Genomic DNA, 57,671 nt, shown 5'->3' on the forward strand with positions numbered 1-57,671 from the left:
AGCCCGACGTGCTACCAGGCTGCTCCACCCCGCGTCACCGTACTGCTTATACTTCATCAAATTTTAATTGGTTGCGGGGGCCGGATTTGAACCGACGACCTTCGGGTTATGAGCCCGACGAGCTACCAGGCTGCTCCACCCCGCGTCCGTGGAAGCGCACTATACTCGGTTAGGTTTGTGATGCAACCCCTTTTTCACATAATTCATTAATTTTGTATGTAAATTGAACGACGCTGAAACCTTTGGACTATTTTTTGCTCAGAATTTGCCAAAGGGCATGTGATTCCGTTTCATTAGAACAGTGGGTTTGTTATCTTCATCACGCGGAAATGGGCAACTTAAAGACGAGATATAATGAAAGGACGTTGGGCAAAGTATCTGATCACGGGCGCAATGGTAGCCATTCTTGCGGCCTGTTCTTCTAAACCGACCGATCGCGGTCAACAGTATAAAGACGGGAAGTTATCCCAGCCTTTCTCTTTAGTTAACCAGCCGGATGCTGTCGGCGCACCGATCAACGCCGGTGATTTCTCCGAGCAGGTTTACCAGATCCGCAATGCGTCGCCGCGCCTGTATGGTGCCCAGAGTAGCGTCTATAACGCGGTGCAGGACTGGCTGCGCGCGGGCGGCGATACGCGCAATATGCGCCAGTTTGGTATCGACGCCTGGCAGATGGAAGGGGCGGACAACTACGGCAACGTGCAGTTTACCGGCTATTACACCCCGGTTATCCAGGCGCGACATACGCGTCAGGGCGAATTCCAGTATCCTATTTATCGTATGCCGCCAAAACGTGGTCGCCTGCCGTCCCGTGCGGAGATCTACGCCGGTGCGCTTAGCGAAAACTACGTCCTGGCTTACAGCAACTCCCTGATGGATAACTTCATCATGGACGTTCAGGGCAGCGGCTACATCGATTTTGGTGACGGTTCTCCGCTGAACTTCTTTAGCTACGCCGGTAAAAACGGCCATGCCTATCGCAGCATTGGTAAAGTGCTGATCGACCGTGGCGAAGTGAAAAAAGAAGTTATGTCGATGCAGGCGATCCGCGAGTGGGGCGAAAAACACAGTGAAGCCGAGGTACGCGAGCTGCTGGAGCAGAACCCGTCGTTCGTCTTCTTCAAACCGCAAAACTTTGCGCCGGTGAAAGGGGCGAGCGCCGTGCCGCTGATTGGCCGTGCGTCGGTAGCATCGGATCGTTCCATCATTCCTGCGGGCACCACGCTGCTGGCAGAAGTGCCGCTGCTGGATAATAACGGTAAATTTAACGGCCAGTACGAGCTACGTCTGATGGTGGCACTGGACGTTGGTGGCGCGATTAAAGGCCAGCACTTCGATATTTATCAGGGAATTGGTCCGGATGCCGGTCACCGGGCGGGCTGGTATAACCACTATGGTCGCGTATGGGTACTGAAGACAGCGCCTGGCACCGGAAACGTATTCAGCGGCTGATTATGGTATTCTGAGCGGAATACGGATTACTGTTCAGGGTGAGGAAAAACCTCACCCTTTTTACATCTGAGGTTTTATGTCTGTGGTAATCAGCGACGCCTGGCGCCAGCGTTTTGGCGGTACGGCACGTCTCTATGGTGAAAAAGCCCTGCAGCTGTTTGCGGATGCGCATGTCTGCGTCGTGGGCATTGGTGGTGTGGGCTCGTGGGCGGCAGAAGCGCTGGCGAGAACCGGTATTGGCGCAATCACGCTGATTGATATGGATGACGTGTGCGTCACCAACACCAACCGTCAAATCCATGCCCTGCGTGACAACGTCGGCCTGGCAAAATCTGAGGTCATGGCAGAGCGTATCCGCCTGATCAACCCGGAATGTCGGGTCACGGTGATTGATGATTTTGTGACGGCGGATAATGTCGCAGACTATATGAGTAAAGGCTACAGCTACGTGATTGACGCGATCGATAGCGTGCGTCCAAAAGCGGCGCTTATTGCGTACTGTCGTCGTTACAAGGTGCCACTGGTGACCACCGGTGGCGCAGGCGGACAAATCGATCCCACACAGATCCAGGTGGCCGATCTGGCTAAAACCATTCAGGATCCGCTGGCGGCCAAGCTGCGTGAACGTCTGAAAAGCGATTTTAACGTGGTGAAAAACAGCAAGGGCAAGCTGGGCGTCGACTGTGTTTTCTCGACTGAAGCGCTAGTGTATCCGCAGGCGGACGGCTCGGTGTGTGCAATGAAAAGCACGGCGGAAGGGCCAAAAAGGATGGATTGCGCCTCAGGATTTGGCGCGGCCACTATGGTGACCGCCTCTTTTGGCTTTGTGGCGGTGTCTCACGCACTGAAAAAGATGATGGCGAAGGCGGAACGTCAGGCCTGAGCCTGACGGGCGGCATCCTGCACCGCTTCGCTAAGGGCGACCAGGCCCTGACCGCGCGAGGCGCTTAGCTGCGCGCGCAGCCCTAACTCATCGAACAGAGCCAGCGGCGAGTGCGCCAGTAGCGTCGCCGCGCTTTTCCCTTCGATGGCGGTTAACAGCACCGCCAGCAGACCGCGAACGATACGTCCTTCGCTGTCGCCAAAGAAATGCAGTTTCTCACCGGATACGCTGAACCCAAGCCAGACGCGGTTTTCACAGCCCGCGATCTCTTTTGCCTGCGCTTTGAGATCGTCAGAAAGGGCCGGAAGCTGCTTACCCAGCAGGATCAGTTGACGATATTTATCTTCCCATTGTGTGAGCGGCGCGAAGGTCTGTTTTAACGTTTCTTCTGTGATCACTGTGCCAAACGGATGTCCGGCTAAAGCTGAGCTAGTCATTAATCCACCAGGAGTTCAAGGGCGTGGTCAACCGCGGAAATCAGCGCGTCGACATCGCTTTGGGTATTGTAAGGTGCAAACGAGGCGCGCAGTGTACCACTCACGCCAAGCGCTGCCAGCAGCGGCTGGGCACAGTGCTGCCCGGCACGCAGCGCAATGCCATATCCTGCCAGCAGGGTCACCATGTCGCTATGGTGTACGCCCGCAAAATCAAAGGCTACCAGGCTTGAATCCTGCACGCGGAACGAACGGAAGCCAGGGCGTTTTTTAAGCTCCTCTTCAGCCAGCGTCGCCAGACCCCGGCTCCAGCTCTCCGCCTGGACAATGTCCGTTTCGGCGAGCCATTCGAGTGCGGCGCTCAGGCCAATGACGCCCGCCACGTTTGGCGTACCCGCTTCCAGCCGGTAAGGGACGTCCTGGGTTTTAAAGCCCTCGAAAGAGACTTCCGCGATCATCTTGCCGCCACCGAGCCACGGCGTCATTTTTGCCAGCAGCTCAGGCTTACCGTACAGCGCCCCGATACCGGTTGGTCCGTAGAGCTTATGCCCTGAGAAGGCATAAAAATCGATATCCAGTTTTTGCACATCGGCCGGGAAATGGACCACGCCCTGCGCGCCGTCAACCATCACTATGATGCCGTTGGCATGCGCGATGCGGATAGCCTGCGCCAAATCCGGGCAGCCACCGGTGACGTTGGACATCTGTCCAAGCGCCAGAATGCGGCTGCGCGGTGTAATCAGCTCCGGTAACTGTGCTACGTCCGGCAGGTAATCTGTCCCCAGCGGGAGCTTCACCACCCGTGCCCCTGTTTGCTCTGCCACCATCAGCCATGGGACCAGGTTGGCGTGATGTTCCGCTTCACTGACGATGATCTCGTCTCCGGGCTGAAGCAGTGGGCGGGCATAACACTGGGCCACCATGTTTATGGCTTCGGTGGTACCCCGCGTCCAGACGATGTTTTTCCCGCTTTCGGCATTGAGCAGACGAGCAACCTGATCGCGTGCCGCTTCGTAGCGTGCGGTTAAGCGCTGGGCCTCGGCAAACTGGCTACGATGCACATTGCCTGCGCTCAGGCTATAAAACTGCTGCGTTGCCTCAATAACCGCCTGCGGCTTTAAGGCTGTGGCAGCGCTATCGAGATAAATACCGGCATCGGCCAGCGCCGGAAACTGTGCGCGAAACTGCGCAGGACTGAAAGCGTTCATGGAATTCCTCATTGCATTACTGAGATCGTCGCGCAATTTCAGCGGCAGGGCAAGGAGGTTGATATCTATCAGAATTGTCTGCTTATCCCAACGCCCCTGAAAAAGCAGGTTATGCTAAATAGTGTTAGGCGGATGTTTTAGCCTGTTATAAATCGAGGTTTGAATAGCATTAATTGCTAAAGGAGAAGAATCATGAATAAGACAGCTGCAATCATTTCTGCCTGTGCGTTTACTTTTGCCCTGAGCGCCTGTTCTGGTAACAACTACGTCATGCACACTAACGATGGTCGTTCCATTGTTTCGGAAGGGAAACCGACAACCGATAACGATACCGGGATGATTTCATACAAAGATGCTAACGGGAACAAGCAGCAGATCAACCGCACGGACGTGAAAGAGATGAAAGAGATCGAGCATTAACAGATCGCTAAGCAAAAAAAAGCACCGCAAATTGGCGGTGCTACATTAATCACTATGGACAGACAGGGTAAATGTACAGGAAGTGAAAAATTGGTAGCGTTGCTACCGTGGTCTGAATCGCAGACCAATTGCAAACACAACAACACAACATCACAACCGTAAGCCAAAAGCTCTTCAGAACACGCATTCCAAAAAAAGCTTCTCGTTCCGGCTCAGGAAGTGCCGCCACTATAGGTATTTGCTGGTAGTTCCTCAACGGACAAATTATAATGGCTCAGATAAAAAAAACTAATAGGTTAAACGTTGTTTCCTGTTTGTTAAATCTCGTTAACATCTAAGCCAGATAACCATGTCCAAGCGATTGCCACCCCTAAATGCATTACGTGTTTTTGATGCAGCAGCACGTCATCTAAGCTTCACCCGCGCAGCAGATGAGCTTTTTGTGACACAGGCCGCAGTAAGTCACCAAATCAAGTCCCTGGAGGATTTTCTGGGCCTCAAGCTGTTTCGCCGACGCAACCGTTCGCTGTTGCTGACGGAAGAGGGGCAGAGCTATTTTCAGGATATTAAAGAGATTTTTTCCCAGCTCACGGAAGCCACGCGCAAGCTGCAGGCCAGGAGTGCAAAAGGCGCACTGACGGTCAGTTTATTGCCCAGTTTTGCCATTCAGTGGCTGGTGCCCAGACTCTCAAGCTTTAACTCAGCTTATCCGGGAATTGATGTCAGGATCCAGGCGGTGGATCGTCAGGAAGACAAACTGGCGGACGATGTGGACGTTGCCATTTTTTATGGGCGTGGTAACTGGCCGGGCTTGCGTGTCGAGAAATTATACGCAGAATATCTGCTGCCAGTCTGTTCACCGCTGCTTTTGACAGGCGATAAAGCGTTAAAAACGCCCGCCGATCTGGCACAACATACGTTGTTACACGATGCTTCTCGCCGCGACTGGCAAACTTATACCCGTCAATTAGGTCTTAATCATATAAACGTGCAGCAGGGCCCCATCTTTAGCCACAGTGCGATGGTGCTACAGGCTGCCATTCACGGACAGGGCATTGCGTTGGCGAACAACGTCATGGCGCAGTCCGAAATTGAGGCCGGCCGTCTGGTTTGCCCTTTTAATGATGTACTGGTCAGCAAGAATGCGTTTTATCTGGTTTGTCATGACAGTCAGGCAGAACTGGGTAAAATAGCCGCTTTCCGGCAGTGGATACTGGCGAAAGCGGCGAGCGAGCAAGAAAAATTCCGCTTCAGGTATGAACAATAACTTTTGTGTGCCGGGCACGCATTACTTTAGGACTGAAACATGACCAGCCGATTCATGCTGATTTTTGCCGCGGTGAGTGGCTTTATTTTTGTTGCACTGGGCGCGTTTGGCGCACATGTCTTAAGCAAGTCTTTGGGTGTGGTGGAGATGGGCTGGATCCAGACCGGCCTTGAATACCAGGCGTTCCATACGCTGGCTATTTTTGGGCTGGCGGTAGCGATGCAGCGCCGCATCAGCATCTGGTTTTACTGGAGCAGCGTTTTCCTGGCGCTGGGTACGGTGCTGTTCAGCGGCAGCCTTTACTGCCTTGCGCTCTCGCATTTGCGCCTGTGGGCGTTTGTTACACCTGTCGGCGGCGTTAGCTTCCTGGCAGGGTGGGTATTAATGTTTATCGGAGCTATCCGTCTGAAACGCAAGGGCGTTGTTCATGAATAAGGTTGTTTTATATTGTCGCCCGGGGTTTGAGAAAGAGTGCGCCGCGGAAATTACGGATAAAGCGGCGAAGCGAGAAGTTTTCGGTTTTGCGCGCGTTAAGGATAATGCGGGCTATGTGGTGTTCGAATGCTACCAGCCTGACGATGCGGATAAGCTGGCACGCGAGCTGCCGTTCAGTTCACTGATCTTTGCGCGCCAGATGTTCGTCGCGGGTGAGCTGCTGAAAGATCTCCCGCCAGAAGATCGCATCACCCCGATTGTGGGCATGCTGCAGGGCGTGGTCGAGAAGGGGGGCGATTTGCGCGTTGAAGTGGCCGACACCAACGAAAGCAAAGAGCTGATGAAGTTCTGCCGTAAGTTCACCGTACCGCTGCGCGCGGCGCTGCGTGATGCCGGCGTGCTGACAAACTACGAAACGCCAAAACGTCCGGTCGTGCATATCTTCTTTATTGCCCCGGGCTGCTGCTACGCCGGTTACTCTTATACCAACAACAACTCTCCGTTCTTTATGGGGATCCCACGCCTGAAGTTCCCGGCTGATGCGCCGAGCCGTTCAACCCTGAAGCTGGAGGAGGCGTTTCACGTCTTTATTCCGGCGGATGAGTGGGATGAGCGTCTGGCCAACGGCATGTACGCGGTCGATCTCGGCGCGTGCCCAGGTGGCTGGACCTATCAGCTGGTGAAACGCAACATGTGGGTGTCGTCTGTTGATAACGGCCCGATGGCGCAAAGCCTGATGGACACCGGGCAGGTCACGTGGCTGCGTGAAGACGGTTTCCGCTATCGTCCAACCCGCAATAACATCTCCTGGATGGTGTGCGATATGGTGGAAAAACCAGCGAAAGTGGCGGCGCTGATGGCCTCCTGGCTGGTGAACGGCTGGTGCCGTGAGACGATTTTTAACCTCAAGCTGCCAATGAAAAAACGCTATGAGGAGGTCTCTCAGAACCTGGCCTATATTCAGCAGCAACTGGATGAACACGGCATTAACGTGGAGATCCAGGCGCGTCAGCTGTATCACGATCGCGAAGAGGTGACGGTGCATATTCGTCGCTGGTGGGCGGCCGTGGGCGGGCGTCGCGACGAGCGATAGGCCCCTCAACCTAACCCTCTCCTCAACGGGGAGAGGGGACGCTTAACGCTCTAATCTCAACTGCTGCAAATTCCCGTCCAGCTGTAAATCCGTCTGTAACGTCGCCACATCCCGGCAGATAAAGGCCATTTCTTTATGGGCCTCCAGCTTCTTACGCCATTTTTCCGGAACTTCGTCGAGCCGGGCGTAGATCCCTTCCAGGTTCTGAAAATCCGTCAGCAACTGTGCGGCGCTTTTTGGCCCAATACCGGCAACGCCCGGCACTTTAGAGCTGCTGATCCCCGCCAGCCCCCAGTAGTCAGGAAGTTGCTCAGGCGAGACGCCAAATTCACTGGCAATAAACGGGGCGTCGAGCCAGCGTTTCTGGAAGTAATCACGAATGCGGATAGTGGGTGAGAGCAGCTGGCAGTAGCCTTTATCCGTCGACACAATGGTTGCCTGATGCCCGGCGCTGGCCACTTTGACCGCAAGCGTCGCCGCGAGATCGTCCGCTTCATTGCCCTGGGCGCCCCAGCAGGGCACGCCGCGCTTTTCGAATGCCGAGCGAATCATCGGCATTTCTGAATGCAAATCGTCCGGCATGGGGGCCCGTCCGGCTTTATAGTCTGGCAAACGCTGATGTCGCCAGCCGGAATTACGCGCCTCGTCATCAAATACGGCCACGACATGCGTCGGTTCGCTGTGGCGAATAAGTTGCTCCAGCGCGTGCAAACAGGTGTCCTTACAGGGCGTGCCTTGCACTGCATGGATCCGGCGAATCAGGTTGAGCGCGTCGACGATAAGCAAATGAACAGCCACAGATAATCTCCCTTCTATCTCATGAAGGAAGGGTAACACTGTCAGCGGTATGAAACTATGCGCGGCGGGGAAAACAGGAAGAAGCCTCGCAAAACGAGGCTTCCTGAGAGGCTTAATCGCAGGTCACGATCTTCATTGCCAGACCACCGCGAGAGGTTTCACGGTATTTGGCGTTCATATCTTTACCGGTTTCGTACATGGTTTCGATAACCTTATCGAGGCAGACGCGTGGCTCGCTGGTGCGGCGCAGCGCCATACGTGCGGCGTTCACTGCCTTCACGGAGGCGATCGCGTTACGTTCGATACACGGCACCTGAACCTGTCCGGCAACCGGGTCACAGGTCAGCCCCAGGTTATGCTCCATGCCGATTTCGGCGGCGATGCAGACCTGCGCCGGGCTTGCGCCTAACAGCTCTGCCAGACCCGCAGCGGCCATGGAACAGGCCACGCCCACTTCACCCTGACAGCCCACTTCCGCGCCGGAAATGGAGGCGTTCATCTTATACAGAGAACCAATCGCACTGGCGACCAGCAGGTAGCGCGCCAGCGAGTTGGCGTTCACTTCACGGATAAACTTGTCGTAGTACGCCAGTACGGCCGGAACGATACCGCAGGCGCCGTTGGTTGGCGCCGTGACCACGCGGCCCCCTGCGGCGTTCTCTTCGTTCACCGCCAGGGCGAACATGTTGATCCAGTCTACGACGGCCATTGGGTCGGTGGTCGTTTTATCGGTGCTCACCAGCATACGGCGCAGCGCGGCCGCACGACGCGGTACGCGAAGCTTACCGGGCAGAACGCCTTCGGTGGTGATCCCGCGTTCAATCCCGCCGCGCATCACCTCCCAGACGTTAGCAAAGTGCTGTTCCAGCTCCGCTTTGCTGTGCAGGGCCAGCTCGTTTTTCATCATCAGACCGGAGAGGGAAAGCCCCGTCTCCTGACAGTGACGCTGGAGATCGGCCGCAGTTTTGTACGGATACGGCACGTCAACAGATGAGGTGCTGGTTTGACCAAAGTGGTCTTCGTCGACAATAAACCCGCCGCCGATAGAGTAATAGGTCTGGCTGTAAACCGCAGTGTCGCCGGCCAGCGCGGTAATGCGCATGCCGTTTTCGTGCAGCGACAGGTTGTCCGCATGGAAATTCATGCAATGGTCAACCGGGAATTCCACTTCGTGTTCGCCGTTTGCCAGCAGCAGGCGACCGTGGGTGTTTACGTCCTGGATGAAGCCAGGGATCGCATCAATATCAACGGTATCCGGCAGGTTTCCCGCCAGGCCCATGATAATGGCGATATCGGTATGGTGGCCTTTTCCGGTCAGGGAAAGCGAGCCGTACACATCGACAACCACGCGGGTGATGTCGTGCAAGATGCCGCGTGCAATCAAGTCATCCGTGAACTGCTTACCGGCTTTCATTGGTCCGACAGTGTGAGAGCTGGAAGGACCAATACCGATTTTGAAGATATCGAATACGCTAATCATGATGCGTCCATTGCTTTCAGTCAGAGAGGAAGGAGTGCGCCGTCCGGGGACGGCGCGGGTGATAATCAGAACATGGTGTACAGGGAGTAGAAGATCGCAGAGATAGCGATAAGCCCCATGATAACCACAAAGATGTTGCTCACATGACCGCTGTACTTACGCATAGCAGGGACTTTCTGAATTGCGTACATCGGCATCAGGAACAAAATCATCGCGATAACCGGACCGCCCAGGGTTTCAATCATGCCCAGGATGCTTGGGTTCAGCGTAGCAACGGCCCAGGTGGTAAGCAGCATGAACAGTGCAGTGATTTTGTTCAGCTTGCTGATTTCAATGCTCTTGCCTTTACCGCGCAGAGATTTGATCACCATACCGTTAAAACCTTCACGTGCGCCCAGGTAGTGGCCGAGGAAGGATTTGGTGATGGCGATAATGGCGATGATCGGTGCCATCCACGCAATAATCGGTGCGTTAAAGTGGTTCGCCAAGTAAGACAGAATGGAGATGTTCTGCTCTTTCGCTGCTGCCAGGTCCGCCGGGGAGAGGCTCAGTACGCAGCTGAAGACGAAGAACATTACGGTCAGCACCATCATGATGTGTGCACGTGCCAGGATGCTGGAGCACTTCTTCTCTGCGCCTGCGCCGTACTCTTCACGCTTCGCCACGGCGAAGGAAGAGATGATCGGGGAGTGGTTAAAGGAGAAGACCATTACCGGAATCGCCAGCCACAGGGTCATCATCAGGCCGTTACCGGTTGCAGATGCGCTGCTCAGGGAGAGGGTTTCCAGCGCCGCACCGTTCCACTGTGGGATCAGGTAGCAGGCCAGCACCATCAGTGCGGCAACAAACGGGAACACCAGGACGCTCATCGCTTTAACGATCATCTGCTCGCCGAAGCGCACGATGGTCATCATACCGACGATCAGGATCAGGGACAGAATGGCACGCGGTGGCGGCGTCATCTGCAGCTGGTGCGTCATGAAGCTTTCAACGGTGTTGGTGATCGCCACGCTGTAAACCAGCAGAATCGGGTAAATGGCGAAGAAGTAGAGCAGGGTAATCAGTTTCCCTGCGCCAACGCCGAAATGCTCTTCAACCACTTCAGTGATGTCTTCGCCCGGGTTTTTACCGGACAGCACGAAGCGGGTCAGACCGCGGTGTGCGAAGAAGGTCATCGGGAACGCGATGATGGCCATAATGATCAGCGGGATCAGACCGCCGACGCCTGCGTTGATAGGAAGGAACAGTACACCAGCGCCGATTGCTGTGCCGTAAAGGCCAAGCATCCACATGGTATCCGTTTTGCGCCAACCACTTCGGGATTCAATCGAAGCAACGGTGCTGGTTTGAGTGGTTTCCATCTGTATCTCCTGGAGGAAGCAAATTGTCAGGTTTGTAGTCAAATCCGATGAAAAAATGCCTGACGGTAATATGAAATTCGTTCAGTGACGGTTTTTTAATAATTTTCACCCGTAACTATTGGCGGGCGGAAAGATACATTCTACTTATGAATGTATCAGTGATCGCGATCCCAAATGCAATAATCCACTCATGATGTGGGTATATTTAGACCATTTCTCTGTTAAAAAAACATCAAAGAGAATTTACGGGCGCGAAGGCTACCATTAACAACATATGTCCGGAAAGAGCGGCCCCGAAGATAGGTGTCTTGCGCTGTAAAGATGGTGGGTTTTAGGATTTTCTGATGAGTAATTTGCTTTAAAGCTGATAATTTATGGTTTTAAAATCCAGGTAATCGTTTGCGTTGGCGTGCAGTTTATAAATTCTATAAGCGATAACTATGAATTGATGCGAAAAAAAGGCCGGGTAACGACAGAACGCGCCCCGGCCCTCAGAAGAACGATTAACGCCTTATGTGCAGATTTCGTAGCAAGGAATATAAGCCGAGCCCGGCAGCTTCATACGGTGTTGGGCGACAAAGCCTTGCAGCATGTCGTCCATGCGGCGCATCATCTCCGGGTCACCGTGGATCTTATACGGGCCAAACTGCTCGATGGCGCGGATCCCCACCTCTTTCACGTTACCCGCCACAATGCCCGAGAAGGCGCGTCGCAGGTCGGCGGCCAGCACTTCTACCGGCTGGTCAGGATAGAGTTTCAGGTTCGCCATATTCTCATGCGAAGGCTCGAACGGGATCTGCAGATCCGGCGCAATACGGATTGACCAGTTAAAGCTGTAGGCATCACCGGTATCACGACGGTTCTCTTTCACCAGCGGCATCGCTTTTTTCATCTGACGCGCCACTTCTGCTGCATCGTCAATGATAATGCGATAGTGACGACGCGCGGCTTCACCCAGCGTATGCACGATAAACTCGTCCAGCACGCGGAAGTAGTCGGCACTCTCTTTCGGCCCGGTCAGGATCAGCGGCAGAACCTGATCTTTGTTGGCCGGGTTCATCAGGATCCCCAGCAGATAGAGCAGCTCCTCTGCCGTACCCACGCCGCCCGGGAAGATGATGATGCCGTGAGCGATACGGACAAACGCTTCCAGACGCTTTTCGATATCCGGCATGATAATCAGCTCGTTGACCAGCGGGTTAGGTGGCTCAGCGGCGATGATCGACGGCTCGGTCATGCCGATAAAGCGCCCCTCTTTATAACGCTGCTGGGCATGACCCACGGCGGCACCTTTCATTGGCGCTTCCATCGCGCCTGGGCCACAGCCGGTGCAGATATTCAGCTCACGCAGACCGAGCTGGGTACCCACCCGACGGGCGTACAGGTATTCGGTTTCGTTAATGGAGTGACCGCCCCAGCAGACGACCATATTCGGTGCTTCGCCAACGTGCAGGGCACGGGCGTTACGCAGAATAGAAAACACCAGGTTGGTGATATGAACCGAGCTTTCCAGGTCAAGATGCTGGAAGCGGCCCGCGTTGTGGATCTGCCCGTTAACAAACAGGATGTCACGCAGCACGGCAAACAGGTTGGCCTGCAGGGAACGAATAATCCGCCCGTCGACGAAGGCCTCTTCCGGCGGGTTGATCACTTCAAGTTTTACGCCGCGCTCGCGGCGCAGCACGTTGATATCAAAGCTTTCGAAGCGGGATAACAGTTCTTTACTGTTGTCTGTCAGGCTTCCGGAGTTCAGTACGGCAAGTGAACAGTTACGAAACAGTTGATAAAGATCGCTGCTGGCCGTGCGTTTAAGCATGTCCACTTCCAGCTGCGACAACATATCCATTGAGCCAAGCGGGCTAATATGTGTAATCAAGTGAGCTCCTTATGGGACGATTATCGTCATTCCCTGCTGATTACAATAGCCCTGCCGCGTGACGTTTCACAACCTAAAGCGCTGCATTACCCGCGCATATTGTGAAAATATTTATATTACTGACGCACCAGTCGGCCCGTTGCAGGCACAAAATCGGTATTGGTGCGCCACGGGTTAATATCCAGCCCGCCACGACGGGTGTAGCGCGCGTACACGCTCAGCGTTTCTGGCTGGCAGAAGCGCTGAATATCGCTGAAGATGCGCTCCACGCACTGCTCGTGGAATTCGTTGTGATGGCGGAACGACACCAGATAGCGCAGCAGCTTTTCCCGGTCAATTTTGGGGCCGCGATACTGGATTTGCACAGAACCCCAGTCCGGCTGGTGGGTGATCAGGCAGTTGGACTTCAGCAGATGGCTGACCAGCGTCTCTTCCACGATCTTCCCGCTTGCCGCATTTTCCAGGTACCCGGCGCTGAACTCGTAGTTATCCACCTCGATATCCTGATCGTCAATGCAGGTGCCGTTAAAATGGGCGACAGGTTGCCCTTCCAGTTCATTCAGGCGATACAGCGCAACGGTCACGTTGCCCTGGGCACAGGCGCGTAAATCACGCTCCAGCGTGTGCTGAACCTCTTCCAGGCTGGTGAATTTGGTCTGATTAAAACTGTTGAGATACAGCTTGAAGCTTTTGGATTCCACCAGGTTAAGGCTGGCATGATCCAGCTCAACCTGGCCTACCGCCACCTGCGGCAGACCGCGAGCATTCAGCCAGGAGAGCTCATACAGCGTCCAGATATCACCGCCGACAAACGGCAGCGCGTCTGCACGCAGCCCTAAAGGATCGCGGTTAAGGCTGCGCGGAACGCCCTGCAGCAGGCTGGCATCGTAGGTGTCGCGGTAATCGGTCGATTTACCCAGCGTTAAGCCACTTAACGCCTGATGATTTTCGTAAGACATGTTTCATAGTCACTTTACAGGTACACTTAGGGCTGAGTTTATCCTGTCTTACCAGAAGAGAGAAATCGGTGGATATCGAAACTGCAAATGCCCTTAAGACCTTCACGACCCGTTACTGCGACGCATGGCATGACACCCAGGGCACCTGGCCGCAAAGTGCTGATCTCTATGGTGTGCCTTCGCCCTGCATTATCTCTTCGGTGGACGACTACGTTATCTGGCAGCCGCAGCCCTGGTCTGTCGAGGAGAATGTAAATGCGGTTGAACGGGCAATGGACATTGTGGTACAATCAGCGGTTCACGCGTTCTACACCACGCAGTTTGCAGGGGATATGCCTGCCCGCTTTGGTGAGATAACGCTGACGCTGTTGCAGACCTGGAGCGAAGACGATCTGCAGCGTGTTCAGGAAAACCTGATTGGTCATCTGGTCACGCAAAAACGCCTTAAGCTTTCTCCGACACTCTTTATTGCCACGCTGGACAGTGAACTGGATGTTATTTCCGTCTGCAACCTGTCTGGTGAAGTGATCAAAGAGACAATCGGCACCCGCAATCGCGAGACCCTCGCCCCCTCACTTGCGGATTTCCTTACCCGACTTGAGCCGCTTCTGTAATCCATCATGCTACAGCGCGTGTGAGAGATCTCTTACACGGTTTGTGAGAGATCGCCGCAACGATCAGTATTACCTTACGTAATTAAGAAAAATATTATGATAATTATCAAAGTATTAATAAAATTCTGACGCAGCAAACCCGCTTTTCAGAGGCTGACAACGCTTACAGGGTGGGTTGTAAGACGAAGCGGAATAGCGGATTCTATCTCTGTCGACAGGACGCCGACACGAGAAACGAACATCAGGATGATGGCGCTTCTCACACAGGACACGTCAGGATGGCGCTGCAGGAAGGCTTCAGGATGAAGCAAAGGATAACGCAGGACGCGTAAGGGACACCTCCAGGAAGGAGAACGAGAGCCGCTCAGGATGGTCGGTGGGTCAGGATGGCCAGGACGTTTCAGGATGAAACAGACACATCAGGACGATGTGTGCAGGATGCAAACAGTTTACGGATGAACAGGCCTTCGGGCTTCAGGAAAAGTTGTCACGGAAGAGCAGGGAGCATAAATTGTAGCTGGAATGCTGCGAAACGAACCGGGAGCACTGTTTTTACAGTGCTCCCTTTTTTTATTTCTGCTGCCTGCAATGCTATGCTGCGCGCCGTTCATTTTTTCAGTTGAGGTTACTATGACGCAACACGATAGCGTTCGTGCCCGGTTGCACGCCATCGAAGCTCTTTTGCGCCAACATCAGCTGTGGCAGGAGACCGCGCCGCAGCCAGAGGCGTTCGCAAGTACCCAGCCGTTCTGCCTGGATACGCTGGCACCGTTTGAGTGGCTCCAGTGGGTGTTAATTCCCCGTATGCATGCGCTGCTGGAGGGGGGACATCCGCTGCCGCAGGCGTTTGCGGTCTCGCCTTACTATGAAATGGCGCTGGAGGCCACCCACCCGGCGCGTGCTGTCATGCTGGCTGAGCTGGAAAAGCTGGATGCGCTGTTTGCCGGTGATGACGCATGACGCTTGAGATCCTCTATCAGGATGAGTGGCTGGTGGCAGTGAACAAACCGTCGGGATGGCTGGTGCACCGCAGCTGGCTGGATCGTGACGAGAAGGTGGTTGTGATGCAGACCGTGCGCGACCAGATTGGTCAGCATGTGTTTACCGCCCATCGCCTGGACAGACCCACCTCCGGTGTACTGCTGATGGGATTGTCCAGCGAAGCGGGTCGTCTGCTGGCGCAGCAGTTTGAGCAGCATCAGATCCAGAAACGCTACCACGCGATCGTGCGTGGCTGGCTGACAGAAGCCGCCACGCTTGACTATCCTCTGGTGGAAGAGCTGGACAAAATCGCCGATAAATTTGCCCGTGATGACAAAGGTCCGCAACCTGCGGTAACCGAGTATCGCGGTATGGCGACGACTGAAATGCCGGTGGCAACCAGCAAATTTCCCACCACTCGCTACAGCCTGGTTGAGCTTTTGCCCAAAACCGGGCGTAAACACCAGCTCCGCCGACACCTGAAGCATTTGCGACATCCGATTATCGGTGACAGCAAGCATGGCGATCTGCGCCAGAACCGCAGTGCGGCTGAACATTTTGGTTGCGATCGTCTGATGCTGCACGCAAGCGAACTGAGCCTGACGCATCCGTTTACCGGCAAACCTCTGACGATCCATGCGGGTCTGGATGATGTCTGGATGCAGGCGCTGTCACAGTTTGGCTGGCTGGGGCAACTCCCCAAAAATGAAAGGGTTGAGTTTGTACCGGGCAACGTTCAGGATGAACGGCAAGCGCAATAATTTAGGGAACATATCATGGCTGAAGTAGGCATTTTTGTCGGTACAATGTACGGCAACTCGCTGCTGGTTGCGGAAGAGGCGGAAGCGATACTCACAAGCCAGGGTCATAAAGCCACGGTTTATGAAGACCCGGAACTGGCAGACTGGGAAAAGTATAAAGATAAATACATTCTGGTGGTCACCTCCACCACCGGGCAGGGCGATCTGCCGGACAGCATCGTGCCGCTTTTCCAGGGCATTAAAGATATTGGCTACCAGCCGGACGTTCACTACGGCATCATCGCCCTGGGCGACAGCTCTTACGCCAATTTCTGCGGCGGCGGCAAGCAGTTCGACGCACTCCTGCAGGAACAGAGCGCCCAGCGCGTGGGCGACATGCTGCTGATTGACGCCGGTGAACACCCGGAACCCGAAAGCGAATCAAACCCGTGGGTTGAGAACTGGGCCACACTGCTTAAATAACATCCTGCCCGGCGGCGCTTCGCTTGCGCGGGCCTGCGGGTTATTCAGGCCGGGTCAGGCGTTGCCGCCACCCGGCGATAACTTCCGCACCAAACGCCAATTCCGTGAACCATCTTCCATTCTTTTAGGCTTTTGCCACAAACAACCTTTCTCATGCCCCTTAATGTTGTGTTTTTGCACGGTGAGAGAACGTGTCACTCCTTCATATACTTTCCCGGTCACAATAAAACGGCTTCAGGCCGTACCAAAACGACAAACACAAATCTCATTCTGATTACCCTACCGGTGCTGTACAGAGTGAACCAGGCGAAAGCTATGTTTCAGGAGTGCAACAATGAGTACATTAAGCCACGCGGCGAGCAGTGCGGAGAAGCGCACTAACGCTCGCTACTGGATAGTGGTGATGCTGTTTATCGTCACGTCCTTTAACTATGGTGACCGCGCCACGCTGTCGATTGCCGGCTCTGAAATGGCAAAAGACATTGGGCTTGATCCGGTTGGCATGGGGTATGTTTTCTCCGCATTTTCATGGGCCTATGTTATTGGTCAGATCCCGGGTGGCTGGCTGCTCGATCGTTTTGGATCCAAGCGCGTCTACTTCTGGTCCATCTTTATCTGGTCGATGTTTACCCTGTTGCAGGGCTTCGTCGATATCTTCAGCGGCTTCGGTATTATCGTCGCGCTCTTTACTCTCCGCTTCCTGGTGGGGTTAGCAGAAGCGCCATCCTTCCCGGGTAATAGCCGCATCGTGGCCGCCTGGTTCCCGGCGCAGGAGAGGGGAACGGCGGTGGCGATTTTTAACTCTGCCCAGTATTTCGCGACAGTGATCTTTGCGCCAATCATGGGCTGGCTGACGCATGAAGTGGGCTGGTCACACGTCTTCTTCTTCATGGGCGGATTGGGGATTGTCATCAGCTTTATCTGGCTGAAAGTGATCCACGAGCCGAACCAACATCCGGGCGTGAACAAGAAAGAGCTGGAGTACATTGCGGAAGGCGGGGCGCTGATCAACATGGATCAGAAAAGCCAAAAAGCAAAAGTTCCGTTGAGCCAGAAATGGGCGCAGATCAAGCAGCTTGTCGGTTCGCGCATGATGATTGGCATCTACCTGGGGCAGTACTGCATTAACGCCTTAACCTACTTCTTTATCACCTGGTTCCCGGTCTATCTGGTGCAGGCACGCGGTATGTCGATTCTGAAAGCAGGCTTTGTCGCCTCCGTACCGGCTATCTGCGGCTTTGTGGGGGGCGTACTGGGTGGGGTGATTTCCGACTGGCTGATGCGTCGTACCGGTTCGCTGAACATCGCCCGTAAAACGCCAATTGTGCTCGGCATGTTGCTTTCAATGACCATGGTGTTCTGTAACTACGTCAGCGCGGAGTGGATGATCATCGGCTTTATGGCGATGGCCTTCTTCGGGAAAGGGATTGGTGCGCTGGGCTGGGCAGTGATGGCGGATACCGCGCCAAAAGAGATCAGCGGCCTGAGCGGCGGTCTGTTTAACATGTTCGGCAACATCTCCGGGATTGTCACCCCGATTGCCATTGGCTACATCGTCGGGACCACGGGCTCATTCAACGGTGCGCTGATTTATGTGGGTGTGCACGCCCTGGTGGCGGTCCTGAGCTATCTGGTGCTGGTGGGTGATATCAAACGCATTGAACTCAAACCTGTAGCGGAGCGTGGCTGATGACAACACAATCGAGCCCGGTTATTACCGACATGAAGGTCATCCCGGTGGCCGGCCAGGACAGCATGCTGCTTAACATTGGCGGCGCGCATAACGCCTGGTTTACCCGCAATATCGTGGTGCTGACCGACAGCGCAGGGAACACCGGCGTTGGGGAAGCGCCGGGTGGTGAGGTAATTTTCCAGACGCTGTCAGACGCCATTCCGCAGGTGGTCGGCCAGGAGGTCGCCCGTCTGAATAAAGTGGTCCAGCGTGTTCACAAAGGCAACCAGTCGGCGGACTTTGACACCTTCGGCAAAGGCGCCTGGACGTTTGAGCTGCGCGTCAATGCCGTCGCCGCGCTGGAGGCCGCCCTGCTCGATTTGCTCGGTAAGGCGCTGAACGTTCCGGTCTGTGAACTGCTGGGGCCGGGCAAACAGCGTGACGCGGTGACGGTACTCGGCTATCTGTTTTATGTTGGCGATCGGCAAAAAACCGATCTGCCTTATCTGGCGCACTCGCCGGGCCACCATGAGTGGTATCACCTGCGTCACCAGGAGGCGCTCTCCAGTGACGCGGTGGTTCGGCTGGCCGAGGCGGCACAGGACCGCTACGGTTTTAAAGACTTCAAACTCAAAGGCGGGGTATTACCCGGCGAGCAGGAGATTGAAACCGCGCGTGCGCTCAAGAAACGTTTTCCGGATGCCCGCATTACCGTTGACCCTAACGGTGCCTGGCTGCTGGATGAGGCTATCGCCCTGTGCAAAGGGCTGGGGGATGTCCTGACCTACGCGGAAGATCCGGTTGGGGCTGAACAAGGCTTCTCGGGTCGCGAGGTGATGGCGGAATTCCGACGTGCCACCGGGCTACCGGTCGCTACGAACATGATCGCCACCAACTGGCGTGAAATGGGCCATGCGGTCATGCTGAATGCGGTCGATATTCCGCTGGCAGACCCGCACTTCTGGACGCTTTCTGGCGCCGTGCGTGTGGCGCAGCTGTGTGATGACTGGGGGCTCACCTGGGGTTGTCACTCCAATAACCATTTCGATATTTCGCTGGCGATGTTTACCCATGTTGGCGCGGCGGCACCGGGTCACCCAACCGCTATCGACACACACTGGATTTGGCAGGAGGGTGAGGCCCGTCTGACGAAAAATCCGCTGGAAATTAAAAACGGCACCATCGCGGTACCGGATGCGCCGGGATTGGGCGTGGAGATTGACTGGGATCAGGTCCACAAGGCGCATGAAGCGTATAAAAAACTGCCGGGCGGCGCGCGTAATGATGCCGGGCCGATGCAGTACCTGATCCCTGGCTGGACATTTGACCGTAAGCGCCCTGTTTTTGGACGTCACTGATAAAAGGATTGCACCATGAGCACTTTTACCACCCCTGTTGTTACTTCCATGCAGATCATTCCGGTTGCCGGCCATGACAGCATGCTGATGAACCTGAGCGGCGCACATGCGCCGTTTTTCACCCGCAATATTGTCATTATTAAAGATAACGCCGGGCATACCGGCGTGGGGGAAATCCCGGGCGGTGAGAAGATCCGCAAAACGCTTGAAGACGCCATCCCGCTGGTGGTGGGAAAAACGCTGGGCGAATATAAAAACGTCTTAAATACCGTGCGGAATACCTTTGCCGATCGCGATGCGGGTGGCCGTGGGCTGCAAACGTTTGATCTGCGCACCACCATCCACGTGGTGACCGGCATCGAAGCCGCCATGCTGGACCTGTTAGGTCAACACCTGGGGGTTAACGTTGCTTCCCTGCTGGGTGAGGGGCAGCAACGCAGTGAAGTGGAGATGCTGGGCTATCTGTTCTTTGTTGGCGACCGCAACCTGACGCCGTTGCCATACCAGAGCCAGCCGGACGAGCGATGTGACTGGTACCGACTCCGCCATGATGAAGCGATGACGCCGGATGCGGTGGTGCGCCTGGCGGAGGCCGCGTACGAAAAATATGGTTTTAATGATTTCAAACTGAAGGGCGGCGTGCTGGCCGGAGAAGAAGAGGCCGAAGCTATCTCAGCCCTGGCTAAACGATTCCCGCAGGCGCGCGTCACGCTGGATCCGAACGGGGCCTGGTCGCTTGATGAAGCGATCGCCATCGGCAAGCAGCTGAAAGGCGTGCTGGCCTACGCGGAGGATCCGTGCGGGGCAGAACAAGGTTTCTCTGGCCGTGAAGTGATGGCGGAGTTCCGCCGCGCCACGGGCTTACCTACCGCGACCAACATGATCGCCACCGACTGGCGTCAGATGGGGCACACCTTGTCCCTGCAGTCTGTCGATATTCCGCTGGCGGACCCGCATTTCTGGACGATGCAGGGCTCGGTACGCGTGGCGCAGATGTGCCATGAGTTCGGTCTGACCTGGGGCTCGCACTCCAATAACCACTTCGATATCTCGCTGGCGATGTTCACCCACGTGGCCGCTGCCGCGCCGGGCACGATTACCGCGATCGACACCCACTGGATCTGGCAGGAAGGCAATCAGCGCCTGACGAAAGCGCCGTTTGAAATCAAAGGGGGGATGGTGCAGGTCCCGTCCACACCGGGTCTGGGCGTGGAACTGGATATGGATCAGGTGATGAAAGCCCATGAGCTGTACCAGAAACATGGGCTGGGTGCGCGCGATGACGCGATGGCGATGCAGTATCTGATCCCAGAGTGGACATTCGACAATAAACGTCCGTGCATGGTACGATAAACGCATTGGGACCGCTCCCATGAGCGGTTCTTTACGTGGTGTATGCTTAACGTAACGACTATGCGTAAGGATGGCTTATGAAAATTGTTATCGCACCGGACTCGTATAAGGAAAGTTTGAGTGCGCTTGAGGTTGCGACAGCGATAGAGCAGGGTTTTCGCGAGATCTTTCCTGAGGCGGTTTACGTCAAACTGCCGGTCGCGGACGGCGGTGAAGGCACCGTCGAAGCGATGATCGCGGCAACGCAGGGACGCATTGTGCATGTTCCGGTGACCGGCCCTCTGGGCCATCGCGTGGAAGGGTTTTACGGGATATCCGGCGACGAGAAGAGCGCCTTTATCGAAATGGCGGCGGCCAGTGGTCTTGAGCTGGTTGCACCTTCGCAGCGCGATCCTCTGAAAACGACCTCCTGGGGCACGGGTGAACTTATCCGTCACGCGCTGGATGCGGGCGTTAAGCATATCATCATCGGCATCGGTGGCAGCGCCACCAATGATGGCGGTGCAGGAATGGTGCAGGCGCTGGGGGCCAGGCTGCTGGACGACCGTGAACAGCCGCTGGGGCAGGGCGGAGGCGAGCTGGGCAAACTTGCCCGTATCGACCTGAGCGGGCTGGACAAGCGTCTGGCCGAGTGCCGCATAGAAGTGGCCTGCGATGTGACGAATCCGCTTACCGGTAAGCTGGGCGCATCAGCGGTTTTTGGCCCGCAAAAGGGTGCCACACCCGAGATGATCATCACTCTGGACAACGCGCTTGCGCACTATGCGCGGGTCATTGCCCGGGATCTTGATATGGATGTGCTCAACCTGGCGGGCGGCGGCGCGGCAGGTGGAATGGGGGCGGCGCTGTACGCCTTCTGCGGTGCGCAGCTGCGCCAGGGCATTGAGATCGTCACCGATGCGCTACATCTGGCTGACCAGATTGCCGATGCGGATTTGGTGATAACGGGTGAAGGTCGCATCGACAGCCAGACGATCCACGGCAAAGTGCCGGTTGGGGTGGCGAAGGTAGCCAAACGCTTCAACAAGCCGGTTATCGGGATTGCAGGCAGTCTGACGGCGGACGTTGGCGTCGTGCACGATCACGGCATCGATGCGGTGTTTAGCGTGATTTACACCATCTGCTCGCTGGAAGATGCGCTGGAAAACGCCAGCGAGAACGTCAGGATGGCCGCAAGAAATATCGCGGCGGTACTGAAACTCGGGCAGGGGATGTAGTTCTCCCTTACCCAGTGGGAGAGGGGTGAGGGTGTAGGCCCGGTAAGCGTCGCGCCACCGGGCATTTACCTCAGTTTCCTAACACCTTCATCGCTTCCCGCGTCACGTTATCCATCTCATCCAGCAGTTCAAGGAACTCCGGTTCCAGTTCAGATTCTGGTGTCCCTGCGCGTAGCTGCTGCTCCAGCAGCTGGCAGAGGTTTTTCAGGCGGGGCACGCCGCTGTAACCACAGCTACCGTGCAGCTTGTGGATAGCCTGCAGCAGCTCCTCCGGGTTTTCGCCCACCAGCTGTTCTTCTACCTTATTGCGAATTTCCGGCAGAAACGCGACCAGCATCTGTAGCATCTCGCGGGCTAAATCAGGTTTCCCCGCCGCCTGGCGTAACGCAAGCTGCCAGTCAAAGGTGGCGTTCTGATTCACGCTAATCTCAATTGGTTCTGCTGATAAGGTATACGTACCGCCGATATGCCCCGGCTTATAGCGCAGCAGCAGGTTATGCAGTTTCTCTTCGTCGATAGGCTTCGCCAGATAATCGTTCATTCCGGCGCCGAGCAGCTTCTCTTTCTGCCCGGCCATCGCATGCGCGGTCACGGCAATGACCGGCGTTTGCTGTTGATGAGGTAGCTGGCGGATAAGCTCACAGGCGCGAATGCCATCCATACCCGGCATTTGAATATCCATCAGAATCAAATCGAACTGCATCTGTTTGGCCAGTTCAACCGCCTCAGCACCGCTTGTGCAGAGCTCGACATGCTGAACCTGATCCTCAAGCAGCACGCCAATCAGCTTCAGGTTTGCTGGATTATCATCCACCGCCATCACGCTCATCGGCAGCCTCTGCTCGTCATTAATCAGTGCCACGGCATGCTCATTCAGGCGGCAGTAGGCCGTCAAAGCAGGCAACAAGCGTGTGGCGGTGAGCGGTTTAAGCAGACAGGCGGCCGCCCCGTCGTTTTTCAACTCTTCGGCATTGATTTGCGCATGGCACGGCAGCGCCAGCAGCAGGTAGTCGGTCATTGATGCGGCTTTCGCCAGCCGTTCCTGCTGCATGGTGAGCTCCCCGGTAAAGGTGACCGGGATCCCCATCAGCAGGATGTCGTAATGCTCAACGGTAAGCGCAGAGAAGGTCGGGCTGTAGACCACCTCCAGCGGCGTGGTGCTTAAGATGTCCAGCGTGCACTGGGCAGCGGCGGCGTTCGGCTCCACGTAAGCGAGGCGCTTGCCTTTCAGGCAATCCGTCACCGGGCCGTCCGTCAGCACGTTCGGGTTGAGATCCAGGTTGATATGGAACCAGAACGTCGACCCCCGGTTTGGCTGGCTGTGGAAAGAGATATCGCCACCCATCTCTTTAACCAGTTTTTGTGTGATAACCAGCCCCAGGCCCGTACCACCGTGACGCCGCGAAATACTCGCATCCGCCTGACGAAACGCCTGGAACAGACGGGATTGATCCCGTTCGGGAATGCCAATGCCGGTATCGCGGATCTGAACTTCAATCTGTACTTTGTTATTACTGATGGCACGTTTTTCCACCAGAATGTCGATGTTGCCGCTTTCGGTAAATTTGATGGCATTACCGACAAGATTGGTAATGACCTGCTGCAGGCGCAGCGGATCGCCGATGACGTTATCCGGCACGTCGTTTTTAATGTTCAGCGTCAGCTCAAGCCCTTTGTCGTGCGACGAGTGCGCCAGCAGCGTAACCACCTCATCAAGCGTACTGCGCAGCGGGAACGGAATGCTCTCCAGGATCAGCTTGCCCGCTTCCAGCTTGGAGAAGTCCAGCACGTCATTAATGATCGCCAGCAGATTGTTGGCCGAGCGTTCAATGGTGTGCAGGTGATCGCGCTGGGTGGGGTTAAGCTCGCTCTTCAGGGTCAGGCGGGTAAAGCCAATCACGCCATTGAGCGGCGTACGCAGCTCGTGTGACATATTGGCAAGGAACTCCGATTTAATGCGGGCAGCCTCCTGGGCACGCTTTTTCGCCAGATCCAGCTCGACGTTCTGGATCTCCATCTGTTCCAGCGTTTCGCGCAGATCCGAAGTGGCCTGATCCACGTTATGCTGCATCTCTTCGTGATAGGCCGCCAGCGACATCGCCATCGAGTTGATGCCGTTTTTCAGCATGTCCAGTTCGCCCAGCATAAACCCTTCCACGCGGCTATCGAGCTGGCCACGGCGAATGCGGTCAACGGTGTTGACCATATTGCGGATGGGCCCGGTCACATCGCGCATCAGTCGCCAGCCGAAGATGAGCGCAATGCCGATACAGAACAGCATCATCACGCCGGAGATAAAAATCTCTTTGTACTGCTGCAGTCGCACCGACTTGAGGTCCAGCTCCAGCGCCACATATCCGAGCATATTGCTGCTGGACTTGGCGTCGGATTGCGCGGACTCATCCGGCGAATAACTTTCCGAAATTATCGGCGTGCGCAGGATCATAATATCGCCCCGTCGCATCACCGTGAGATGGCGCGGGAACGGCGAACCGTCAGGAATTTTTAACGCTGCCGGATCAAGATGAAAATTAGAGGTGACGAACAGCCGGTTATGCTCGTCATAGACGGAGATCGCACGCACAATATCCGAGTGGCGGCGATGCAACACACTGATTAACTGACCAATCGATTCGCGGTTTTGCAGGTTCATCCCGTATTCGCTGGACACGGCCAGCGGTTCGATGATGCTGGCTCCGGCATCTTCCAGCTGTCGCTGCAGGTCGTTATAGCGGTGCACAACGAAGAAGATGCTCAGCAGCAAACCGATGAGAACGGTGGGGGCGAGGATCAAAATCATCATGCGCGCGCGCAGGCTGTAGTTGGTCATGGCGTTCCGTTATGGGACAATTAAGATAATTATGTATATTTGAGAAAATTCCCGGCGATGGCGCAATTCTACTCTGCAAAGCGACGCGTGACGACGCGTCAGATCATCACTGTCGAAGCCACGGACCTTGACCCTTTTGGTCAGGGCGTCGCGCATCACAATGGTAAGACACTGTTTATAACAGGTTTGCTGCCCACAGAACGAGCAGAAATTACGCTGACGGAAGATAAACGCCAGTACGCACGCGGGAAGGTGAAGCGCCGTCTGACCACCAGCCCGGAGCGCACAGAGCCACGCTGCCCGCATTTTGGCGTCTGCGGAGGCTGCCAGCAACAACATGCCAGCGTAGTTTTACAGCAAAAAAGTAAGAGTAATGCCCTGGCACGCCTGCTCAGGCATGACGTTGACGACATCATTGCCGACCAACCCTGGGGCTATCGTCGTCGCGCGCGGCTGAGCCTAAGCTATCAGCCCAAAAACGAGCGGCTGGAGATGGGGTTTCGCAAAGCGGGCTCCAGCGATATCGTCGATATCAGGCAGTGCCCCATTTTGGTGCCCCGTCTTGAGGCATTGCTCCCGGACGTGCACGCATGCCTGTCCGGGCTGGACAGTGTTCGCCACCTCGGGCATGTGGAACTGGTCCTGGCAAACAATGGTCCGCTGATGGTGCTGCGCCATACCGCGCCGTTGTCCAAAAAAGACCGCGAAAAACTGGAACGCTTTTCGCATTCCCACGAGCTGGCGCTTTTTCTCGCCCCACAAAGCGAGATACTGGAGCAGGTTACAGGTGACGCGCCCTGGTATGCGTCAAACGGACTACGCTTAACGTTCAGTCCGCGGGATTTCATCCAGGTTAATGACGGTGTTAATCAGCAGATGATCGAAACCGCGCTGACGTGGCTGGATGTCCAGCCGACCGACCGCGTGCTTGATCTCTTCTGCGGCATGGGCAATTTCACGCTGCCGCTGGCCCGTAAAGCGGCGAGTGTTGTGGGGGTAGAAGGCGTCGACGCGCTGGTGGCGAAAGGCCAGGAGAATGCGCAACAGAACGGCTTGCAAAATGTGACATTCTTTCATCAAAATCTGGAGGAAGATGTCACGCAGCAGCCCTGGGCAAAACAGGGCTTTGACAAAATCCTGCTCGACCCGGCACGGGCAGGCGCACCGGGCGTGATGCAGCATATAATTAAACTCGCCCCGAAACGCGTGGTCTACGTTTCCTGTAACCCGGCAACGCTTGCCCGGGATAGCGAGGCATTACTCAGCGCGGGTTACCAGATTCAGCGTCTGGCAATGCTGGACATGTTCCCGCACACTGGGCATCTGGAATCAATGGTGTTGTTCGAGCACATCTAATTAGTTTGGCTTGTCGACTTCGACAGGCCCTGGTCCCTAAAGGAGAGGACGATGGTTGCGGTAAGAAGTGCACATCTTAATAAAGCTGGTGAGTTTGACCCTCAAAAATGGATCGCAAGTCTGGGAATTTCCAGCCAGCAGTCGTGTGAACGCTTAACCGAAACCTGGGCCTATTGTCAGCGCACCACGCTGGGGCATCCGGACGCCGAGCTGCTGCTGTGGCGCGGCGTGGAGATGGTCGAAATCTTATCCATGCTCAATATGGATATCGAAACACTGCAGGCCGCGCTTCTGTTCCCGCTTGCCGATGCGGACGTCGTCACGGAAGACGTGCTGCGTGAAAGCGTCGGAAAATCGGTCGTGGCGCTGATCCACGGTGTCCGCGATATGGCGGCCATTCGTCAGCTCAAAGCCGCGCACACCGATTCCGTCTCCTCTGAACAGGTCGATAACGTTCGCCGGATGCTGCTGGCCATGGTGGATGATTTCCGCTGCGTGGTCATCAAGCTTGCCGAGCGTATCGCCCACCTGCGTGAAGTGAAGGACGCGCCGGAAGATGAGCGCGTACTCGCCGCCAAAGAGTGTACAAACATCTATGCGCCGCTGGCGAACCGCTTAGGCATTGGTCAGCTCAAATGGGAGCTGGAAGACTACTGCTTCCGTTATCTGCACCCGGCGGAATATAAGCGCATTGCGAAACTGCTGCATGAACGCCGTATCGACCGCGAACACTATATTGAAGAATTTGTCAGCGGGTTGCGCCAGTCGATGAAGGAAGAGAACGTCCGTGCCGAAGTGTACGGTCGGCCAAAGCATATCTACAGCATCTGGCGCAAAATGCAGAAGAAACACCTCGCCTTTGACGAGCTGTTCGACGTGCGTGCCGTGCGTATTGTGGCGGAGCGTCTGCAGGACTGCTACGCCGCACTGGGGATCGTGCACACGCACTTCCGCCATCTGCCGGATGAGTTCGATGACTATGTCGCCAACCCGAAACCTAACGGCTACCAGTCTATTCATACCGTGGTGCTGGGCCCCGGCGGTAAAACGGTTGAAATTCAGATCCGTACCAAACAGATGCACGAAGACGCCGAGCTGGGTGTCGCCGCGCACTGGAAATACAAAGAGGGCACCTCGGGCGGGGCGCGCACCGGTCACGAAGACCGCATTGCCTGGCTGCGTAAGCTGATTGCGTGGCAGGAAGAGATGGCCGACTCCGGCGAGATGCTCGACGAAGTGCGCAGCCAGGTCTTCGACGACCGGGTGTACGTCTTTACGCCGAAAGGGGACGTTGTCGACCTGCCTGCCGGGTCAACGCCGCTCGACTTTGCCTATCACATCCACAGCGATGTCGGGCACCGCTGCATTGGTGCGAAAATCGGCGGGCGCATTGTACCGTTCACCTACCAGCTGCAGATGGGCGATCAGATTGAAATCATCACCCAGAAGCAGCCAAACCCGAGCCGTGACTGGCTGAACCCGAACCTGGGGTATGTCACCACCAGCCGCGGACGCTCCAAAATTCACGCCTGGTTCCGTAAACAGGATCGTGACAAGAACATCCTTGCCGGTCGCCAGATCCTGGATGACGAGCTGGAGCATATAGGCATCAGCCTGAAAGAGGCGGAGAGGTTCCTGCTGCCGCGTTACAACTTTAATGAGCTCGATGAGCTGTTAGCGGCCATTGGTGGCGGCGATATTCGTCTCAACCAGATGGTGAATTTCCTGCAGGCGCAGTTCAACAAGCCAAGTGCGGCAGAGCAGGATGCGGCGGCGCTGAAACAGCTGCAGCAGAAAACCTACGCCCCGCAGCAGCGCAGCAAAGACAATGGTCGCGTGGTGGTGGAAGGCGTCGGCAATCTGATGCACCACATCGCCCGCTGCTGCCAGCCTATCCCGGGGGACGACATCGTCGGCTTTATCACCCAGGGGCGTGGGATTTCGATTCACCGCTCAGACTGTGACCAGCTTGCTGAGCTGCAGTCGCATGCGCCGGAACGCATCGTTGAAGCCGTCTGGGGTGAAAGCTACTCTGCCGGCTACTCGCTGGTGGTGCGCGTCACCGCCAACGACCGCAGCGGTCTGCTGCGCGACATTACGACCATTCTTGCCAATGAGAAGGTCAACGTGCTGGGCGTTGCCAGCCGCAGCGATACCCGCGAGCAGCTTGCCACCATCGATATGACCATCGAAATCTACAACCTGCAGGTGCTGGGCCGCGTGCTTGGCAAACTGAACCAGGTCCCGGATGTGATTGACGCGCGTCGTCTCCACGGCGGTTGAACATCCTCTTCTGTAAGCCGGGTAAGGCAACGCCGCCACCCGGCATTTTTTCATCAGGACAGTACTATGACTCAAATCGACCGCCTGCTCGGCATCATGAAACGCCTGCGTGACCCGGAAAACGGCTGCCCGTGGGATAAAGAGCAGACTTTCGCGACTATCGCCCCGTACACCCTCGAAGAGACCTATGAAGTACTGGACGCCATTTCACGTGAGGACTTTGACGACCTGCGCGGCGAACTCGGTGACCTGCTGTTTCAGGTGGTGTTCTATGCACAGATGGCGCAGGAAGAGGGGCGCTTTAATTTTGACGATATCTGCGCCGCCATTAGCGACAAGCTTGAGCGCCGCCATCCGCATATCTTTGGCGATGCCACGGCGGGCAACAGCGCGGAAGTGCTGGCGCGCTGGGAGCAGATTAAAAGTGCCGAGCGGGCTGAAAAATCCCAACACTCCGCGCTGGATGACATCCCGCTGAGTCTGCCCGCCCTGATGCGTGCCCATAAGATCCAGAAACGCTGCTCGGCAGTAGGGTTTGACTGGCACTCGCTTGGCCCGGTACTGGACAAAGTCCATGAAGAAATCGACGAAGTGATGCACGAAGCGCAGCAGGCCGTGGTGGATGAAGCAAAGCTTGAAGAAGAGATGGGCGATTTGCTGTTTGCCACCGTCAACCTTTCGCGCCACCTGGGTGTAAAAGCGGAAACGGCCCTGCAAAAAGCCAACCTTAAGTTCGAACGACGCTTTCGCGAAGTCGAGCGCATTGTGGCCTCGCGCGGCCTGGAAATGACCGGAATTGACCTCGATGTGATGGAAGAAGTCTGGCAGGAAGTAAAACGCCAGGAATCTGATCTCTAACGGAATTTTGCGATCAAGCGCAATTTGTGTGATTTTTTAAATGACAAGCGCTTGATTTGCGTCAAAAACATTTACCCAAAAGGGGCTATTTTCTCACTCCTTATGTTTGTCATGGCCTGGAATGGAGACGGAGAATGAAAGTTTGTGGCGCTCGCCGTGTTCGGGTATACTACTTTCCCGTCCTGGTTATTCCATCGTTTCACCCTAACTTCTCAGGTTCAGCATGACAACGAACTATATTTTTGTGACCGGCGGGGTCGTATCCTCTCTGGGTAAAGGCATTGCCGCAGCCTCCCTCGCAGCCATTCTTGAAGCCCGTGGCCTCAATGTGACCATGATGAAACTGGATCCGTACATCAACGTCGATCCTGGCACCATGAGCCCAATCCAACACGGGGAAGTGTTCGTTACTGAAGACGGCGCTGAAACCGATCTGGATCTTGGCCACTACGAGCGTTTCATTCGCACCAAAATGACCCGTCGTAACAACTTCACGACTGGCCGTATCTACTCCGACGTTCTGCGTAAAGAGCGCCGTGGTGATTATCTGGGTGCAACCGTTCAGGTTATCCCGCACATCACTAACGCTATCAAAGAACGCATCATTGCGGGTGGCGAAGGCCACGACGTGGTGCTGGTTGAAATCGGCGGTACCGTGGGTGATATCGAATCCCTGCCGTTCCTGGAAGCGATTCGCCAGCTGGCGGTTGATATCGGTCGTGAACACGCGCTGTTCATGCACCTGACGCTGGTGCCTTACATGGCAGCCGCAGGTGAAGTGAAAACCAAACCGACTCAGCACTCCGTGAAAGAGCTGCTCTCCATCGGTATTCAGCCTGACATTCTGGTTTGCCGCTCCGATCGCGCGGTTCCGGCGAACGAACGTGCGAAAATTGCATTGTTCTGTAACGTGCCTGAAAAAGCCGTTATTTCAATGAAAGATGTCGATTCCATTTATAAAATCCCGGGCCTGTTGAAATCACAGGGCCTGGACGATTATATTTGTAAACGATTCAGCTTGAACTGTCCGGAAGCTAACCTGTCTGAATGGGAACAGGTTATTTATGAAGAAGCCAATCCGGCTGGTGAAGTGACTATCGGTATGGTCGGCAAGTACATCGAACTGCCGGATGCCTATAAGTCCGTTATCGAAGCGCTGAAACACGGTGGTCTGAAGAACCGCGTCTCCGTGAACATCAAGCTGATTGATTCGCAGGATGTTGAAACACGTGGCGTCGAAATTCTGAAAGATCTGGATGCGATTCTCATCCCTGGCGGCTTCGGCTACCGTGGTGTAGAAGGCAAGATCGCCACTGCACGCTATGCGCGTGAAAACAATATTCCATACCTCGGCATCTGCCTGGGTATGCAGGTTGCGCTAATCGAATTTGCGCGCAACGTAGCGGGAATGGAAAACGCGAACTCTACGGAATTTGTGCCAGACTGTAAGTACCCTGTAGTGGCGCTTATCACTGAATGGCGCGACGAAGACGGTAACGTCGAAGTCCGTACCGAGAAGAGCGATCTGGGTGGCACTATGCGTCTTGGCGCACAGGCCTGCCAGCTGTCTGACGATAGCGTGGTTCGTAAGCTGTATGGCGAACCGGTCATCACCGAGCGTCATCGTCACCGCTATGAAGTCAACAACATGTTGTTGAAACAAATTGAAGCTGCGGGTCTGCGTGTTGCGGGCCGCTCCGGGGATGATCAGTTAGTCGAGATCATCGAAGTGCCAAACCACCCGTGGTTTGTCGCCTGCCAATTCCACCCGGAATTTACTTCAACGCCACGTGACGGGCATCCGCTGTTTGCAGGTTTCGTGAAAGCCGCCAGCGAGTATCAGAAGCGTCAGGCGAAGTAAAAAAGTTAGAACGGCAACGCGTACCCCCGGTACGCGTTGTTTGTCTGGAGTTTTAGTTTAACTTGTACTGAGGAAAATCTAATGTCCAAAATCGTTAAAGTCATCGGTCGTGAAATCATCGACTCCCGTGGTAACCCGACCGTTGAAGCCGAAGTTCATCTGGAAGGTGGTTTCGTCGGTATGGCAGCTGCTCCATCAGGTGCTTCTACTGGTTCCCGCGAAGCGCTGGAACTGCGCGATGGCGACAAATCCCGTTTCATGGGCAAAGGCGTACTGAAAGCTGTTGGCGCTGTAAACGGTCCTATTGCTCAGGCAATCATTGGCAAAGACGCTAAAGACCAGGCTGGCATCGACAAGATCATGATCGATCTGGACGGTACTGAAAACAAATCTAACTTCGGTGCGAACGCAATCCTGGCGGTTTCCCTGGCGAACGCCAAAGCCGCTGCGGCAGCGAAAGGTATGCCACTGTTCGAGCATATCGCTGAACTGAACGGCACCCCAGGCAAATACTCCATGCCTGTACCAATGATGAATATCATCAACGGTGGTGAGCACGCAGACAACAACGTTGATATTCAGGAATTCATGATTCAGCCAGTTGGCGCGAAAACCCTGAAAGAAGCAGTACGTATGGGTTCTGAAGTGTTCCACAACCTGGCTAAAGTTCTGAAAGCAAAAGGTATGAACACGGCTGTGGGTGACGAAGGTGGCTACGCGCCAAACCTGGGTTCTAACGCAGAAGCACTGGCTGTTATCGCTGAAGCAGTAAAAGCCGCTGGCTATGAGCTGGGCAAAGACATCACACTGGCGATGGACTGCGCAGCATCTGAATTCTACAAAGACGGTAAATACGTTCTGGCTGGCGAAGGCAACAAAGCGTTCACCTCTGAAGAGTTCACTCACTTCCTGGAAGACCTGACCAAACAGTACCCAATCGTTTCTATCGAAGACGGTCTGGACGAGTCTGACTGGGATGGTTTCGCATACCAGACTAAAGTACTGGGCGACAAAATCCAGCTGGTTGGTGACGATCTGTTCGTAACCAACACCAAGATCCTGAAAGAAGGCATCGAGAAAGGCATCGTTAACTCCATCCTGATCAAATTCAACCAGATCGGTTCTCTGACCGAAACTCTGGCTGCGATCAAAATGGCGAAAGACGCTGGCTACACCGCTGTTATCTCTCACCGTTCTGGCGAAACTGAAGACGCTACCATCGCTGACCTGGCTGTTGGTACCGCTGCAGGCCAGATCAAAACCGGTTCTATGAGCCGTTCTGACCGTGTTGCTAAATACAACCAGCTGATTCGTATCGAAGAAGCGCTGGGCGAAAAAGCACCATACAACGGTCGTAAAGAGATCAAAGGCCAGGCATAATTGCTTAAGCCTTAAAATGAAAATGCCAGTCGAAAGACTGGCATTTTTTTTTGGTTATTTGAAATCAACCGCCATTTGCTCCGGGATGCTCAGCCCCCGGGTAGTTTGTACGCAGCGGGCAATATAGTCCGTAAAACGCGGCGGTTTAGGCATGCCCATACTGAGCAGCTTGTCGTTGCTGAAACGTACATTCAGCGTGGCAAAGGCCCCGTACAAGCGCATTGCTCTCAGCATCAGCCGTTCGTTGCAGGGGCCAAAAATATCCTTCAGCTCACGGCGCATTCTGACCAGCGTTTCATAACTTACCTGGGCATACTTATCACCGACCGGGGCTTTCTCCAGCGCCTGTGCCATCGCATTATCAATATCCGCAAAGCGCACGCTGTTCTCTTCTCCGGCAGAAATATGTACCACTTCTCCCGGCTGCGCAGCGCTGTTAAGCAGCATCAGCAGCGCATCGGCGCAGTAATCCACCGGGACGACATCTATTTTGTCTTCCATTGAGCACATGAATTTTTGCAGCATTAGCCCCATGCTGAAGACCCAGAAAATACTGCTCGACGGCGTACAGCCATGACGGGTATGGCCGACCACGATGGACGGACGGGCGATGAGCAGCGGCAGGTTGGGACAGTGCTGGCGCATCAGTTGTTCAATGGTGGATTTCGAATACGTATATTCCACCAGATGCTCGGCGTTTTCTCTGAACTCCGCGCTTTCGGCGACCAGCGAATCCTGCTCCGGCGTGCACGACATGGCTGTTCCCACATGCAGAAAGCGCTGTAAACCGGCAACCTGGTTCATGCGTCTGGCGAGCGCCAGCGTCCCCTCCACATTCACTTTCCAGATCAGCGGATTGTTACCAAATGACGCGACGGCCGCGCAGTTAAGAACATGCGTCACCTGTTCCAGACGCGGGTCGTTCAGGAATCCCTCCGGTTGGCTGAGATCGCCGATAAGGATATTCTCCTCACTCAACGCGGCCAGCGTCTCCTCTGAAACCTTGAATTTACGCATGTTGTCCCGCACGCGTTCCAGCCCTTGTTGCGGGTCACTGGCGCGCGCAAGCAGCAGTAATTTTACTGAACTATTGCTGGTCAGTATTTTTTCAAGTACTGCACCGCCCAGAAAACCAGTCACGCCTGTAATAAATAACATATTAATCTATACCGTCTCATAATGATTGATGAGGCGGATTGTAGGCAGGGAAAAGTAAACGGCATTTAAATAGAAAAATGGCAAAGCTGACGTCGTCTTAAGCTTATTTTAAGGTAAGGAATTCAGGTGGAAATATTGGACACTAGCGGAGTGAGAAAAATTCAATTTATAAATCAAATAATTTTAACTAACTGATTTTGTTTTGTTATTTGTGCGATTTTATTGCTTTTAACACTCATTGAATATGTAATAAATAAAATAATTTGTTACACCATTATGCCGCGCACGAAATAACCGTATCAGCACTTAAATGGAATCGACATCACGCCATGCAGGCTATTTTATTTAGCCTGCAAAGGGTTTTAGAGTAATAAAGGCAGCGTTGCGCTCGCGGTTTGCTGGCTAACTTCACCGTAATGGCTATCAATCGCAATCAGGGAAGTTGTAAGTAACTCAACCAGTAACATTACGCCCACTTTAGCATTGAGCGCGCCTGCGCTGAGTGGCCCTTCCGGTTTTGCGGCGACCAGCTGCATATCGCTAAGCGAAGCCAGCGGGCTGCGGGGCGTATTGCTAAGGGATAACACCTTAACGCCGCGTTTGCGTGCAAGTTTTACGACGTGGAGCAAATCCCGCGTTGAACCGGAACTGGAAATGGCCACCACCAGCGTCCCTTCTGAAAGCGTTGCTGCATTCATGGCCGCACGATGCATATCGCTAAAAAGCTGTGCAGGTTTGCCGAGTCGCAACAGTTTGTAATGTAAATACTCACCGAGGATCGCGCTGGCGGCCACCCCATATATTTGTACGGCTTGCGCCTGATGCAGCGCCTGAGCGGCTTTTTCCAGCAGTGCTCTGTCGAGCAGTCTGGCGGTATCCTGCAGCGCCTGAACAGACTCATCGACGACGTTATCAATTTCGTCCCCGGCCACGCGTGCGGGCTGACCCTGCTGAATATCCAGCGCCAGTGCCATCTTGAATTCGTTATAGCCTTTGCAGCCGAGCGTCCGGCAAAGACGCGTCACGCTGGCTTCACTGGTGTGGCTCTCCCGTGCCAGTTCGGTGATCGTCAGGTAGAGCACCCGGGCCGGATCGTTGAGAACAAACTCTCCCAGTTTTTTTTGCGTGGGGCTGTACCCGGAAGCCTCCTGGCGCAGCTTCAGCAGCAGGTTTTCATGGTCTGACATGCTAGATCCTTAATGCGTTTCTCTGCGTCCTAGTGTGGCGGAAAGCGGGGCAGGGATGCCAGTCATTTCGAAAAAGTATGATCGTCCTCCTGGTTTTTGATGGTAATTTTCACTATTAAGTATAATTATGGTAAAAATTTTCATCGTTAACTAAGGGGATGAAAAAATGATGCAAATGTTCAGTGGTGCTTCGTCCGGCGGATGGTTTGAAAAAGCGCAGCGCTTTGGCAAATCCTTTATGTTGCCCATCGCCGTACTGCCTGCGGCGGGTCTGCTGCTGGGGATAGGCGGCGCGTTATCGAATCCCAATACGCTTACGGCATATCCGTTTTTAGATGTGGGCTGGTTACAGGCTATTTTTACCATCATGAGCAGCGCCGGTTCGATTGTGTTCGCGAATCTGTCGGTGCTGTTTGCCGTTGGGGTTGCCGTCGGGCTGGCAAAAAATGATAAAGGTACGGCAGGGCTGGCGGCGTTACTCGCGTTTCTGGTCATGAATGCCACCATTAACGCACTGCTGATCCTCACCGGAAAACTGGCGCACGAGAATCCCGGGGCGGTCGGGCAAGGCATGACGCTGGGGATCCAGACGCTGGAGACCGGCGTATTTGGTGGGGTGGTCATTGGTCTTGTGACCTGCGCGCTGCATCATCGGTTTAATAAGATCGCGCTGCCACAATTTCTGGGATTCTTTGGCGGGTCACGCTTTGTGCCGATTATCAGCTCACTGGCTGCGATCCTGGTCGGAGCCTTAATGACCGTGGTCTGGCCGCATTTCCAGAAGCTGATCTTTGGTCTGGGCGGGCTGGTGGATGCGACCGGTTATCTGGGAACACTGCTGTACGGCTTCATTTTGCGCATGCTGGGCCCGTTCGGTTTACACCACATCTTCTACCTTCCGTTCTGGACCACCGCGCTTGGCGGCAGCGAGATTGTCAACGGGCAACTGGTTGAAGGTACGCAGCGGATCTTCTTCGCTCAGCTGGCCGATCCCACGACGCGCCAGTTTTATGAAGGAACGTCGCGCTTCATGTCCGGGCGCTTTATCACGATGATGTTTGGTTTGCTCGGGGCCTGCCTTGCGATGTATCACACGGCTAAACCGGAGAACAAAAAACGCGTCGCGGGGTTGTTGCTTTCAGCGGCATTAACCTCCTTCCTTACGGGGATCACCGAGCCCATCGAGTTCTCCTTCCTGTTTATCGCGCCGGTGCTGTACGTCATTCACGCATTTTTTGACGGGCTGGCGTTTATGCTCGCGCATATTTTACATATCACCATTGGGCAGACCTTCTCCGGCGGTTTTATCGACTTTGTGCTGTTCGGCATTTTGCAGGGGGAGGCCAAAACCCACTGGATGTTAGTGCCGCTGGTGGGCGTACCGTGGTTCTTCCTCTATTACTTCACGTTCCACTATCTGATTAATCGCTTTGATTTTGCCACGCCGGGTCGGGAAAAGGAGGCGGTGGCCAATGACGTGACGTTCGCCCAGAACGAACGCGCAAGTGCGGTGATCGCCGGACTGGGCGGAAAAGACAATCTGGAAGAGGTGGACTGCTGCGCCACGCGTCTTCGCGTCACGGTTAAAGACGGCAGCAAAGTGAATGACGCGGCGCTGAAAGCCACCGGTGCGCGCGGCGTGATTGTGCGCGGGAATGGCGTTCAGGTCATTTATGGTCCGCATGTCACGATTATCAAAAACGAAGTGGAAGAGATCTTATCGTAATGAAAACTGTACTGGATACCCTGAAGGGAAAACTGATCGTCTCCTGTCAGGCGCTTGAGAACGAACCGTTGCATAGCCCGTTTATTATGTCGCGGATGGCGCTGGCGGCGCGTCAGGGAGGGGCTGCGGCCATCCGTGCCAACAGCGTGGCGGATATTGAGGCGATCAAAGAGCAGGTTACGCTGCCGGTTATTGGTATCATCAAGCGGGAGTACCCCGACAGCGAGGTGTTTATCACCGCGACGATGAAAGAGGTGGATGAACTGATGACCGTCTCCCCGGCGATCATTGCGCTTGATGCGACCGACAGGGCGCGGCCTGGCGGGGAATCTCTGGCAACGCTGGTTACGCGCATTCGTACCCGTTATCCCTCGGTGCTGCTTATGGCTGATATAGCCACTGTTGATGAGGCCGTGATGGCGCAGGCGCTGGGGTTTGATTGTGTCGGGACCACGCTTTACGGCTATACCGCGCAGACCGCCGGACACGCCTTACCCGATGATGACTGTCAGTTTCTGAAAACGGTACTGGCAGCCGTCACGGTACCGGTGGTGGCCGAAGGTAACGTGGACACCCCGGAACGCGCCGCCAGATGTCTGGCGCTGGGGGCGCATATGGTGGTGGTGGGCGGGGCAATCACCCGCCCGCAGCAGATTACGGAACGCTTTATGGCGGCAATTGACGCGCAAAGCACCGATCGAGCATGACCATCTCACGGGGATCTGCGATACTTATCGTTTATCCCCTTAACTGAGATGACTATGCAGTACCCGATTAACGAGATGTTCCAGACCCTGCAAGGCGAGGGTTACTTTACCGGCGTTCCCGCAATTTTTATTCGTTTACAGGGATGCCCGGTTGGCTGTGCCTGGTGTGATACCAAACATACGTGGGATAAACTCGCAGATCGGGAAGTGTCGCTGTTTAGCGTTCTGGCGAAAACCAAAGAGAGCGATAAGTGGGGTGCTGGCAGCGCGGAAGATCTGCTGGCCATTATAGGCCGCCAGGGCTGGACGGCGCGCCATGTGGTCATTACCGGGGGCGAACCCTGCATCCACGATCTGACGCCGCTGACCGAACTGCTCGAAAAGAACGGTTACAGTTGCCAGATTGAAACCAGCGGCACGCATGAAGTGCGCTGCTCCCACACCACATGGGTAACGGTATCGCCTAAAGTAAACATGCGCGGCGGCTACGACGTACTGTCTCAGGCGCTGGAACGTGCTGATGAGATTAAACACCCGGTAGGGCGAGTACGTGATATCGAAGCGCTGGATGAACTGCTGGCGACGCTGACGGACGAAAAACAGCGCGTGATTGCGCTGCAGCCTATCAGCCAGAAAGAAGACGCCACGCGCCTGTGCATTGAAACCTGTATCGCGCGTAACTGGCGCCTGTCGATGCAGACGCACAAATACCTGAATATTGCCTAAAAAAAGCCCGGTGGCGCTAGCGCTTACCGGGCCTACGTTTCCAGGCTTTTGTTGGCCGGGTAAGGCGAAGCCGACCCCCGGCAAGCATCACTCGCCGCGATACACGCAGCCTGCCGTACAGGTCTCTTTGATCATCACTGCGCTCAGCAGCGGTACCAGCGGTTTCATCTGATCCCAAATCCATTTTGCCAGCACTTCGCTGGTCGGGTTTTCAAGGCCCGGGATATCGTTCAGGTAATAGTGATCCAGACGATCGTAAGTCGGCTTAAATGCCGCCTTCAGCTCAGCAAAGTCCATGATCCAACCGGTATGCGGATCAACTTCACCGGTGATCTCAAGACGCACCATAAACGAATGCCCGTGCAGACGGCCGCATTTATGTCCTTCAGGAACATGCGGAAGGTGGTGGGCGGCTTCGAAGGTGAAATCTTTAAACAGTGTGGTGGACATGATCGCTCTCAGTAATGCGGAAAAAACCGCCGCATAGTACCGGAAAGCACAATTTTTAGCATTAACTAAAACGGCCTTTACCTTCATTGCAGCAAAAAAGCCGTCGCTTTGTGATTTATATCCTTATTTTACAGTCGGTTAGTTTATCGCTTTTACCGTTAAGAACGATAACTAAAACAGGTTAGTCCATTTGGTTATTTATTATTTCCATCCCTTCTTTAATTGTTATTATCCTCGCCGTTAACCTTATCTTCAGTTTGGATTTATTCGCTTAAAGTCCGCTTGGCTACTGGAACATAACGACGCATGACAACACAGGCCCCACCTTCAAATTTGCTTCCCCTGAACCCGGAGCAACTGGCGCGCCTTCAGGCTGCCACCTCTGATTTTTCTCCCACCCAGCTTGCCTGGGTCTCTGGCTATTTCTGGGGAATGCTCAACCAGCAGCCTGGCGCTGTGGCTGCGGCTCCGGCAACGGCGGTAGAAATTCCTGCCATTACGCTTATCTCCGCTTCGCAGACGGGCAATGCCCGCCGCGTGGCAGAAGCGCTGCGTGACGACCTGCTGGCCGCCAAACTGAACGTGAACCTGGTAAACGCCGGGGATTATAAATTCAAACAGATCGCGTCAGAAAAACTGCTGGTGGTTGTGGCCTCAACGCAGGGCGAGGGTGAACCCGCTGAAGAGGCGGTCGCGCTGCATAAATTCCTGTTCTCGAAAAAAGCGCCCAAACTCGATGGCACTGCGTTTGCCGTGTTCGGCCTGGGCGATACCTCTTATGAATTCTTCTGCCAGTCCAGCAAAGATTTTGACAGCAAGCTGGCGGAGCTGGGCGCAGAGCGCCTGCTGGACCGCGTTGATGCAGATGTGGAATACCAGGCTGCCGCTGCAGAGTGGCGTGGGCGCATTGTTGACGTGCTGAAAGCACGCGTACCGAAAGAGACACCAGCCCAGGCTGCGATCACCGCGACCGGCGTGGTCAACGACATTCACACCAGCCCGTACACCAAAGAGGCGCCGCTGTCGGCAAGCCTGTCGGTTAATCAAAAAATTACCGGCCGCGACTCTGAAAAAGATGTGCGCCATATCGAGATCGATCTGGGCGACTCGGGTCTGCGCTATCAGCCTGGCGATGCGCTGGGGGTCTGGTATCAAAACGATCCGGCGCTGGTCAAGGAGCTGGTCGAACTGCTGTGGCTGAAAGGCGACGAGCCTGTCACCGTCGAAGGCAAAACGCAGCCGCTCACTGAAGCGCTGCAGTGGCACTTCGAGCTGACGGTGAATACCGCCAATATCGTTGAGAACTATGCCACCTTAACGCGCAGCGAATCGCTGCTGCCGTTAGTGGGCGATAAGGCAAAGCTGCAGCATTACGCGGCGACCACACCGATTGTCGATATGGTGCGTTTCTCGCCGGCACAGCTGGATGCCGAGGCGCTGATCGGCCTGCTGCGTCCGCTCACGCCGCGTCTGTACTCCATTGCCTCATCGCAGGCTGAAGTCGAGAGCGAAGTGCACATCACCGTGGGCGTGGTGCGGTACGACATCGAAGGCCGTGCCCGCGCGGGCGGTGCCTCCAGCTTCCTGGCCGATCGCGTGGAGGAAGAGGGCGAAGTGCGCGTCTTTATCGAGCACAACGACAACTTCCGTCTGCCGGCGAACCCGGAAACGCCGGTAATCATGATTGGCCCGGGTACCGGCATTGCGCCGTTCCGTGCCTTTATGCAGCAGCGTGCGACGGACGAGGCACCGGGTAAAAACTGGCTGTTCTTCGGTAACCCGCACTTTACCGAAGATTTCCTCTATCAGGTTGAGTGGCAGCGCTACGTGAAAGAAGGGGTGCTGACCCGTATCGATCTGGCCTGGTCGCGCGATCAGAAAGAAAAAGTATACGTACAAGACAAACTGCGCGAACAGGGCGCAGAGCTGTGGCGCTGGATCAATGACGGTGCCCACATTTATGTCTGCGGTGACGCCAATCGCATGGCGAAAGACGTTGAGCAGGCACTGCTGGAAGTGATTGCCGAATTCGGTGGTATGGATGCCGAAGCGGCGGATGAATTTTTAAGTGAGCTGCGCGTTGAGCGCCGTTATCAGCGAGATGTCTACTAATGAGCGAAAAACATCCAGGACCCCTGGTGGTCGAAGGTAAACTGTCAGACGCCGAGCGCATGAAGCTGGAAAGCAACTATCTGCGCGGCACCATTGCTGAAGATCTGAATGACGGTCTCACCGGCGGTTTCAAAGGCGACAACTTCCTGCTGATCCGTTTCCACGGCATGTATCAACAGGACGACCGCGACATTCGCGCCGAGCGTGCTGAACAGAAGCTGGAGCCGCGTCACGCGATGCTGTTGCGCTGCCGTCTGCCGGGCGGAGTGATCACCACGACACAGTGGCAGGCGATTGATAAATTTGCCGGTGAAAACACCATTTACGGCAGCATTCGTCTGACCAACCGTCAGACCTTCCAGTTCCACGGCATTCTGAAGAAGAACGTGAAGCCGGTACACCAGATGCTGCACTCCGTCGGACTGGACGCGCTGGCGACGGCCAACGACATGAACCGTAACGTGCTCTGCACCTCGAACCCGTATGAGTCCGAGCTGCACGCTGAAGCCTATGAGTGGGCGAAGAAGATCTCCGAGCACCTGCTGCCGCGTACCCGCGCCTATGCGGAGATTTGGCTCGATCAGGAAAAAGTCGCGACCACCGATGAAGAACCGATCCTCGGTCAGACCTATCTGCCGCGTAAGTTCAAAACCACGGTGGTGATCCCGCCGCAGAACGACATCGATCTACACGCCAACGACATGAACTTTGTGGCAATTGCCGAAAACGGCAAGCTGGTGGGCTTTAACCTGCTGGTGGGCGGCGGTCTGTCCATTGAACACGGTAACAAGAAAACCTATGCCCGCACCGCGAGCGAGTTCGGCTTCCTGCCGCTGGAGCATACGCTGGCCGTGGCGGAAGCGGTGGTCACCACCCAGCGCGACTGGGGTAACCGTACCGACCGTAAAAATGCGAAAACCAAATACACCCTGGAGCGCGTGGGCGTTGAGACGTTCAAAGAGGAAGTGGAGCGTCGCGCGGGGATCAAATTTGAGCCGATCCGCCCTTACGAATTCACCGGTCGCGGCGATCGCATCGGCTGGGTAAAAGGCATCGACAATAAATGGCACCTGACGCTGTTTATCGAAAACGGCCGTATCCTGGATTACCCTGGCCGTCCGCTGAAAACCGGCCTGCTGGAAATCGCGAAGATCCACAAAGGTGAGTTCCGCATTACCGCCAACCAGAACCTGATTATTGCTGGTGTGCCGGAAAGTGAAAAGGCGAAAATTGAGGCGCTGGCGCGTGACCATGGGTTGATGAATGCGGTCAAACCGCAGCGCGAAAACTCAATGGCCTGCGTGTCCTTCCCGACCTGTCCGCTGGCGATGGCGGAAGCGGAACGTTTCCTGCCGTCATTTACAGACAAAGTGGAAGCGATTCTGGAAAAACACGGTATTCCGGACGAGCATATTGTTATGCGCGTTACCGGCTGTCCGAACGGCTGTGGCCGCGCGATGCTGGCCGAGCTTGGGCTGGTGGGGAAAGCGCCGGGTCGCTATAACCTGCACCTGGGCGGTAACCGTATCGGCACGCGTATTCCGCGTATGTTCCGCGAGAATATCACTGAGCCAGAAATTCTCGATTCCATCGACGAGCTTGTCGGGCGCTGGGCGAAAGAGCGCGAAGCGGGTGAAGGCTTCGGCGACTTTACGGTGCGTGCGGGCATTATTCGCCCGGTGCTCGATCCCGCAAGGGATTTCTGGGAGTAACCACGAGAGGTAATTATGTCCGTACTCGATCTAAACGCGCTTAACGCATTGCCAAAAGTCGAACGCATTCTGGCACTCGCAGAAACCAACGCCCAACTGGAAAAGCTGGACGCCGAAGGGCGCGTGGCGTGGGCGCTGGAAAACCTGCCGGGTGACTACGTGCTGTCGTCGAGCTTTGGCATTCAGGCGGCGGTCAGTTTGCATCTGGTGAATCAGATCCGCCCGGATATTCCGGTGATCCTCACCGATACCGGCTATCTGTTCCCGGAAACCTACCAGTTTATCGATGAGCTGACGGACAAGCTTAAGCTGAACCTGAAAGTGTACCGCGCGGAGCAGAGCGCGGCCTGGCAGGAGGCGCGCTACGGCAAACTCTGGGAGCAGGGCGTTGAGGGCATTGAGAAATACAATGAGATCAACAAGGTCGAGCCGATGAACCGTGCGCTGAAAGAGCTGAACGCTCAAACCTGGTTTGCCGGTCTTCGCCGCGAGCAGTCCGGCAGCCGGGCCACGCTGCCGGTGCTGGCGGTGCAGCGCGGCGTGTTTAAAGTGCTGCCGATCATCGACTGGGATAACCGTACGGTGTACCAGTATCTGCAAAAGCACGGGCTGAAATACCATCCGCTGTGGGATCAGGGCTACCTGTCCGTGGGGGATACCCACACCACGCGCAAATGGGAACCGGGAATGGCGGAAGAAGAGACGCGATTCTTTGGGCTGAAGCGCGAGTGCGGGTTACACGAAGGGTAATGATCTTTTCTCCCTCTCCCGGTGGGAGAGGGTTGGGGTGAGGGCATCAGGCCGCACAGCGTTCAAAAACCTCAGGCTTTCCCCGCTTTCGCCAGCTCCTTCACCAGCGGCAGCATCACTTTCACCACATCGCGGCTGCGGTGCTCAATGCGCTGCGGCAGTGCGCTATCAATATGCTGCTGATTATCCAGCATCACGTTATGCCAGCTCGTCCCGTCCGGAAAGGCTTTCGTTTTAGCCCGCTGCTGATAGCCATCTTTCTTGCCTAACGCCCAGTTGGTGGCTTCTACGTACAGCACCGGGATGCCCGCTTTATCGAACACTTCACCGTCGTTACAGCAGCCTGTTCCGCGCGGATAAGCCGGATTGCCGCCAGGATTGGTCGTGGCATACACGCCATGGCTGCGCGCAATCGCCAGCGCCCGGTCACGGGTCAGTTTACGCACGGTACCCGGCGTACTCTGTCCGCTATTAAAATAGAGCTTATCGCCAACGATTAAATTATCGAGGTTAATCACCAGCAGCGTATTTTTCTTCTCCTCAGCGCTCATGCGCTTAAGGAAATTCTCCGCGCCGAGTTTGCCTTCCTCTTCGCCGCTGGTTGCCACAAAGCGAATACCGTATTTTGTCGGAATGTTTTTCATTCGCTCGGCCAGTTCAAGCATCACGCCCAGACCCGCCGCGTTATCGTCCAGCCCCTGCAGCGTCAGCCCGCCCAGATTGTTATCGGTATCGGCGTCGCTCATGGGCGCGTAAGTGTCCAGGTGCGCCATAATAATGATCTGCTCAGCCGCGCTACCTTCATGTGCCGCAATAACGGTACTGCCGGTCACGTTATGCCAGTTTTTTGTTTTATTTCGTGAGGTATAGATATAGCGGCTGTGAAACGAGCGGATATCGCTCTGGTAGCCCATATCGGCAAACTGCTGGCGAAGATAGTCAGCGGAAAGCATTTCCGCAGGGGAGCCGGTCATGCGTCCGGGAAAAACGGTGGCAATATGCCGCGCCTGCATATTGGCGATTTCACCATACGGTTGATTTTTTGCCTGAGCCGGAAGGATAAAGCAAACGCCGAGCGCCAGGGCAACGTATCGGTGGCGCATTGCGGAAAACATAGTGAGTCCTTAAAAACAGAGCAAAATTATAACCCGCTTAGTATGAAACTGTGATCGGCCATACACAATTTGAATTGCTCTTAAATGCCCGAAATTTCGCGTGTTAAGCACTTTTTGATATTTGCTTTTTCATCGCGTTATTCCATTGAGTAACTACTCATTCCAATTCGTAATTTCATTCGGTCTAAGCCGCCCCCTATAGTCCCTCTATTCCTCGTTGTTAGTGAGTTGTTGCTTGTGGACTATCTGCCCCTTTTTGCTGCGATTAAAGAAAAACCGGTACTGGTTGTGGGTACGGGTGAAATTGCCGATCGCAAAATCGCGTTTCTGCAGCGCGCGGGCGCGCAGGTGCGGGTTGTTGCAGAAGCGGAGTTCGACGAGTCACAAATCGACAGCGTGGTGCTGGTGATTGCAGCGACGGAGGATCGCGAACTTAACCGACGCGTTTCCGACGCCGCTCAGGCGCGTTACCGCCTGGTGAACGTGGTCGACGACCAGCCTTTGTGCTCGTTTATCTTCCCGTCGATTGTCGACCGCTCGCCGCTGCTGGTGGCGATCTCCTCCGGCGGTACCGCACCGGTGCTGGCGCGCGTGCTGCGGGAAAAGATTGAAGCGCTGTTACCCACCAGTCTCGGACGTATGGCAGAGAAAGCGAGCTACTGGCGCAACCATCTGAAAACCCGCCTGACCAGCGTAACGGAACGCCGTCGCTTCTGGGAGCGGGTATTCCGTGGCCGCTTTGCCAGCCTGATGCACGCCGGTAATGAGACGGCTGCGCAAAAAATCCTCGAAGACGAGCTGGATAACCCCGGCAGCACGGGCGGCGAGATCATTCTGGTAGGTGCTGGTCCGGGTGATGCCGGGTTACTGACCTTACGCGGACTGCAGGTGCTGCAGGACGCGGACGTGGTGTTCTATGACCATCTGGTCACCGACGGTGTGCGCGAGCTAATTCGTCGCGATGCCGAGCAAATCTGCGTGGGTAAACGCGCAGGCGAGCACTCGGTACCGCAGCACGACACCAATCAGATGCTGGTTGCCGCAGCGAAAGCAGGCAAAACCGTGGTGCGCCTTAAAGGGGGCGATCCGTTCATCTTTGGTCGCGGTGGCGAAGAACTGCAGGCGGCAGCCGAAGCGGGCGTGCCGTTCCAGGTGGTGCCGGGGATTACGGCGGCCTCCGCGGTAACGGCCTACGCCGGTATTCCGCTTACGCACCGCGATTACGCCCAGAGCGTGACCTTTGTGACTGGTCATTATAAGGCCGACAGCACGCCGTTTGACTGGTCGCATCTCGCCCAGAGCCGACAGACGCTGGCCATCTATATGGGCACCATGAAGGCGGCGGACATCAGTGAACAACTTATTCAGCACGGTCGCGAGGCGACAACGCCGGTGGCCGTGATTTCTCGCGGTACCCGCGTCGATCAGCGTGTGGTGACCGGTACGCTACAAGACCTTGCAGTCCTGGCGAAAGACGCCCCGATGCCCGCGCTTATCGTGGTGGGCGAAGTGGTACAGCTGCACAGCACGCTCGCCTGGTTTCAACATACAACAGACTCAGAGGGGTTTGGCTCCTCTGTGGTGAATCTGGCTTAAGGAACGGTTATGGACCAAAAACGACTTACTCACCTGCGACAGCTTGAAGCGGAAAGTATCCATATTATCCGCGAAGTGGCCGCCGAGTTCTCTAACCCGGTGATGATGTACTCCATCGGTAAAGATTCCAGCGTGATGCTGCATCTGGCGCGTAAAGCGTTTTATCCGGGTACGCTGCCGTTCCCGCTGCTGCACGTGGATACCGGCTGGAAATTCCGTGAGATGTATGAGTTCCGCGACCGTACCGCCAAAGCCTATGGCTGTGAGCTGCTGGTGCATAAAAACCCGGAAGGGGTGGCGATGGGCATTAACCCGTTTGTTCACGGCAGCGCCAAACACACCGACATCATGAAAACCGAAGGGCTGAAGCAGGCGCTGAACAAGTACGGTTTTGACGCCGCTTTCGGCGGTGCGCGCCGTGACGAGGAGAAATCCCGCGCCAAAGAGCGTATTTACTCCTTCCGCGACCGCTTCCACCGCTGGGATCCGAAAAACCAGCGTCCTGAGCTGTGGCACAACTACAACGGCCAGATCAACAAAGGCGAAAGCATTCGCGTCTTCCCGCTCTCCAACTGGACCGAGCTGGATATCTGGCAGTACATCTATCTGGAAAATATCGAGATCGTTCCGCTTTACCTGGCGGCTGAGCGCCCGGTGCTGGAGCGTGACGGCATGCTGATGATGATCGACGACGATCGCATTGATTTACAGCCGGGCGAAGTGATCAAAAAACAGATGGTGCGTTTCCGTACTCTTGGTTGCTGGCCGCTGACCGGCGCGGTGGAGTCCAACGCGCAAACGCTGCCAGAGATCATCGAAGAGATGCTGGTATCGACCACCAGCGAGCGACAGGGGCGCGTCATTGACCGCGACCAGGCAGGCTCGATGGAGCTGAAGAAACGTCAGGGTTATTTCTAAGGAGCCGCCATGAACACCACGATTGCCCAACAAATTGCCAACGAAGGCGGCGTAGAAGCATACCTGCACGCACAACAACACAAGAGCCTGCTGCGCTTTCTGACCTGCGGTAGCGTTGATGACGGTAAAAGCACGCTGATTGGTCGCCTGCTGCACGACACGCGTCAGATCTATGAAGACCAGCTCTCTTCCCTGCATAACGACAGCAAACGTCATGGTACTCAGGGCGAAAAGCTCGACCTGGCGCTTTTGGTGGACGGCCTGCAGGCGGAGCGCGAGCAGGGCATCACCATTGATGTTGCGTACCGCTATTTCTCCACCGAGAAACGCAAATTTATTATTGCCGACACGCCGGGGCATGAGCAGTACACCCGCAACATGGCCACCGGTGCATCAACCTGTGAGCTGGCGATCCTGCTGATCGACGCCCGTAAAGGCGTGCTGGATCAAACCCGTCGTCACAGCTTCATCTCCACGCTGCTGGGGATCAAACACCTGGTGGTGGCGGTGAACAAAATGGATCTGGTGAACTTCAGCGAAGAGACCTTCGAGGAGATCCGCCAGAGCTACCTGACCTTTGCTGAACAGTTGCCGGGTAACCTTGATATTCGTTTCGTGCCGCTCTCGGCGCTGGAAGGGGATAACGTTGCCTCCCAGAGCGCCAACATGCCGTGGTACAGCGGCCCGACGCTGCTGGAAGTGCTGGAGACGGTTGAAATTCAGCGCGTGGTAGATACCCAGCCAATGCGCTTCCCGGTGCAGTACGTGAACCGCCCGAACCTCGATTTTCGCGGCTTCTCCGGCACCCTCGCCTCGGGCACCGTCACGGTGGGGCAGCGCGTCAAAGTGCTGCCGTCGGGTGTGGAGTCGTCCATTGCCCGTATCGTCACCTTTGATGGCGATCTGCAGGAAGCGGGTGCCGGTGAAGCGGTGACGCTGGTGCTGAAAGATGAGATTGATATCAGCCGCGGCGATCTGCTGGTGGATGCGCAGGAAACGCTGGCGGCGGTGCAGGGTGCTGCCGTGGATGTGGTGTGGATGGCTGAACAGCCGCTGACCGCAGGCCAAAGCTACGACATCAAAATTGCCGGTAAGAAAACCCGCGCCCGCGTGGACGGTATCCAGTTCCAGGTGGACATCAACAATCTGACCCAGCGTGAAGTGAGCGAACTGCCGCTGAACGGTATTGGCCTGGTGGATCTCACCTTTGACGAGCCGCTGGTGCTGGACAAATACCAGCAAAATCCGGTAACGGGTGGACTTATCTTTATCGATCGCCTGACCAACGTTACCGTTGGTGCAGGCATGGTCCGCGAGCCTAATCAACAGGCGGCAGCGGTGTCTGAATTCAGCGCCTTTGAGCTTGAGCTGAATGCGCTGGTGCGTAAGCACTTCCCGCACTGGGGCGCACGTGATCTGCTGGGAGGCAAGTAATGGCCGCCCATGATGAGAACGTCGTCTGGCATCCTCATCCGGTTACCGTCGCTCAGCGGGAGCAACTCCACGGCCACCGTGGGGTTGTGCTGTGGTTTACCGGGCTGTCCGGCTCCGGTAAATCGACGGTCGCGGGCGCGCTGGAAGAGGCGCTGCATCAGCAGGGGGTGAGCACCTACCTGCTGGATGGTGACAACGTGCGTCACGGCCTGTGCAGTGATTTAGGGTTTAGCGATGAAGACCGCAAGGAGAATATCCGTCGGGTTGGGGAAGTGGCCAGCCTGATGGCGGATGCCGGGCTGGTGGTGCTGACCGCGTTTATCTCGCCTCACCGCGCCGAGCGGCAGATGGTACGCGAGCGCGTCGGTCAGGATCGATTTATCGAGGTGTTTGTCGATACGCCGCTGGAAATCTGCGAAGCGCGCGATCCGAAAGGGCTGTACAAAAAAGCCCGCGCGGGTGAGCTGCGAAACTTCACCGGCATCGACTCGGTCTACGAAGCGCCTGAATCCCCTGAGATTCACCTGGAAGGTCAACAATTGGTAACAAATTTAGTAAGCCAATTATTAGACCTGCTCAGACGGGACGATATTATCAGATCCTGAGACGGTATCGTTCGGGAGCTGTCTTCCCGAACGATGAGTCACGGTCACAGGATTAGCTATGCGCAACAGTGAAAACTACATGATTACCACCGGGTCGGATCCGATAGCGACCGACGACGAGACGACCTGGTCCTTTCCCGGGGCCTTCGTCGGCTTCGTCTCGTGGTTGCTGGCGCTGGGCATCCCGTTTCTCATCTACGGCGGTAACACGCTGTTCTTCTTTCTCTACACCTGGCCCTTCTTCCTGGCGCTGATGCCCGTGGCGGTTGTCGTCGGCATCGCCCTGCATTCACTGCTTAACGGCAAACTGCTGTACAGCACCGTTGTCACGATTGTGACGGTGGTCCTGATGTTTGGTCTGTTATTTTTGTGGCTCATGGGCTAACTTCAGCCATAATTCAAACCGTAACCAACTGTGTGACGATATTGAGCAGGGCGATTCTGCGGAAAAAATGTGGTACATTTGCCCGCGATGTTGCGGCATCTCTGTTACTCCGGCATAGAGCGCCGGGGGCGTTGTGGGATGAAGATGCCGTTTTTCAGGGGGCAGGATGGGTAAACTAACGCTGCTGTTGCTGGCTCTGCTGGTCTGGCTGCAATATTCGCTGTGGTTCGGTAAAAACGGACTGCACGACTATAGCCGGGTAAGCGATGACGTCGCGGCTCAGCAGGCAACTAACGCCAAACTTAAGGCGCGAAACGATCAACTCTTTGCTGAAATTGATGACCTCAATGGCGGGCAGGAGGCGATTGAGGAACGCGCACGCAATGAACTCAGTATGACTAAACCGGGCGAAACCTTTTATCGTCTGGTTCCGGATGCGTCTAAACGCAATCAGGGCTCAGCACAAAACAATCGATAATCAGGCCCAGGATTACGACATGGCAGTGACTTTTTCGGACGTATGCGCCGTGGTGCCGGCCGCGGGTTTTGGCCGGCGCATGCAGACAGAATGTCCCAAGCAATACCTCTCTATTGGCGATAAAACGATCCTCGAACATGCCGTGGCGGCGCTGCTGGCGCACCCCCGAGTGACGCGTGTCATCATCGCCATCAGTCCGGGCGATGCCCGGTTCGCACAGTTACCGCTGGCCGCTCATCCGCAGATCACCGTCGTTGATGGCGGTGCCGAGCGCGCCGATTCCGTGCTGGCGGGCATCCAGGCCGCTGGCGATGCCCAGTGGGTACTGGTCCACGACGCTGCGCGCCCGTGCCTGCATCAGGACGATCTTGCGCGCCTGCTGGCGCTAAGTGAAACCAGTAACGTCGGTGGCATTCTGGCCGCGCCGGTACGCGACACCATGAAGCGTGCCGAGCCTGACAAACAGGCTATCGCGCATACCGTTGAGCGCGTCGATCTCTGGCACGCGCTGACGCCACAATTTTTCCCCCGCGAATTACTCCACGACTGCTTAACGCGCGCGCTTAAAGAAGGTGCGACCATCACCGACGAAGCCTCTGCGCTGGAGTATTGCGGTTTCCACCCAACGCTTGTTGAAGGGCGCGCTGATAATATAAAAGTGACGCGCCCGGAAGATTTACAGCTCGCGGAATTTTATCTTACCCGTTCGACCCATCAGGAGAAGGCATAATGCGAATTGGACACGGTTTTGATGTACACGCCTTTGGAGGCGTTGGCCCAATTATCATTGGCGGCGTGCGCATTCCTTATGAAAAAGGGCTGCTGGCGCATTCTGATGGCGACGTGGCACTACACGCCTTAACCGACGCCTTGCTGGGCGCGGCGGCGCTGGGCGATATCGGCAAGCTGTTCCCGGACACCGATCCGGCGTTTAAAGGCGCAGACAGTCGTGCGCTGTTGCGTGAAGCCTGGCGCCGTATTCAGGCGAAGGGCTACACCCTGGGTAACGTCGATGTGACGATCATCGCTCAGGCCCCTAAAATGCTGCCGCATATTCCTCAGATGCGCGTATTTATCGCTGAAGATCTGGGCTGCCATATGGATGACGTTAACGTCAAAGCGACCACCACGGAGAAACTAGGCTTTACCGGTCGCGGCGAAGGCATCGCCTGCGAAGCCGTGGCGCTGCTGGTGAAGGCGAGCAAATGACCGATTTTGACAACCTGACCTACCTGCACGGTAAACCGCTGGGGAGTGGTTTGCTGAAAGCCAGCCCCGAAGATTTCGTGGTCGTGGAAGATTTGGGCTTTGAGCCGGACGGCGAAGGCGAGCATATCCTGGTGCGCATCCTCAAAAATGGCTGCAATACCCGCTTTGTGGCCGATGCGCTGGCTAAATTTCTGAAAATCCATGCCCGCGAAGTGAGCTTCGCCGGGCAGAAAGACAAACACGCGGTCACCGAACAGTGGCTTTGCGCGCGCGTTCCCGGCAATGCGATGCCTGATTTAAGCAAATTTGAGCTTGAGGGCTGTAAGGTGCTGGAGTACGCCCGTCACAAGCGCAAACTGCGTCTGGGGGCGTTGAAAGGTAACCACTTTACCCTCGTACTGCGTGAAGTGACCGACCGTGACGACGTGGAAAAGCGCTTGCAGGCCATCAATGAACGCGGTGTGCCTAACTATTTTGGCGCACAGCGTTTTGGCATCGGCGGCAGTAACCTGCAGGGCGCACTGCGCTGGGCGCAGAGCGATGCGCCGGTGCGTGACAGGAATAAACGCAGTTTTTGGTTGTCGGCGGCCCGCAGTGCGTTGTTTAATCAGATCGTAAGCGAACGGCTGAAAAAACCGGACGCGAATCAAGTTGTTGTCGGCGATGCGCTACAATTAGCGGGACGCGGTAGCTGGTTTGTGGCAACGGCTGAAGAAATGGCCGATGTACAGTCGCGCGTGGACGCTAAAACGCTGATGATCACCGCAGCCTTGCCCGGCACGGGCGACTGGGGAACGCAGGATGACGCGCTGGCCGCGGAGCAGGCAGCCGTGGCCGAAGCGCAAGAATTACAATCATTGCTGGTGCGGGAAAAAGTCGAAGCAGCACGCCGGGCGATGTTGCTCTACCCGCAGCAGTTAAGCTGGAACTGGTGGGATGACGTAACCGTTGAGTTACGCTTCTGGCTGCCGGCAGGTAGCTTTGCCACCAGTGTTGTCAGGGAACTTATCAACACGTCGGGTGATTATGCGAATATTGCTGAGTAACGATGACGGGATCCATGCGCCAGGCATTCAGACGCTGGCGAAACACCTTCGCGAATTTGCGGATGTGCAGGTCGTGGCTCCCGATCGTAACCGCAGTGGAGCGTCTAACTCATTGACGCTGGAGTCGTCGCTTCGCACCTTTGCTTTTGAAAATGGCGATATTGCTGTGCAGATGGGCACGCCAACGGACTGCGTTTTTCTGGGGGTTAATGCCCTGATGCGCCCGCGCCCGGATATCGTCGTTTCCGGGATTAACGCCGGGCCGAATCTGGGTGATGACGTTATCTACTCTGGTACCGTGGCGGCCGCAATGGAAGGCCGTCATCTTGGCTTTCCGGCGCTGGCGGTATCGTTAAATGGTCACACTCATTACGACACGGCGGCAGCGGTAACCTGTTCTATCCTGCGGGCACTTAGCCGTGAACCGCTGCGTACCGGACGCATCCTCAACATCAACGTGCCGGATCTCCCGCTGAATGAAATCAAGGGCATTCGCGTCACGCGTTGCGGGAGCCGTCATCCGGCCGATCAGGTCATCCCGCAGCAGGATCCGCGCGGCAACACGCTCTACTGGATTGGTCCTCCCGGCGATAAGTGCGATGCGGGGCCGGATACCGACTTTGCCGCTGTGGATGAAGGCTATGTCTCGGTAACACCGCTGCACGTAGATTTAACCGCGTATAGCGCGCATGATGTGGTGTCGGGCTGGCTTGATCGCGCAGGAGTGAACGCGCAATGGTAAGCAAACGTGTACAAACTCTTCTGGAACAACTTCGCGCACAGGGGATCCGCGACGAGCATGTGCTTGACGCGCTCGCCCAGGTTCCGCGTGAGAAATTTGTAGATGAGGCGTTTGAACACAAAGCGTGGGAAAACGTGGCGTTGCCCATCGGGCAGGGCCAGACGATTTCGCAGCCCTACATGGTTGCGCGCATGACGGAGCTGCTGGAGCTCACCCCCGACTCCCGCGTGCTGGAGATTGGCACCGGGTCCGGGTATCAAACTGCGATTCTGGCGCATCTGGTGCATCATGTGTGCTCGGTTGAGCGGATCAAAGGTTTACAGTGGCAGGCGCGTCGTCGCCTGAAACAACTTGATTTACACAATGTTTCGACACGACACGGTGATGGATGGCAGGGTTGGCAGGCTCGCGCCCCGTTTGACGCAATCATCGTGACGGCGGCTCCACCGGAGATCCCTGCGGCCCTGTTGTCGCAGCTGGATGAGGGGGGCATTCTTGTATTGCCTGTTGGCGATGAGCAGCAGCTGTTAAAGCGCGTTCGTCGACGTGGCGACGAGTTTATTATCGATACCGTAGAAGCCGTGCGCTTTGTGCCTCTGGTAAAGGGGGAACTGGCCTAAGACTCGGAATTTTCCAGGGTTATTAAGGCAAATTCAGCGTATGGTGTGGCGCGAAAGAGTCGTGCCATCACGGTTAATTTTAAGTCACTGGTAGTTAACACATTCCTGGGGGATAAATGAGCGCGGGAAGCCCTAAATTCACCATCAGCCGTGTTGCGGCATTATCACTGGTTTCGCTCTGGCTGGCAGGCTGTTCGAGTTCTAACAATGCACCTGCGCCTGTCAGTTCTGTTGGCGGAAACAGCGGCTCCGGTAACACGTCCAGCGGAATGTTGATCACGCCGCCACCTAAAATGGGAACTGCTGCGCCGCAGCAAACACCACAAATTCAGCCTGTGCAACATCCTGTTACACAGCCAACACAGATTCAGCCAGTCGAACAACCTGTTCAGACCCAAAATGGCCGCATAGTGTATAACCGTCAGTATGGGAACATTCCGAAAGGCAGCTATACCGGCGGCAGCACCTATACCGTGAAACGTGGCGATACGCTGTTCTATATCGCGTGGATCACCGGGAACGATTTCCGTGACCTCGCGCAGCGCAACAACGTCCAGGCACCGTATGCGCTGGAAGTCGGGCAGACGCTCCAGGTGGGCAACGCGACGGGTACGCCGCTTACGCCTGGCAATACCGTTTCTGCAGCCGACGTGACTGCGCAAAATAACAGCGTTAAGCCTGCACAAAAATCCACCACGGTGGTTGCTTCACAACCTGTAATTACGTATTCTGAAGATTCAGGTGATCAGACTGCTAACAAAATGTTGCCGAATAATAAAGGGACTGCGACTGCTGTCACAGCACCGGCTACGGCACCTGTGGTTAGCTCTACTGAACCGACTGCCAGCAGTATGAGTTCCAGTTCGCCAATCTCAACCTGGCGCTGGCCAACTGACGGTAAGGTTATCGAGAACTTCTCTTCCTCCGAAGGAGGGAACAAGGGGATCGATATCGCAGGAAGTAAGGGACAGGCTATCATCGCGACCGCAGACGGACGCGTTGTGTATGCCGGTAACGCTCTGCGCGGTTACGGTAATCTTATTATCATCAAACACAACGATGATTACCTGAGTGCCTACGCCCATAACGACACAATGCTGGTCCGGGAACAACAAGAAGTTAAGGCGGGGCAAAAAATCGCTACCATGGGTAGCACCGGAACCAGTTCTACACGCTTGCATTTTGAAATTCGTTACAAGGGGAAATCCGTAAACCCGCTGCAGTACTTGCCGCAGCGATAAATTGACGGGGCATGCCAGCCAGGGTGTCTCGTTCAGGGATCACGGGTAGGAGCCACCTTATGAGTCAGAATACGCTGAAAGTTCATGATTTAAATGAAGATGCGGAATTTGATGAGAACGGAGCAGAGGCTTTTGACGAAAAAGCCTTAGTAGAAGAGGAACCCAGTGATAACGATTTGGCTGAAGAAGAGCTGTTATCGCAGGGTGCCACACAGCGTGTACTGGACGCGACTCAGCTTTACCTTGGGGAGATTGGTTACTCCCCACTGTTAACGGCCGAAGAAGAAGTCTATTTCGCACGTCGTGCTTTGCGTGGTGATGTTGCCTCGCGCCGTCGCATGATTGAAAGTAACTTGCGTCTGGTCGTGAAAATTGCCCGTCGTTACGGCAATCGTGGTCTGGCTCTGCTGGATCTGATTGAAGAGGGCAACTTAGGTCTCATCCGCGCAGTAGAGAAGTTTGACCCAGAACGTGGGTTCCGCTTCTCCACCTACGCGACCTGGTGGATTCGTCAGACCATCGAACGGGCCATTATGAACCAAACCCGTACGATTCGCCTGCCGATTCACATCGTCAAAGAGTTGAACGTCTATCTGCGTACCGCGCGCGAGTTGTCCCATAAACTGGACCACGAGCCAAGCGCAGAAGAGATTGCTGAGCAACTCGACAAACCGGTTGATGACGTAAGCCGCATGCTGCGTCTCAACGAGCGCATTACCTCGGTTGACACCCCGCTGGGTGGCGACTCCGAAAAAGCGCTGCTGGATATCCTGGCCGATGAAAAAGACAACGGCCCGGAAGACACCACGCAGGACGATGACATGAAACAGAGCATCGTCAAATGGCTGTTCGAACTGAACGCCAAACAGCGTGAAGTGCTGGCACGTCGTTTCGGTTTGCTGGGGTATGAAGCTGCGACACTGGAAGACGTCGGCCGTGAAATTGGCCTGACCCGTGAACGTGTTCGTCAGATTCAGGTTGAAGGTCTGCGCCGCCTGCGTGAAATTCTGCAGGGGCAAGGTCTGAATATCGAAGCGCTGTTCCGCGAATAAGCAACCTTTCGTCAAAAAAAGGCCCGTCGTGAGACGGGCCTTTTTTATCTCTTACGGCTGGGCCGTTTCGTGCAGCAGACGCCAGCTGATTTTCTCGCCATCCCGATTGAGCACCGCGGTTGACCAGCGTACGTTGACGGGCTGGTCCGGGCGGGTCTGCGTCTCCCGGTAATGAAGCACCGCACCGTTATCCCATGACTGAATCGTGGCTAGCTCATCAATGAGGATTTTAAGGCCGGGTCGGCTTCCACGCTGGGCGTGCAGAAAACGGACAAGGGCGTCATGGTTTAAAGGCGCCCCACTCGGGGGAACCATCAGAAAGTTTGGCTGGAAACGGGCGAGCAGGGCATCAATATGACCTTCACCGGCACCCAGCCACTTTTCCAGTGCGATATGAATATCAATGATGTCGTGTTCGAAAGGCGTCATGGTTTCTCCTGTTGCAGTTGTGCAAGCACCTGCGGGTTGTTAAGACGAAATACAGAGATGACGGGCACCAGGGTGATGGCCGAAGCAACCAGAAACATCCCGTGCCACGCGGCGACGGGGGGCAAATACCTCTGGGCCAGATCCAGCACCTGTGCCAGCAGAAAGGCACCCGCAAAAAAACTCAGCTGACGATTAAGATTCCACAGCGCGCTGGCATCAGCCATCTCTTCCCGACGCGTTGTCAGAAATGCGCTGCTCTGCGCCGTACTGCTGCAAAGACTGCCTCCTGCGCCCATTAATGCAAACGCAACGATCGCTGGCAGCGTGCCCGTGGTCGCACTGACGCTGAGCAAAAGCAGAATACCTGACGCCTGAAGCAGGCAACCCGCGATCAACAGAGGTCGGGGGCCGACACGGTTAAAGTAACGGCCCGTTGCGGTGATGGCCATAAACGATGCCAGAGACCACGGCAGCATCAGCATGCCCGTCGCGGCTGGCGTCATGTTGGCCACGCTCTGCAGATAAAACATGCCGGTGACGTTTATTCCGATAAACATGCCGGGGACACATACATAAACCATCATGGAAACGCGCAGAAGCGGATCGGCGATCAAACTCAGGTTCAGCAGTCGGTTTGCTTTCATCGCGGGCATTTCATGCTTAAGCCACAGACAGGCCAACGCAAAGGTCAGGAGAGCAACCGGGAGGGTAGCAAAAAATACCCACCGCCAGCTTAACGCCTGAACCAGTACGCCCCCTAACGCAGGTGAGCATGCGGGGGCAAGCAGTGCAACCAGCATGACGGCGGAAGAGAGCCTGGCGCGTTCATGCGCTTTAAACTGTTGCCAGGTCAGCGCCTGCCCTACGGGGATCAATAAGCCACCGCCCACGCCCTGCAGCACCCGCCAGGCAATCAGACTTTCAAGTGTGGCAGACAAGCCTGCCGCGGTGGAGGCTACGCTAAAGAGAACCAGCGAGAGAAGGATGACGTGCTTTGCCCCGATGCGGCGCGTCAGGGCACTGCTGAACGGGATCACCAGCGTCAGGCCGGCAATATATCCGTTACTGACCCAGGCGAGTGCAGAGGGCGTGGCGTGATAGGTCTGCGCCATTGCCGGAAAGGCGACGCTGGCAATAAACATGTTGATCAAATCAAGAAAAAAGCCCAGCAGATAGACTACGGCGACTTTGCTGCGATACGTCATGGTGGATCCTCCGGTGAGGGGGCGTATCGTATCGGCTTGTCCGGTGCCGATAAACGCAACAATTCGCGATATACTGTCAAAACTATTTTGACAATTTTGAAGGTTAACGATGCTGAATCTCCAGCGAACGGCGATGTTTGTGGCGGTAGCGGATGCGGGCAGTTTTACTGCCGCCGCAGAGTCGATGGGGCTGACAAAGGCCGTGGTCAGCTTCAATATTCGCCAGCTGGAAGATGAGCTGGGAGTCACGCTACTGTTGCGATCCACCCGTCGCCTGACGTTAACCGAGGCGGGCGTGCTTTTTCATCAGCGAAGCGTCAGGCTTTTACAGGAGGCTGAACGCCTGCAGGACGACGTTCGCGCTAACCATGCCGGCCTGACCGGCGAATTGCGGATCACCACCACGCCCGAGTACG

53 protein-coding genes and 1 tRNA gene (1 of these 54 running past the window's edge) are annotated in these 57,671 nt (G+C 55.6%); 39 read left to right on the forward strand and 15 right to left on the reverse strand.

Annotation, left to right across the window (positions count from 1 at the left end; all coding sequences use genetic code 11):
- Window positions 1–68: 68 nt before the first annotated feature.
- Window positions 69–145 (reverse strand) — tRNA-Met (locus APU11_RS05685).
- A gap of 209 nt (window positions 146–354) precedes the next feature.
- Here APU11_RS05685 and mltA point away from each other — a divergent pair.
- Window positions 355–1,452 carry a murein transglycosylase A gene (mltA, locus tag APU11_RS05690; protein WP_060578363.1) on the forward strand — a complete coding sequence of 366 codons (1,098 nt, stop codon included), beginning with the start codon at window positions 355–357 and terminating at the stop codon, window positions 1,450–1,452.
- Between the two features lie 76 nt (window positions 1,453–1,528).
- Complete coding sequence (tcdA, locus tag APU11_RS05695; protein WP_014833111.1) at window positions 1,529–2,335, forward strand: tRNA cyclic N6-threonylcarbamoyladenosine(37) synthase TcdA; 807 nt, start codon at window positions 1,529–1,531, stop codon at window positions 2,333–2,335.
- On the opposite strand, the gene csdE is transcribed toward tcdA, so the two are convergent.
- Window positions 2,326–2,772 (reverse strand): cysteine desulfurase sulfur acceptor subunit CsdE, encoded by a 447-nt coding sequence (gene csdE, locus APU11_RS05700; RefSeq protein WP_023622033.1) that lies wholly within the window; start codon window positions 2,770–2,772, stop codon window positions 2,326–2,328. The two genes, tcdA and csdE, sit on opposite strands and share 10 nt — an antisense overlap.
- Entirely contained in the window at window positions 2,772–3,977 is a 1,206-nt protein-coding gene (gene csdA, locus APU11_RS05705; protein WP_058650447.1) for a cysteine desulfurase CsdA, read from the reverse strand. Before csdA ends, csdE begins: the two co-directional genes overlap by 1 nt.
- 192 nt (window positions 3,978–4,169) lie before the next feature.
- Between csdA and APU11_RS05710 the strand changes: the two genes are divergently transcribed.
- From APU11_RS05710 to rlmM, 4 genes are all read left to right on the forward strand, one after another.
- The gene (locus tag APU11_RS05710; protein WP_008499648.1) at window positions 4,170–4,397 is read left to right on the forward strand and encodes a YgdI/YgdR family lipoprotein; all 228 of its coding nucleotides are present in this window, start codon (window positions 4,170–4,172) and stop codon (window positions 4,395–4,397) included.
- Window positions 4,398–4,746: 349 nt separating this feature from the next.
- Entirely contained in the window at window positions 4,747–5,664 is a 918-nt protein-coding gene (gene gcvA, locus APU11_RS05715) for a glycine cleavage system transcriptional regulator GcvA (RefSeq protein WP_023622031.1), read from the forward strand.
- A gap of 39 nt (window positions 5,665–5,703) precedes the next feature.
- Window positions 5,704–6,099 (forward strand): DUF423 domain-containing protein, encoded by a 396-nt coding sequence (locus APU11_RS05720; RefSeq protein WP_003862756.1) that lies wholly within the window; start codon window positions 5,704–5,706, stop codon window positions 6,097–6,099.
- Window positions 6,092–7,192 (forward strand): 23S rRNA (cytidine(2498)-2'-O)-methyltransferase RlmM, encoded by a 1,101-nt coding sequence (rlmM, locus tag APU11_RS05725; RefSeq protein WP_013098534.1) that lies wholly within the window; start codon window positions 6,092–6,094, stop codon window positions 7,190–7,192. Before APU11_RS05720 ends, rlmM begins: the two co-directional genes overlap by 8 nt.
- 42 nt (window positions 7,193–7,234) lie before the next feature.
- Here the strand turns inward: rlmM and xni are convergent, their stop codons facing one another.
- The 5 genes from xni to queF form a co-directional block, all read right to left on the reverse strand.
- The gene (gene xni, locus APU11_RS05730) at window positions 7,235–7,990 is read right to left on the reverse strand and encodes a flap endonuclease Xni (RefSeq protein ID WP_044157526.1); all 756 of its coding nucleotides are present in this window, start codon (window positions 7,988–7,990) and stop codon (window positions 7,235–7,237) included.
- Window positions 7,991–8,102: 112 nt separating this feature from the next.
- Window positions 8,103–9,470 carry an L-serine ammonia-lyase gene (locus tag APU11_RS05735; RefSeq protein ID WP_020689323.1) on the reverse strand — a complete coding sequence of 456 codons (1,368 nt, stop codon included), beginning with the start codon at window positions 9,468–9,470 and terminating at the stop codon, window positions 8,103–8,105.
- Window positions 9,471–9,535: 65 nt separating this feature from the next.
- A complete protein-coding gene (locus APU11_RS05740; protein ID WP_013098531.1) occupies window positions 9,536–10,831 on the reverse strand; it encodes an HAAAP family serine/threonine permease in 1,296 nt (431 codons plus the stop codon).
- A 511-nt stretch (window positions 10,832–11,342) separates the two neighbouring features.
- Complete coding sequence (ppnN, locus tag APU11_RS05745; protein WP_013098530.1) at window positions 11,343–12,707, reverse strand: nucleotide 5'-monophosphate nucleosidase PpnN; 1,365 nt, start codon at window positions 12,705–12,707, stop codon at window positions 11,343–11,345.
- A gap of 116 nt (window positions 12,708–12,823) precedes the next feature.
- Window positions 12,824–13,666, reverse strand: coding sequence for an NADPH-dependent 7-cyano-7-deazaguanine reductase QueF (queF, locus tag APU11_RS05750; protein WP_013098529.1), 843 nt, complete (start codon window positions 13,664–13,666; stop codon window positions 12,824–12,826).
- A 68-nt stretch (window positions 13,667–13,734) separates the two neighbouring features.
- Here queF and syd point away from each other — a divergent pair, with 68 nt between their 5' ends.
- The 8 genes from syd (at window position 13,735) to APU11_RS05790 (ending at window position 22,084) form a co-directional block, all read left to right on the forward strand.
- A complete protein-coding gene (syd, locus tag APU11_RS05755) occupies window positions 13,735–14,280 on the forward strand; it encodes a SecY-interacting protein (RefSeq protein WP_058650448.1) in 546 nt (181 codons plus the stop codon).
- Between the two features lie 630 nt (window positions 14,281–14,910).
- Window positions 14,911–15,240 carry a YqcC family protein gene (locus APU11_RS05760; RefSeq protein ID WP_013098527.1) on the forward strand — a complete coding sequence of 110 codons (330 nt, stop codon included), beginning with the start codon at window positions 14,911–14,913 and terminating at the stop codon, window positions 15,238–15,240.
- Entirely contained in the window at window positions 15,237–16,022 is a 786-nt protein-coding gene (truC, locus tag APU11_RS05765) for a tRNA pseudouridine(65) synthase TruC (protein WP_013098526.1), read from the forward strand. The genes APU11_RS05760 and truC overlap by 4 nt, the downstream gene beginning before the upstream one ends.
- A gap of 15 nt (window positions 16,023–16,037) precedes the next feature.
- A complete protein-coding gene (locus tag APU11_RS05770; RefSeq protein ID WP_013098525.1) occupies window positions 16,038–16,484 on the forward strand; it encodes a flavodoxin in 447 nt (148 codons plus the stop codon).
- 334 nt (window positions 16,485–16,818) lie between these two features.
- Entirely contained in the window at window positions 16,819–18,174 is a 1,356-nt protein-coding gene (gene gudP, locus APU11_RS05775) for a galactarate/glucarate/glycerate transporter GudP (RefSeq protein WP_013098524.1), read from the forward strand.
- Window positions 18,174–19,514, forward strand: coding sequence for an enolase C-terminal domain-like protein (locus APU11_RS05780; protein ID WP_038420508.1), 1,341 nt, complete (start codon window positions 18,174–18,176; stop codon window positions 19,512–19,514). The genes gudP and APU11_RS05780 overlap by 1 nt, the downstream gene beginning before the upstream one ends.
- 15 nt (window positions 19,515–19,529) lie before the next feature.
- On the forward strand, window positions 19,530–20,867 hold the full coding sequence (gudD, locus tag APU11_RS05785) for a glucarate dehydratase (protein ID WP_038420507.1): 1,338 nt from the start codon (window positions 19,530–19,532) through the stop codon (window positions 20,865–20,867).
- 77 nt (window positions 20,868–20,944) lie between these two features.
- Window positions 20,945–22,084 (forward strand): glycerate kinase, encoded by a 1,140-nt coding sequence (locus APU11_RS05790; RefSeq protein ID WP_013098521.1) that lies wholly within the window; start codon window positions 20,945–20,947, stop codon window positions 22,082–22,084.
- 70 nt (window positions 22,085–22,154) lie between these two features.
- Here APU11_RS05790 and barA read toward each other — a convergent pair whose 3' ends face one another.
- Window positions 22,155–24,914, reverse strand: a complete 2,760-nt coding sequence (gene barA, locus APU11_RS05795) for a two-component sensor histidine kinase BarA (protein WP_048971723.1) — start codon at window positions 24,912–24,914, stop codon at window positions 22,155–22,157.
- Between the two features lie 57 nt (window positions 24,915–24,971).
- Between barA and rlmD the strand changes: the two genes are divergently transcribed.
- The 5 genes from rlmD (at window position 24,972) to eno (ending at window position 32,652) form a co-directional block, all read left to right on the forward strand.
- Window positions 24,972–26,270, forward strand: coding sequence for a 23S rRNA (uracil(1939)-C(5))-methyltransferase RlmD (gene rlmD / locus APU11_RS05800; RefSeq protein WP_013098519.1), 1,299 nt, complete (start codon window positions 24,972–24,974; stop codon window positions 26,268–26,270).
- Between the two features lie 51 nt (window positions 26,271–26,321).
- The gene (gene relA, locus APU11_RS05805) at window positions 26,322–28,553 is read left to right on the forward strand and encodes a GTP diphosphokinase (protein WP_038983824.1); all 2,232 of its coding nucleotides are present in this window, start codon (window positions 26,322–26,324) and stop codon (window positions 28,551–28,553) included.
- 66 nt (window positions 28,554–28,619) lie between these two features.
- Window positions 28,620–29,411, forward strand: coding sequence for a nucleoside triphosphate pyrophosphohydrolase (gene mazG, locus APU11_RS05810; protein WP_029883908.1), 792 nt, complete (start codon window positions 28,620–28,622; stop codon window positions 29,409–29,411).
- A gap of 223 nt (window positions 29,412–29,634) precedes the next feature.
- Complete coding sequence (gene pyrG / locus APU11_RS05815; protein ID WP_013098516.1) at window positions 29,635–31,272, forward strand: CTP synthase (glutamine hydrolyzing); 1,638 nt, start codon at window positions 29,635–29,637, stop codon at window positions 31,270–31,272.
- Between the two features lie 81 nt (window positions 31,273–31,353).
- Window positions 31,354–32,652, forward strand: a complete 1,299-nt coding sequence (eno, locus tag APU11_RS05820; RefSeq protein ID WP_013098515.1) for a phosphopyruvate hydratase — start codon at window positions 31,354–31,356, stop codon at window positions 32,650–32,652.
- 54 nt (window positions 32,653–32,706) lie between these two features.
- On the opposite strand, the gene APU11_RS05825 is transcribed toward eno, so the two are convergent.
- Window positions 32,707–33,816 (reverse strand): SDR family oxidoreductase, encoded by a 1,110-nt coding sequence (locus APU11_RS05825; protein ID WP_048971732.1) that lies wholly within the window; start codon window positions 33,814–33,816, stop codon window positions 32,707–32,709.
- A gap of 356 nt (window positions 33,817–34,172) precedes the next feature.
- Window positions 34,173–34,997, reverse strand: a complete 825-nt coding sequence (locus APU11_RS05830) for a MurR/RpiR family transcriptional regulator (protein ID WP_013098513.1) — start codon at window positions 34,995–34,997, stop codon at window positions 34,173–34,175.
- 166 nt (window positions 34,998–35,163) lie between these two features.
- Here APU11_RS05830 and APU11_RS05835 point away from each other — a divergent pair, with 166 nt between their 5' ends.
- From APU11_RS05835 to queE, 3 genes are read left to right on the forward strand one after another with little or no spacing between them, the layout of a single operon-like run.
- On the forward strand, window positions 35,164–36,723 hold the full coding sequence (locus APU11_RS05835) for a maltose/glucose-specific PTS transporter subunit IIC (RefSeq protein ID WP_048971737.1): 1,560 nt from the start codon (window positions 35,164–35,166) through the stop codon (window positions 36,721–36,723).
- Window positions 36,723–37,430 (forward strand): N-acetylmannosamine-6-phosphate 2-epimerase, encoded by a 708-nt coding sequence (locus APU11_RS05840; RefSeq protein ID WP_058650449.1) that lies wholly within the window; start codon window positions 36,723–36,725, stop codon window positions 37,428–37,430. Before APU11_RS05835 ends, APU11_RS05840 begins: the two co-directional genes overlap by 1 nt.
- A gap of 54 nt (window positions 37,431–37,484) precedes the next feature.
- Window positions 37,485–38,156 carry a 7-carboxy-7-deazaguanine synthase QueE gene (gene queE, locus APU11_RS05845; protein WP_013098510.1) on the forward strand — a complete coding sequence of 224 codons (672 nt, stop codon included), beginning with the start codon at window positions 37,485–37,487 and terminating at the stop codon, window positions 38,154–38,156.
- An 87-nt stretch (window positions 38,157–38,243) separates the two neighbouring features.
- Here queE and queD read toward each other — a convergent pair whose 3' ends face one another.
- Window positions 38,244–38,606, reverse strand: a complete 363-nt coding sequence (gene queD, locus APU11_RS05850; RefSeq protein ID WP_010434567.1) for a 6-carboxytetrahydropterin synthase QueD — start codon at window positions 38,604–38,606, stop codon at window positions 38,244–38,246.
- A gap of 306 nt (window positions 38,607–38,912) precedes the next feature.
- Between queD and cysJ the strand changes: the two genes are divergently transcribed.
- From cysJ to cysH, 3 genes are read left to right on the forward strand one after another with little or no spacing between them, the layout of a single operon-like run.
- Complete coding sequence (cysJ, locus tag APU11_RS05855; RefSeq protein WP_058650450.1) at window positions 38,913–40,718, forward strand: NADPH-dependent assimilatory sulfite reductase flavoprotein subunit; 1,806 nt, start codon at window positions 38,913–38,915, stop codon at window positions 40,716–40,718.
- Window positions 40,718–42,430: an assimilatory sulfite reductase (NADPH) hemoprotein subunit gene (cysI, locus tag APU11_RS05860; protein ID WP_020689304.1), complete on the forward strand. Its 1,713-nt coding sequence runs from the start codon at window positions 40,718–40,720 to the stop codon at window positions 42,428–42,430. Before cysJ ends, cysI begins: the two co-directional genes overlap by 1 nt.
- A gap of 15 nt (window positions 42,431–42,445) precedes the next feature.
- Window positions 42,446–43,180 (forward strand): phosphoadenosine phosphosulfate reductase, encoded by a 735-nt coding sequence (gene cysH, locus APU11_RS05865; protein ID WP_020689303.1) that lies wholly within the window; start codon window positions 42,446–42,448, stop codon window positions 43,178–43,180.
- A gap of 71 nt (window positions 43,181–43,251) precedes the next feature.
- Here cysH and APU11_RS05870 read toward each other — a convergent pair whose 3' ends face one another.
- Window positions 43,252–44,295, reverse strand: coding sequence for an aminopeptidase (locus APU11_RS05870; RefSeq protein WP_013098506.1), 1,044 nt, complete (start codon window positions 44,293–44,295; stop codon window positions 43,252–43,254).
- Window positions 44,296–44,541: 246 nt separating this feature from the next.
- Here APU11_RS05870 and cysG point away from each other — a divergent pair, with 246 nt between their 5' ends.
- The 13 genes from cysG (at window position 44,542) to rpoS (ending at window position 55,621) form a co-directional block, all read left to right on the forward strand.
- The gene (cysG, locus tag APU11_RS05875) at window positions 44,542–45,891 is read left to right on the forward strand and encodes a siroheme synthase CysG (protein ID WP_162780501.1); all 1,350 of its coding nucleotides are present in this window, start codon (window positions 44,542–44,544) and stop codon (window positions 45,889–45,891) included.
- Window positions 45,892–45,900: 9 nt separating this feature from the next.
- Window positions 45,901–46,809, forward strand: coding sequence for a sulfate adenylyltransferase subunit CysD (cysD, locus tag APU11_RS05880; RefSeq protein WP_008499613.1), 909 nt, complete (start codon window positions 45,901–45,903; stop codon window positions 46,807–46,809).
- Between the two features lie 9 nt (window positions 46,810–46,818).
- On the forward strand, window positions 46,819–48,243 hold the full coding sequence (gene cysN / locus APU11_RS05885; protein ID WP_020689300.1) for a sulfate adenylyltransferase subunit CysN: 1,425 nt from the start codon (window positions 46,819–46,821) through the stop codon (window positions 48,241–48,243).
- A complete protein-coding gene (gene cysC, locus APU11_RS05890) occupies window positions 48,243–48,848 on the forward strand; it encodes an adenylyl-sulfate kinase (RefSeq protein WP_013098503.1) in 606 nt (201 codons plus the stop codon). Before cysN ends, cysC begins: the two co-directional genes overlap by 1 nt.
- Before the next feature lie 58 nt (window positions 48,849–48,906).
- The gene (locus APU11_RS05895; protein WP_013098502.1) at window positions 48,907–49,233 is read left to right on the forward strand and encodes a DUF3561 family protein; all 327 of its coding nucleotides are present in this window, start codon (window positions 48,907–48,909) and stop codon (window positions 49,231–49,233) included.
- A gap of 166 nt (window positions 49,234–49,399) precedes the next feature.
- The gene (gene ftsB, locus APU11_RS05900) at window positions 49,400–49,711 is read left to right on the forward strand and encodes a cell division protein FtsB (protein WP_003862095.1); all 312 of its coding nucleotides are present in this window, start codon (window positions 49,400–49,402) and stop codon (window positions 49,709–49,711) included.
- Window positions 49,712–49,730: 19 nt separating this feature from the next.
- Window positions 49,731–50,441 (forward strand): 2-C-methyl-D-erythritol 4-phosphate cytidylyltransferase, encoded by a 711-nt coding sequence (ispD, locus tag APU11_RS05905; RefSeq protein ID WP_058650452.1) that lies wholly within the window; start codon window positions 49,731–49,733, stop codon window positions 50,439–50,441.
- On the forward strand, window positions 50,441–50,920 hold the full coding sequence (gene ispF / locus APU11_RS05910; protein ID WP_013098499.1) for a 2-C-methyl-D-erythritol 2,4-cyclodiphosphate synthase: 480 nt from the start codon (window positions 50,441–50,443) through the stop codon (window positions 50,918–50,920). Before ispD ends, ispF begins: the two co-directional genes overlap by 1 nt.
- On the forward strand, window positions 50,917–51,966 hold the full coding sequence (gene truD / locus APU11_RS05915; RefSeq protein ID WP_058650453.1) for a tRNA pseudouridine(13) synthase TruD: 1,050 nt from the start codon (window positions 50,917–50,919) through the stop codon (window positions 51,964–51,966). Before ispF ends, truD begins: the two co-directional genes overlap by 4 nt.
- A complete protein-coding gene (surE, locus tag APU11_RS05920; protein ID WP_029883175.1) occupies window positions 51,947–52,708 on the forward strand; it encodes a 5'/3'-nucleotidase SurE in 762 nt (253 codons plus the stop codon). The genes truD and surE overlap by 20 nt, the downstream gene beginning before the upstream one ends.
- Complete coding sequence (locus tag APU11_RS05925) at window positions 52,702–53,328, forward strand: protein-L-isoaspartate(D-aspartate) O-methyltransferase (protein WP_013098496.1); 627 nt, start codon at window positions 52,702–52,704, stop codon at window positions 53,326–53,328. Before surE ends, APU11_RS05925 begins: the two co-directional genes overlap by 7 nt.
- A gap of 116 nt (window positions 53,329–53,444) precedes the next feature.
- Complete coding sequence (gene nlpD, locus APU11_RS05930) at window positions 53,445–54,569, forward strand: murein hydrolase activator NlpD (RefSeq protein ID WP_029883176.1); 1,125 nt, start codon at window positions 53,445–53,447, stop codon at window positions 54,567–54,569.
- Window positions 54,570–54,628: 59 nt separating this feature from the next.
- Window positions 54,629–55,621: an RNA polymerase sigma factor RpoS gene (gene rpoS / locus APU11_RS05935; protein WP_013098493.1), complete on the forward strand. Its 993-nt coding sequence runs from the start codon at window positions 54,629–54,631 to the stop codon at window positions 55,619–55,621.
- Window positions 55,622–55,672: 51 nt separating this feature from the next.
- Here the strand turns inward: rpoS and APU11_RS05940 are convergent, their stop codons facing one another.
- Entirely contained in the window at window positions 55,673–56,050 is a 378-nt protein-coding gene (locus tag APU11_RS05940) for a DUF4440 domain-containing protein (RefSeq protein ID WP_058650454.1), read from the reverse strand.
- On the reverse strand, window positions 56,047–57,255 hold the full coding sequence (locus APU11_RS05945; protein ID WP_048971758.1) for an MFS transporter: 1,209 nt from the start codon (window positions 57,253–57,255) through the stop codon (window positions 56,047–56,049). The genes APU11_RS05940 and APU11_RS05945 overlap by 4 nt, the downstream gene beginning before the upstream one ends.
- 109 nt (window positions 57,256–57,364) lie before the next feature.
- Between APU11_RS05945 and APU11_RS05950 the strand changes: the two genes are divergently transcribed.
- A protein-coding gene (locus APU11_RS05950) for a LysR family transcriptional regulator (RefSeq protein WP_040023581.1) crosses the window boundary here: on the forward strand, window positions 57,365–57,671 show its start. The gene runs 581 nt beyond the window's last position; only the first 307 of its 888 coding nucleotides appear in the window; its start codon is at window positions 57,365–57,367; the stop codon falls past the right edge of the window.

Source organism: Enterobacter sp. 50793107 (assembly GCF_001463365.1).
Classification (GTDB): Bacteria; Pseudomonadota; Gammaproteobacteria; order Enterobacterales; family Enterobacteriaceae; genus Enterobacter; species Enterobacter cloacae.

Bases quoted from the DNA above. Each gene is read 5' to 3' on its own strand.
- mltA (WP_060578363.1), top strand. From the start codon at position 355: ATGAAAGGACGTTGGGCAAAGTATCTGATCACGGGCGCAATGGTAGCC.
- tcdA (WP_014833111.1), top strand. From the start codon at position 1,529: ATGTCTGTGGTAATCAGCGACGCCTGGCGCCAGCGTTTTGGCGGTACG.
- csdE (WP_023622033.1), bottom strand. From the start codon at position 2,772: ATGACTAGCTCAGCTTTAGCCGGACATCCGTTTGGCACAGTGATCACA.
- csdA (WP_058650447.1), bottom strand. From the start codon at position 3,977: ATGAACGCTTTCAGTCCTGCGCAGTTTCGCGCACAGTTTCCGGCGCTG.
- APU11_RS05710 (WP_008499648.1), top strand. From the start codon at position 4,170: ATGAATAAGACAGCTGCAATCATTTCTGCCTGTGCGTTTACTTTTGCC.
- gcvA (WP_023622031.1), top strand. From the start codon at position 4,747: ATGTCCAAGCGATTGCCACCCCTAAATGCATTACGTGTTTTTGATGCA.
- APU11_RS05720 (WP_003862756.1), top strand. From the start codon at position 5,704: ATGACCAGCCGATTCATGCTGATTTTTGCCGCGGTGAGTGGCTTTATT.
- rlmM (WP_013098534.1), top strand. From the start codon at position 6,092: ATGAATAAGGTTGTTTTATATTGTCGCCCGGGGTTTGAGAAAGAGTGC.
- APU11_RS05735 (WP_020689323.1), bottom strand. From the start codon at position 9,470: ATGATTAGCGTATTCGATATCTTCAAAATCGGTATTGGTCCTTCCAGC.
- APU11_RS05740 (WP_013098531.1), bottom strand. From the start codon at position 10,831: ATGGAAACCACTCAAACCAGCACCGTTGCTTCGATTGAATCCCGAAGT.
- queF (WP_013098529.1), bottom strand. From the start codon at position 13,666: ATGTCTTACGAAAATCATCAGGCGTTAAGTGGCTTAACGCTGGGTAAA.
- APU11_RS05760 (WP_013098527.1), top strand. From the start codon at position 14,911: ATGACGCAACACGATAGCGTTCGTGCCCGGTTGCACGCCATCGAAGCT.
- truC (WP_013098526.1), top strand. From the start codon at position 15,237: ATGACGCTTGAGATCCTCTATCAGGATGAGTGGCTGGTGGCAGTGAAC.
- APU11_RS05770 (WP_013098525.1), top strand. From the start codon at position 16,038: ATGGCTGAAGTAGGCATTTTTGTCGGTACAATGTACGGCAACTCGCTG.
- gudP (WP_013098524.1), top strand. From the start codon at position 16,819: ATGAGTACATTAAGCCACGCGGCGAGCAGTGCGGAGAAGCGCACTAAC.
- APU11_RS05780 (WP_038420508.1), top strand. From the start codon at position 18,174: ATGACAACACAATCGAGCCCGGTTATTACCGACATGAAGGTCATCCCG.
- gudD (WP_038420507.1), top strand. From the start codon at position 19,530: ATGAGCACTTTTACCACCCCTGTTGTTACTTCCATGCAGATCATTCCG.
- APU11_RS05790 (WP_013098521.1), top strand. From the start codon at position 20,945: ATGAAAATTGTTATCGCACCGGACTCGTATAAGGAAAGTTTGAGTGCG.
- barA (WP_048971723.1), bottom strand. From the start codon at position 24,914: ATGACCAACTACAGCCTGCGCGCGCGCATGATGATTTTGATCCTCGCC.
- rlmD (WP_013098519.1), top strand. From the start codon at position 24,972: ATGGCGCAATTCTACTCTGCAAAGCGACGCGTGACGACGCGTCAGATC.
- relA (WP_038983824.1), top strand. From the start codon at position 26,322: ATGGTTGCGGTAAGAAGTGCACATCTTAATAAAGCTGGTGAGTTTGAC.
- mazG (WP_029883908.1), top strand. From the start codon at position 28,620: ATGACTCAAATCGACCGCCTGCTCGGCATCATGAAACGCCTGCGTGAC.
- pyrG (WP_013098516.1), top strand. From the start codon at position 29,635: ATGACAACGAACTATATTTTTGTGACCGGCGGGGTCGTATCCTCTCTG.
- eno (WP_013098515.1), top strand. From the start codon at position 31,354: ATGTCCAAAATCGTTAAAGTCATCGGTCGTGAAATCATCGACTCCCGT.
- APU11_RS05830 (WP_013098513.1), bottom strand. From the start codon at position 34,997: ATGTCAGACCATGAAAACCTGCTGCTGAAGCTGCGCCAGGAGGCTTCC.
- APU11_RS05835 (WP_048971737.1), top strand. From the start codon at position 35,164: ATGATGCAAATGTTCAGTGGTGCTTCGTCCGGCGGATGGTTTGAAAAA.
- APU11_RS05840 (WP_058650449.1), top strand. From the start codon at position 36,723: ATGAAAACTGTACTGGATACCCTGAAGGGAAAACTGATCGTCTCCTGT.
- queE (WP_013098510.1), top strand. From the start codon at position 37,485: ATGCAGTACCCGATTAACGAGATGTTCCAGACCCTGCAAGGCGAGGGT.
- queD (WP_010434567.1), bottom strand. From the start codon at position 38,606: ATGTCCACCACACTGTTTAAAGATTTCACCTTCGAAGCCGCCCACCAC.
- cysJ (WP_058650450.1), top strand. From the start codon at position 38,913: ATGACAACACAGGCCCCACCTTCAAATTTGCTTCCCCTGAACCCGGAG.
- cysI (WP_020689304.1), top strand. From the start codon at position 40,718: ATGAGCGAAAAACATCCAGGACCCCTGGTGGTCGAAGGTAAACTGTCA.
- cysH (WP_020689303.1), top strand. From the start codon at position 42,446: ATGTCCGTACTCGATCTAAACGCGCTTAACGCATTGCCAAAAGTCGAA.
- APU11_RS05870 (WP_013098506.1), bottom strand. From the start codon at position 44,295: ATGTTTTCCGCAATGCGCCACCGATACGTTGCCCTGGCGCTCGGCGTT.
- cysD (WP_008499613.1), top strand. From the start codon at position 45,901: ATGGACCAAAAACGACTTACTCACCTGCGACAGCTTGAAGCGGAAAGT.
- cysN (WP_020689300.1), top strand. From the start codon at position 46,819: ATGAACACCACGATTGCCCAACAAATTGCCAACGAAGGCGGCGTAGAA.
- cysC (WP_013098503.1), top strand. From the start codon at position 48,243: ATGGCCGCCCATGATGAGAACGTCGTCTGGCATCCTCATCCGGTTACC.
- APU11_RS05895 (WP_013098502.1), top strand. From the start codon at position 48,907: ATGCGCAACAGTGAAAACTACATGATTACCACCGGGTCGGATCCGATA.
- ftsB (WP_003862095.1), top strand. From the start codon at position 49,400: ATGGGTAAACTAACGCTGCTGTTGCTGGCTCTGCTGGTCTGGCTGCAA.
- ispD (WP_058650452.1), top strand. From the start codon at position 49,731: ATGGCAGTGACTTTTTCGGACGTATGCGCCGTGGTGCCGGCCGCGGGT.
- ispF (WP_013098499.1), top strand. From the start codon at position 50,441: ATGCGAATTGGACACGGTTTTGATGTACACGCCTTTGGAGGCGTTGGC.
- truD (WP_058650453.1), top strand. From the start codon at position 50,917: ATGACCGATTTTGACAACCTGACCTACCTGCACGGTAAACCGCTGGGG.
- surE (WP_029883175.1), top strand. From the start codon at position 51,947: ATGCGAATATTGCTGAGTAACGATGACGGGATCCATGCGCCAGGCATT.
- APU11_RS05925 (WP_013098496.1), top strand. From the start codon at position 52,702: ATGGTAAGCAAACGTGTACAAACTCTTCTGGAACAACTTCGCGCACAG.
- nlpD (WP_029883176.1), top strand. From the start codon at position 53,445: ATGAGCGCGGGAAGCCCTAAATTCACCATCAGCCGTGTTGCGGCATTA.
- rpoS (WP_013098493.1), top strand. From the start codon at position 54,629: ATGAGTCAGAATACGCTGAAAGTTCATGATTTAAATGAAGATGCGGAA.
- APU11_RS05940 (WP_058650454.1), bottom strand. From the start codon at position 56,050: ATGACGCCTTTCGAACACGACATCATTGATATTCATATCGCACTGGAA.
- APU11_RS05945 (WP_048971758.1), bottom strand. From the start codon at position 57,255: ATGACGTATCGCAGCAAAGTCGCCGTAGTCTATCTGCTGGGCTTTTTT.